This window comes from Peribacillus sp. NPDC076916, from assembly GCF_050269675.1.
Classification (GTDB): Bacteria; Bacillota; Bacilli; order Bacillales; family DSM-1321; genus Peribacillus; species Peribacillus aracenensis.
This window is the reverse complement of the sequence record NZ_JBNNIU010000005.1, coordinates 145191-202861: the sequence shown is the minus strand read 5'-3', so window position 1 is coordinate 202861 and position 57671 is coordinate 145191. Positions and strand designations below refer to the sequence as shown.

Annotated in this window: 54 protein-coding genes, 1 pseudogene and 1 riboswitch (1 of these 56 only partly in view); of the genes and pseudogenes, 35 read left to right on the top strand and 20 right to left on the bottom strand. The window is 40.8% G+C overall.

Features of this window, described 5'->3' with window-relative positions; genetic code table 11:
- From ACQKFG_RS17720 to mreBH, 5 genes are all read right to left on the bottom strand, one after another.
- Positions 1-54 carry the 5' end (the start) of a YihY/virulence factor BrkB family protein gene (locus tag ACQKFG_RS17720; RefSeq protein ID WP_427561165.1) on the bottom strand. The gene continues 813 nt to the left of window position 1, outside the view, so only the first 54 of its 867 coding nucleotides appear in the window; it begins with the start codon at positions 52-54; its stop codon lies off the left edge, out of view.
- Positions 55-510: 456 nt separating this feature from the next.
- Positions 511-1737, bottom strand: coding sequence for a cation:proton antiporter (locus ACQKFG_RS17715; RefSeq protein WP_098370480.1), 1227 nt, complete (start codon positions 1735-1737; stop codon positions 511-513).
- Between the two features lie 6 nt (positions 1738-1743).
- A complete protein-coding gene (locus ACQKFG_RS17710) occupies positions 1744-2241 on the bottom strand; it encodes a cation:proton antiporter regulatory subunit (RefSeq protein ID WP_098370481.1) in 498 nt (165 codons plus the stop codon).
- A gap of 52 nt (positions 2242-2293) precedes the next feature.
- A complete protein-coding gene (locus ACQKFG_RS17705) occupies positions 2294-2857 on the bottom strand; it encodes a tyrosine-type recombinase/integrase (RefSeq protein WP_427561161.1) in 564 nt (187 codons plus the stop codon).
- A 264-nt stretch (positions 2858-3121) separates the two neighbouring features.
- Positions 3122-4129 carry a rod-share determining protein MreBH gene (mreBH, locus tag ACQKFG_RS17700; RefSeq protein WP_192207756.1) on the bottom strand — a complete coding sequence of 336 codons (1008 nt, stop codon included), beginning with the start codon at positions 4127-4129 and terminating at the stop codon, positions 3122-3124.
- A gap of 394 nt (positions 4130-4523) precedes the next feature.
- Here mreBH and ACQKFG_RS17695 point away from each other — a divergent pair, with 394 nt between their 5' ends.
- The 7 genes from ACQKFG_RS17695 (at position 4524) to map (ending at position 9461) form a co-directional block, all read left to right on the top strand.
- Entirely contained in the window at positions 4524-5621 is a 1098-nt protein-coding gene (locus ACQKFG_RS17695) for an AbrB family transcriptional regulator (RefSeq protein WP_192207758.1), read from the top strand.
- Between the two features lie 38 nt (positions 5622-5659).
- Positions 5660-5890 (top strand): hypothetical protein, encoded by a 231-nt coding sequence (locus ACQKFG_RS17690; RefSeq protein WP_427561156.1) that lies wholly within the window; start codon positions 5660-5662, stop codon positions 5888-5890.
- A 143-nt stretch (positions 5891-6033) separates the two neighbouring features.
- The gene (gene motA / locus ACQKFG_RS17685; protein WP_192207760.1) at positions 6034-6825 is read left to right on the top strand and encodes a flagellar motor stator protein MotA; all 792 of its coding nucleotides are present in this window, start codon (positions 6034-6036) and stop codon (positions 6823-6825) included.
- The gene (gene motB, locus ACQKFG_RS17680) at positions 6818-7573 is read left to right on the top strand and encodes a flagellar motor protein MotB (RefSeq protein WP_192207761.1); all 756 of its coding nucleotides are present in this window, start codon (positions 6818-6820) and stop codon (positions 7571-7573) included. The genes motA and motB overlap by 8 nt, the downstream gene beginning before the upstream one ends.
- A gap of 45 nt (positions 7574-7618) precedes the next feature.
- Positions 7619-7894 carry a late competence development ComFB family protein gene (locus ACQKFG_RS17675; RefSeq protein WP_228467608.1) on the top strand — a complete coding sequence of 92 codons (276 nt, stop codon included), beginning with the start codon at positions 7619-7621 and terminating at the stop codon, positions 7892-7894.
- A 198-nt stretch (positions 7895-8092) separates the two neighbouring features.
- A complete protein-coding gene (locus ACQKFG_RS17670; protein WP_427561151.1) occupies positions 8093-8608 on the top strand; it encodes a type 1 glutamine amidotransferase domain-containing protein in 516 nt (171 codons plus the stop codon).
- A 106-nt stretch (positions 8609-8714) separates the two neighbouring features.
- The gene (gene map / locus ACQKFG_RS17665; RefSeq protein WP_427561148.1) at positions 8715-9461 is read left to right on the top strand and encodes a type I methionyl aminopeptidase; all 747 of its coding nucleotides are present in this window, start codon (positions 8715-8717) and stop codon (positions 9459-9461) included.
- Between the two features lie 40 nt (positions 9462-9501).
- Here the strand turns inward: map and ACQKFG_RS17660 are convergent, their stop codons facing one another.
- The 4 genes from ACQKFG_RS17660 to ACQKFG_RS17645 form a co-directional block, all read right to left on the bottom strand.
- Positions 9502-9744, bottom strand: coding sequence for a DUF2164 domain-containing protein (locus ACQKFG_RS17660; protein WP_387601937.1), 243 nt, complete (start codon positions 9742-9744; stop codon positions 9502-9504).
- A gap of 11 nt (positions 9745-9755) precedes the next feature.
- The gene (gene mobB, locus ACQKFG_RS17655; protein WP_427561144.1) at positions 9756-10271 is read right to left on the bottom strand and encodes a molybdopterin-guanine dinucleotide biosynthesis protein B; all 516 of its coding nucleotides are present in this window, start codon (positions 10269-10271) and stop codon (positions 9756-9758) included.
- Positions 10259-11524 (bottom strand): molybdopterin molybdotransferase MoeA, encoded by a 1266-nt coding sequence (locus ACQKFG_RS17650; protein WP_427561141.1) that lies wholly within the window; start codon positions 11522-11524, stop codon positions 10259-10261. The genes mobB and ACQKFG_RS17650 overlap by 13 nt, the downstream gene beginning before the upstream one ends.
- A 97-nt stretch (positions 11525-11621) precedes the next feature.
- Positions 11622-11846 (bottom strand): DUF1128 domain-containing protein, encoded by a 225-nt coding sequence (locus ACQKFG_RS17645; RefSeq protein WP_034305672.1) that lies wholly within the window; start codon positions 11844-11846, stop codon positions 11622-11624.
- 218 nt (positions 11847-12064) lie between these two features.
- Here ACQKFG_RS17645 and ACQKFG_RS17640 point away from each other — a divergent pair, with 218 nt between their 5' ends.
- Entirely contained in the window at positions 12065-12457 is a 393-nt protein-coding gene (locus ACQKFG_RS17640) for a YtxH domain-containing protein (protein ID WP_192207767.1), read from the top strand.
- Positions 12458-12473: 16 nt separating this feature from the next.
- Positions 12474-13313, top strand: coding sequence for a YihY/virulence factor BrkB family protein (locus tag ACQKFG_RS17635; protein WP_192207768.1), 840 nt, complete (start codon positions 12474-12476; stop codon positions 13311-13313).
- A gap of 234 nt (positions 13314-13547) precedes the next feature.
- On the opposite strand, the gene ACQKFG_RS17630 is transcribed toward ACQKFG_RS17635, so the two are convergent.
- Both ACQKFG_RS17630 and ACQKFG_RS17625 read right to left on the bottom strand, forming a co-directional pair.
- Complete coding sequence (locus ACQKFG_RS17630; RefSeq protein ID WP_427561137.1) at positions 13548-15467, bottom strand: heavy metal translocating P-type ATPase; 1920 nt, start codon at positions 15465-15467, stop codon at positions 13548-13550.
- 313 nt (positions 15468-15780) lie between these two features.
- On the bottom strand, positions 15781-16947 hold the full coding sequence (locus ACQKFG_RS17625; RefSeq protein ID WP_192207770.1) for an MFS transporter: 1167 nt from the start codon (positions 16945-16947) through the stop codon (positions 15781-15783).
- 189 nt (positions 16948-17136) lie between these two features.
- Between ACQKFG_RS17625 and cax the strand changes: the two genes are divergently transcribed.
- Both cax and ACQKFG_RS17615 read left to right on the top strand, forming a co-directional pair.
- Positions 17137-18195, top strand: a complete 1059-nt coding sequence (gene cax, locus ACQKFG_RS17620; RefSeq protein WP_228467651.1) for a calcium/proton exchanger — start codon at positions 17137-17139, stop codon at positions 18193-18195.
- 470 nt (positions 18196-18665) lie between these two features.
- Positions 18666-19478, top strand: coding sequence for a YfkD family protein (locus ACQKFG_RS17615; RefSeq protein ID WP_427561134.1), 813 nt, complete (start codon positions 18666-18668; stop codon positions 19476-19478).
- A gap of 34 nt (positions 19479-19512) precedes the next feature.
- Here the strand turns inward: ACQKFG_RS17615 and yfkAB are convergent, their stop codons facing one another.
- Positions 19513-20640: a radical SAM/CxCxxxxC motif protein YfkAB gene (gene yfkAB / locus ACQKFG_RS17610; protein ID WP_427561131.1), complete on the bottom strand. Its 1128-nt coding sequence runs from the start codon at positions 20638-20640 to the stop codon at positions 19513-19515.
- A gap of 150 nt (positions 20641-20790) precedes the next feature.
- Between yfkAB and ACQKFG_RS17605 the strand changes: the two genes are divergently transcribed.
- The gene (locus ACQKFG_RS17605) at positions 20791-20976 is read left to right on the top strand and encodes an SE1561 family protein (protein WP_427561128.1); all 186 of its coding nucleotides are present in this window, start codon (positions 20791-20793) and stop codon (positions 20974-20976) included.
- A gap of 307 nt (positions 20977-21283) precedes the next feature.
- Positions 21284-22852: a fumarate hydratase gene (locus ACQKFG_RS17600; RefSeq protein ID WP_427561125.1), complete on the top strand. Its 1569-nt coding sequence runs from the start codon at positions 21284-21286 to the stop codon at positions 22850-22852.
- Between the two features lie 49 nt (positions 22853-22901).
- On the opposite strand, the gene ACQKFG_RS17595 is transcribed toward ACQKFG_RS17600, so the two are convergent.
- Positions 22902-23039, bottom strand: coding sequence for a hypothetical protein (locus tag ACQKFG_RS17595; protein ID WP_170971547.1), 138 nt, complete (start codon positions 23037-23039; stop codon positions 22902-22904).
- Positions 23040-23148: 109 nt separating this feature from the next.
- On the opposite strand from ACQKFG_RS17595, the gene ACQKFG_RS17590 reads away from it, so the two are divergent.
- From ACQKFG_RS17590 to ACQKFG_RS17570, 5 genes are all read left to right on the top strand, one after another.
- On the top strand, positions 23149-23334 hold the full coding sequence (locus ACQKFG_RS17590; protein WP_192207775.1) for a hypothetical protein: 186 nt from the start codon (positions 23149-23151) through the stop codon (positions 23332-23334).
- A 221-nt stretch (positions 23335-23555) separates the two neighbouring features.
- Positions 23556-24341, top strand: coding sequence for a delta-lactam-biosynthetic de-N-acetylase (gene pdaA / locus ACQKFG_RS17585; protein WP_192207776.1), 786 nt, complete (start codon positions 23556-23558; stop codon positions 24339-24341).
- A 122-nt stretch (positions 24342-24463) separates the two neighbouring features.
- The gene (locus ACQKFG_RS17580) at positions 24464-25348 is read left to right on the top strand and encodes a DNA-3-methyladenine glycosylase family protein (protein ID WP_192207777.1); all 885 of its coding nucleotides are present in this window, start codon (positions 24464-24466) and stop codon (positions 25346-25348) included.
- Complete coding sequence (gene rlmD / locus ACQKFG_RS17575) at positions 25345-26730, top strand: 23S rRNA (uracil(1939)-C(5))-methyltransferase RlmD (RefSeq protein ID WP_427561119.1); 1386 nt, start codon at positions 25345-25347, stop codon at positions 26728-26730. Before ACQKFG_RS17580 ends, rlmD begins: the two co-directional genes overlap by 4 nt.
- A gap of 117 nt (positions 26731-26847) precedes the next feature.
- Positions 26848-27369 (top strand): DUF1456 family protein, encoded by a 522-nt coding sequence (locus tag ACQKFG_RS17570; RefSeq protein WP_192207779.1) that lies wholly within the window; start codon positions 26848-26850, stop codon positions 27367-27369.
- Positions 27370-27524: 155 nt separating this feature from the next.
- Here the strand turns inward: ACQKFG_RS17570 and ACQKFG_RS17565 are convergent, their stop codons facing one another.
- Positions 27525-28424 (bottom strand): 3-hydroxyacyl-CoA dehydrogenase, encoded by a 900-nt coding sequence (locus tag ACQKFG_RS17565; protein ID WP_427561116.1) that lies wholly within the window; start codon positions 28422-28424, stop codon positions 27525-27527.
- Between the two features lie 205 nt (positions 28425-28629).
- Between ACQKFG_RS17565 and ACQKFG_RS17560 the strand changes: the two are divergent.
- Positions 28630-28936 (top strand): annotated as a pseudogene (locus ACQKFG_RS17560) (SDR family NAD(P)-dependent oxidoreductase); the annotation flags it as partial.
- Positions 28937-29168: 232 nt separating this feature from the next.
- Here the strand turns inward: ACQKFG_RS17560 and ACQKFG_RS17555 are convergent.
- Complete coding sequence (locus ACQKFG_RS17555) at positions 29169-29300, bottom strand: hypothetical protein (protein ID WP_258832873.1); 132 nt, start codon at positions 29298-29300, stop codon at positions 29169-29171.
- Positions 29301-29676: 376 nt separating this feature from the next.
- On the opposite strand from ACQKFG_RS17555, the gene ACQKFG_RS17550 reads away from it, so the two are divergent.
- From ACQKFG_RS17550 to ACQKFG_RS17525, 6 genes are all read left to right on the top strand, one after another.
- Entirely contained in the window at positions 29677-30867 is a 1191-nt protein-coding gene (locus ACQKFG_RS17550) for a glycine C-acetyltransferase (RefSeq protein WP_427561112.1), read from the top strand.
- Between the two features lie 44 nt (positions 30868-30911).
- Complete coding sequence (locus tag ACQKFG_RS17545; protein ID WP_427561109.1) at positions 30912-31871, top strand: L-threonine 3-dehydrogenase; 960 nt, start codon at positions 30912-30914, stop codon at positions 31869-31871.
- 331 nt (positions 31872-32202) lie between these two features.
- Positions 32203-33600, top strand: coding sequence for an amino acid permease (locus ACQKFG_RS17540; RefSeq protein ID WP_342615023.1), 1398 nt, complete (start codon positions 32203-32205; stop codon positions 33598-33600).
- Between the two features lie 378 nt (positions 33601-33978).
- The gene (locus tag ACQKFG_RS17535) at positions 33979-34272 is read left to right on the top strand and encodes an RNA polymerase alpha subunit C-terminal domain-containing protein (protein WP_427561105.1); all 294 of its coding nucleotides are present in this window, start codon (positions 33979-33981) and stop codon (positions 34270-34272) included.
- A 178-nt stretch (positions 34273-34450) separates the two neighbouring features.
- Positions 34451-35371 (top strand): type I pantothenate kinase, encoded by a 921-nt coding sequence (gene coaA / locus ACQKFG_RS17530; RefSeq protein ID WP_427561102.1) that lies wholly within the window; start codon positions 34451-34453, stop codon positions 35369-35371.
- 597 nt (positions 35372-35968) lie between these two features.
- Entirely contained in the window at positions 35969-37474 is a 1506-nt protein-coding gene (locus ACQKFG_RS17525) for a malate:quinone oxidoreductase (protein WP_192207786.1), read from the top strand.
- 378 nt (positions 37475-37852) lie between these two features.
- On the opposite strand, the gene ACQKFG_RS17520 is transcribed toward ACQKFG_RS17525, so the two are convergent.
- Positions 37853-38905 carry an ion channel gene (locus ACQKFG_RS17520; protein ID WP_427561099.1) on the bottom strand — a complete coding sequence of 351 codons (1053 nt, stop codon included), beginning with the start codon at positions 38903-38905 and terminating at the stop codon, positions 37853-37855.
- Positions 38906-39314: 409 nt separating this feature from the next.
- Here ACQKFG_RS17520 and ACQKFG_RS17515 point away from each other — a divergent pair, with 409 nt between their 5' ends.
- From ACQKFG_RS17515 to ACQKFG_RS17505, 3 genes are all read left to right on the top strand, one after another.
- A complete protein-coding gene (locus ACQKFG_RS17515; RefSeq protein ID WP_427561096.1) occupies positions 39315-40091 on the top strand; it encodes a transporter substrate-binding domain-containing protein in 777 nt (258 codons plus the stop codon).
- A gap of 69 nt (positions 40092-40160) precedes the next feature.
- On the top strand, positions 40161-40805 hold the full coding sequence (locus ACQKFG_RS17510) for an amino acid ABC transporter permease (protein ID WP_076370951.1): 645 nt from the start codon (positions 40161-40163) through the stop codon (positions 40803-40805).
- A complete protein-coding gene (locus tag ACQKFG_RS17505; RefSeq protein ID WP_286182406.1) occupies positions 40802-41536 on the top strand; it encodes an amino acid ABC transporter ATP-binding protein in 735 nt (244 codons plus the stop codon). The genes ACQKFG_RS17510 and ACQKFG_RS17505 overlap by 4 nt, the downstream gene beginning before the upstream one ends.
- Positions 41537-41763: 227 nt before the next feature.
- Here the strand turns inward: ACQKFG_RS17505 and ACQKFG_RS17500 are convergent, their stop codons facing one another.
- Positions 41764-44271 (bottom strand): NEW3 domain-containing protein, encoded by a 2508-nt coding sequence (locus ACQKFG_RS17500; protein ID WP_427561092.1) that lies wholly within the window; start codon positions 44269-44271, stop codon positions 41764-41766.
- 255 nt (positions 44272-44526) lie between these two features.
- On the opposite strand from ACQKFG_RS17500, the gene ACQKFG_RS17495 reads away from it, so the two are divergent.
- Genes ACQKFG_RS17495 through argH form a run of 5 tightly spaced genes read left to right on the top strand, consistent with a single transcriptional unit; the run spans position 44527 to position 51188 of the window.
- A complete protein-coding gene (locus ACQKFG_RS17495) occupies positions 44527-45753 on the top strand; it encodes an ROK family transcriptional regulator (protein WP_427561089.1) in 1227 nt (408 codons plus the stop codon).
- Positions 45753-46844, top strand: a complete 1092-nt coding sequence (locus tag ACQKFG_RS17490; protein WP_427561086.1) for an extracellular solute-binding protein — start codon at positions 45753-45755, stop codon at positions 46842-46844. Before ACQKFG_RS17495 ends, ACQKFG_RS17490 begins: the two co-directional genes overlap by 1 nt.
- A gap of 15 nt (positions 46845-46859) precedes the next feature.
- Positions 46860-47972, top strand: coding sequence for an ABC transporter ATP-binding protein (locus tag ACQKFG_RS17485; protein WP_349729744.1), 1113 nt, complete (start codon positions 46860-46862; stop codon positions 47970-47972).
- Positions 47969-49657, top strand: coding sequence for an ABC transporter permease (locus ACQKFG_RS17480; RefSeq protein ID WP_192207793.1), 1689 nt, complete (start codon positions 47969-47971; stop codon positions 49655-49657). Before ACQKFG_RS17485 ends, ACQKFG_RS17480 begins: the two co-directional genes overlap by 4 nt.
- Positions 49658-49667: 10 nt before the next feature.
- On the top strand, positions 49668-51188 hold the full coding sequence (gene argH, locus ACQKFG_RS17475) for an argininosuccinate lyase (RefSeq protein WP_349729813.1): 1521 nt from the start codon (positions 49668-49670) through the stop codon (positions 51186-51188).
- Positions 51189-51809: 621 nt separating this feature from the next.
- On the opposite strand, the gene ACQKFG_RS17470 is transcribed toward argH, so the two are convergent.
- The 3 genes from ACQKFG_RS17470 to ACQKFG_RS17460 form a co-directional block, all read right to left on the bottom strand.
- On the bottom strand, positions 51810-53288 hold the full coding sequence (locus ACQKFG_RS17470) for a sodium:solute symporter family protein (protein WP_427561081.1): 1479 nt from the start codon (positions 53286-53288) through the stop codon (positions 51810-51812).
- A complete protein-coding gene (locus ACQKFG_RS17465; RefSeq protein ID WP_048685209.1) occupies positions 53285-53485 on the bottom strand; it encodes a DUF3311 domain-containing protein in 201 nt (66 codons plus the stop codon). Before ACQKFG_RS17465 ends, ACQKFG_RS17470 begins: the two co-directional genes overlap by 4 nt.
- 286 nt (positions 53486-53771) lie before the next feature.
- Positions 53772-55115, bottom strand: coding sequence for an amino acid permease (locus tag ACQKFG_RS17460; RefSeq protein ID WP_427561078.1), 1344 nt, complete (start codon positions 55113-55115; stop codon positions 53772-53774).
- 207 nt (positions 55116-55322) lie between these two features.
- Positions 55323-55401: riboswitch (glycine riboswitch) on the bottom strand.
- Between the two features lie 502 nt (positions 55402-55903).
- On the opposite strand from ACQKFG_RS17460, the gene ACQKFG_RS17455 reads away from it, so the two are divergent.
- Together ACQKFG_RS17455 and ACQKFG_RS17450 are read left to right on the top strand one after the other, a co-directional pair.
- The gene (locus tag ACQKFG_RS17455; RefSeq protein WP_342615028.1) at positions 55904-57292 is read left to right on the top strand and encodes an amino acid permease; all 1389 of its coding nucleotides are present in this window, start codon (positions 55904-55906) and stop codon (positions 57290-57292) included.
- A gap of 48 nt (positions 57293-57340) precedes the next feature.
- Positions 57341-57535, top strand: a complete 195-nt coding sequence (locus tag ACQKFG_RS17450; protein ID WP_427561075.1) for a hypothetical protein — start codon at positions 57341-57343, stop codon at positions 57533-57535.
- Positions 57536-57671 lie beyond the last annotated feature (136 nt).

Sequence of the window (57671 nt, the reverse complement as noted above, 5' to 3'; positions counted from 1 at the left end):
ATCTTCCTTTATTTCTTTAATCAGCTTCTTTGAAAATTTTATCGACTTATTCATCTGGGCATCACTCCTGAATAGTTACTTAGGTTATCTCTTCTTTTCCCTCTGGTCATGTAAGTTAATCCTCAAAACAAAAGAAATTGAAAGTTCTAATCGGCGCACTTGTAGAAGCTTGTGATAATGACATAACCTCATAATAAACAAAAACAAATTTGGGGAGAGGAAAATCTATTTTAAATGCACCAGTAAAGTGCAAAATCAGAATGATGGAGCTGAAGAAATGGCAATCCAAGGATGATCGACTTTAGCCTATTTTTATGACACTCTTTTTTGGGGGATTTTACAGTTAACTGTAAATAGGTGCTGTTGATACTTCAAGCCTATGAATAATATAGTTAAACACTACTACTAGGTGATTTTATGCCTTCTTTATAACAAGTATAATAATTATGATAGCAAGTTATGGAAGGTAAACAGAAAAAAGGCCAGACATCAATGTCTGGCCTTTTTTCTCTATTGCACTTCTTTTCCCTGTTCCTTTTGAACCTTCGGAGGGGTCCATTTGAAGACTTTATTTAGGATATTATAGATGTGTTTGGATTCCTTGGTCAGGATAGGTCCAAGAATCGCTAAGGTCAACACATATAATGCAGCAAACGGGGTGAGTATAGGCATTAAACCGCCTGCAATGCCTAAGTTGGCTAAAATGATGGAGAATTCGCCGCGTGAAACGATTGTTAAACCGATGTTTGCGGAAGCTCTGTGAGATAAACCGGATTTGCGTCCGGCAATCATACCAGCTGCAAAGTTACCGATTATGGTGATGATGACTGCTCCAAGAACCATCCAGACTGCTCCCCCAAGGGTCGTCGGATCGATACTCAAGCCAAAGCTGAAGAAGAATATGGCCCCGAAGAAGTCTCTAAAGGGAATGACAAGTTTTTCAATCCTGTCGCTATGTTCCGTTTCCGAAAAGACTAGGCCGAGCAATAATGCACCAATGGCTTCTGCAACATGAATCGTCTCCGAGAAACCTGCAATGAAGAATAGTAACGCGAACACGACAATGATAAATATCTCATCTGAGGTTATATTGAATAATTTATTCAATACCCCAGAAGCCTTCCGGGCAATAACGAAGAATATCAGCATATACCCGATCGCGATAAATGTAGAAAGTAATGTTCCCCAAACGGAACCAGAAGAGCTTAATACCAATCCGGATACGACTGATAAATAAACAGCGAGGAAGATATCTTCAAACATGATAATACCAAGGATTAGCTCCGTTTCATTGTTACCGGTCCTTTTAAGGTCCACAAGTACCTTTGCCACAATGGCACTTGATGAAAAGCTGATAATCCCTGTTAGTATCAGCACCTCTTTTAATGGGAGTCCGAGCAGGAAACCGTACAGCAAGGCCATTCCCACGTTGATTAAAATGTAATAGGTTCCGCCTGTCACGATATTCTTCCCGGACTTCATGAGTTTTTTTACGGAAAATTCAAGCCCTAGGTAAAACAGAAGGAATAAAATACCGACACGGCCGAGGAAGGCAATGATTTCATCACTTTCAATGAAACGCAGGTCAATTAATCCGAAGTGCGGGGCATGGGGACCAACAAGCATCCCGATGATAATTAATAGTGGAACATTTGATATTTTGAATTTACCTGCTACGAGAGCGGCTAATGCCACTAGAAGTAGGGCAGTTCCCACTTCAAAGACTAAATGGTCCATATGAGCTTAGTCACTCCTTTCGTCAGTCAATAATTCTCTTGTCAGGTTACGGATATCTTTTCTTTCACCGGATATCACAAGAGTGTCGCCTGTTTCAATGATGGAGTCAGGACCAGGATTACTCAATTGTTTTTTTCCTTTTTTAGAATGGGCGATGACGGTCACGTTATAATTACTCCTGATATCAATCGAACCGATTGTTTGATTGATGGCCTTTGAACCTGGTTCGACTTTGAACCATTCAATCACCAAGTCACCCAATGACATTTCAATTGTTTCAAGTGCTTGTGGTTTATAAACCATACCGCCTATGATGGAAGCCATTTGCCGGGATTCCTGATCGTTAAGGGTGATGCTCGATATGACGTCCTCATGTTCATTATCAAAATGGTATAATTCCCGACGGCCGTCATCGTGAATGACGATTACTAACTTTTCATCATTTCTCGTTATGATTTCGAATTTTTGGCCAATACCAGGAAGTTCACTTTCTCTAATTCTCACTGGAATTCCTCCTTAAAATGTTGGTTAGAGTTAAAAGAAGATAGCAGGATGTTTATAAGTTAACGTCAATATTCGTTTTGAATTTCTTCTCCTTGGATATGCCGATGTACTTTAATGTCTCCGATGGACTGGAATGATGGTAATGCTTCTGTATCAAGGCCAGTGAAACTCCTTGTTTATAGGCATGGTAGCCAAAAGTTTTACGCATCGAACTTGCTCCGAATTTGCCTGTCAGCCCTGCACCTTCCACTGCATCATGGATGATTCGGTGCGCCTGTTGACGTGTTATCGGCTTTTTTGTCTTAGGGGAAAGAAATAAAAATTGACCTTCGATAACCTTAGAGCCTTTAAGGTATTCTTGTAACGCGGTACGGACTTTCAGATTCAAATAAATTTGATTGACTTCGTCATTTTCCGTCCGTTGTTCATAGAACTCCTTGATTTTTCCCGTTTCATCCAGAACGCTGGCCACGGTGATTTCAAGCATTTCATTTATCTTCATACCTGTATTGATGCCGAGTACAAACAATAAATAATCCCGAGTGGAGTGAGCGCGTAGGTATGTTTTTATTTTGCTGATTTGGTTGATATCCTTAAAGGCTTCTACATATTCCATAAATCTTCTCCTCTTGCTAATGTAACATAATTACATTATAACACAAGTTATGTAACATTGCATACATTTAGTCCTGAGGTGATTTCTATCCAAACAGTAATGCATGCTATCGAACGTAAAAAAACCTTTTCTTTATTCTCTGCTCAAACGAGGTGAATTATTTCAGGGAAGTTATTTAATGTGGAGATTACTGTTTGCATCATCGAGGATATCAGCCTGGAATGATAAAAAAAAGAAACCCCAAGTTGGGGTTTCCTCATCTTTTTAGTACACGGCTTTTTGTAGTTTGTGAATGACCTCAAGTGAAAGCCCGGTTCCGATGGCAACTGATTCAAGCGGGTTATCTGCAAGTTGGACTGGGACGACAATTTCATTCGTCAGCCATTCTTGTATCCCGTTGAGAAGTGCACCCCCGCCGGATAAGATGACACCTTGATCGACGATATCCCCGCTCAATTCAGGAGGACAATCTTCCAAAGTGGCCCTGATTGCTTCCAGTATATGAAGAAGCGACTCCTGAATGGCTTCCTGGACGTCAGTGGATGATATTGTAATCGGCTTTGGAAGACCCGTTACAAGATCGCGGCCCCTGACTTCCATGCTGATCGCGGAATGTTTAACGAGTGCGTAGCCGATTTCTTTTTTTATTTCCTCGGCTGTTCTTTCCCCAATCAGCACATTATGTTTTTTTCTAACATATTGGCTGATATCTTCATCCAATTGATCTCCACCAATTCTGATTGAATTGCAAGAAACGACGCCGCCATAAGAGATGATCGCGACCTCAGTCGTTCCGCCGCCTATATCAACGATGACATTGGCAACAGGCTCTTCGACAGGCAGGCCCGCACCTATTGCAGCTGCTACTGGTTCCTCGATCAGGTGGACCTGTTTCGCTCCGCAGCTTTTGACTGCATCCTGAATGGCCCTTCTCTCAACTGATGTGGAACCTGATGGTGTACAGACCACTACACTAGGTTTGCGAATCGATAAACCTAGGGCCTTACTTGCTTTTTTCATGATTTCCCGAAGCATTTGCGCGGTTACATTAAAATCCGCAATGACACCATCCTTAAGCGGACGGATTGCCACGATATTTCCGGGTGTTTTCCCGATCATGTTTTTTGCATCCACACCGACTGCCAATACTTTATTAGTCTCTATATCAATGGCCACCACAGATGGCTCATTAAATACGATTCCTTTATTTTTACTGTAAACTAGCGTATTTGCAGTCCCTAAGTCAATGCCTATTTCTGTATTTGATAACATTTAGTCACCCCTCCATAAGAGTTTGACCCCCTATATACTCATTCTACCTTTTATTGCGAGTTTGTGGGGGTGGGAAATCTAGTAAATGGTGGAATTGCCATGCCGTTTCTTTTCAGAGAGCGAAAAAATGATCTAAATATAAAAATGCACTGGCGATGGCAAGCGAGCGGATAACGGCAAATGTCCAATTGTAACCAATCAACTGATATCGGAAAGGCTGATGGCGTCAACATTCTGCTATTGTAAATAGTGACCCTTCATATGTACCGTTTTTAATATATTTCACATAGCGCACCTCGCTTCAGTCGAAAACAAGCATGGGTGGCAGCTTTGAATCAGCTTAATTTATGTTAAGATATAGATGAAAATCCGCTTAGATAAAGAAGGTAATTTTGTGAGTGCAAATTTAATCGAGAGTAAGAGTTTTAGAGTCATCTTTACAGCTTTTCTAGCCTTCCTAGGTGGTTATGCGTTTGATAGCCTTGGAATATACCTGCCATGGATGCTTGGACCATTATTCGTCGTGATGATCGCGAAAGTTAAGTTAAGGAAGTACTTGTTTTGGTCTAAAACTTTTAGAAGTACTGGATTGGTCATTCTAGGTTTACAACTGGGCAGTTCATTCACGAAACAATCGTTGAATGAGATGATTGAATATCTGCCTGTTATGCTTTTTACAACAATTGCAATCATTTCATTTACAGTGTTGACTGGCTGGTTTGTAGGAAAACGGATGAACTTATCCTTGGGCACATCCATGCTTGGAAGTTTTCCGGGAGGTCTTTCGCAGATGGTGGTCTTAAGTGAGGAAATGAAGGATAGTGATGAAACGGTAGTGGGTTTCATGCAAACACTGCGGGTCATCCTTGTGATATCCATTGTTCCTTGGATTGTGACTCATGTAATGTCAGTTGAATCAGGTGCGGTAATGGCCGTATCGGAGCGGCCGTTTTTCTTATTTGAATATGATGGGAAATTAGCCATCATGATGTTGTTAACCTTGCTATTATTCATCCTCATCACAAAGAAGGCGAATTTTCCGCTGCCTTTTTTGCTAGGACCTCTCATGGCTGCAGCACTTTTCAATTTAGCAGGCCCAGGTGCCCCGCAGATTCCTGACTTTTGGTTGAATTTGTCGCAATTGTTGATCGGCGCACATTTAGGCTACACACTTAAGGTTGATAATCCCCGACTTTTCAGAAAGATGTTCGGGGCTGTATTCGTCAGTAATGTCCTATTGATTGGATTTTGCTATTATCTTTCCATTCAGTTTGCTCCGATCTTATCTTTGCAGCCGAATGAATTATTTTTGAGCATGGCGCCAGGCGGCGTCGCCGAAATGGCCGTCACAGCCATGTCTGTGCATGTGGATTTATCAGTTGTCACTAGCTTTCATTTATTCAGAATCCTATTCATTTTATTTTTTCTGTCCCCCGTCATAAAATGGCTGGTTGGAAGAAGCAAGGGAAAACAAGAACAGGGACAAAGCTGACAGGCTTTGTCCCTGTTTCTTTTCTGAAATACTGAAGTGTGAAAAGAATAAATGCCAGGCGTTATGCGGAAATCACGAGTAAAAGTAGAAAATTCACGAGTAAACCGCTGAAACTCACGAGTAAAAGCAGAAAATTCACGAGTAAACCGCTGAAACTCACAAGTAAAAGCGCATATTCCAGACGTTATGAGAAAAGTACGAACGGAACATGCTTGAAATTTCCATTCTCGAAAGAATATTGTACCCGAACCATTGAAATGTGCTGTTGAATAAGCTCATGTAGGAGCCAAAGCTGGTAGCTTTTGTGATGATATATTGAAAATTGAATTCGAATAATAAAATAATCCTCACTTTTTTTGAACTTCATCCGATATAAGGAGGAGATGAGACTTTAAATGAATGGGTGAGTATTATGGATATAACATCAGTTTTGGGCGTAGTTCTCGGTATTGTGGCCATCTTGGTCGGAATGGTGTTGAAAGGCGTTAGTGTAACGGCGTTGATTAACCCGGCAGCTATTTTGATCATTATTGTAGGGACGGTAGCTGCTGTCGTAACGGCTTTCCCTTTGTCGGAATTAAAAAGACTACCAAAAATATTCAAGATTTTATTCTTTGAACAAAAATTGACAAAGCCTGAAGATTTAATAAAAACCTTTTCGGAATGGGCGGTCATTGCCAGGAAAGAAGGCTTATTGGCATTGGAAAGCATTTCGGATCAAGTGGATAATGCCTTTTTGAAAAATGGCTTGAATCTTGCAGTCGAAGGTCAGAGTGCCGATTATATTCGTGATATTTTAGCGGAGGAAATAGACGCGATGGAAGAACGTCATTTAAGCGCGGCAGCGATTTTCAGTCAAGCCGGTACATACGCACCTACTCTTGGCGTATTGGGAGCGGTAATAGGGCTGATTGCTGCATTGGGGAATATGGCTGACACGGAGGCATTGGGACATGCCATATCAGCCGCTTTCGTCGCAACCTTGATGGGGATTTACACGGGGTATGTGTTATGGCATCCATTTGCCAATAAGCTCAAACGGAAATCGCAGCAGGAAGTCCGAATCAAAGAAATGATGATCGAAGGTATTTTATCGATCATCGAAGGGGAAGCGCCAAGAACGATTGAACAGAAATTAACATCCTATTTGCCTGCTGGAGATCGTAAGAAGTGGTTGGAAGGCGATGTGAGAGAAGATGGCTAGGCGCAAAAAGAAACAAAGGCATGAGGAGCATATCGATGAATCATGGCTGGTTCCCTACGCCGATATCTTAACGTTGCTTCTCGCGCTCTTTATCGTCTTGTTCGCTTCAAGTTCGGTTGATGCAATAAGGTTCCAGCAATTGTCCAATGTATTTAATCAGGTTTTTACAAGCGGAACGGGTTTTATGGATTTCCCAAGTGATTCCCCCAGCAATGAGCCGACGTCACCAGAGCAGAGAACAGGTGCAGAAGAACTTGAGAAGCTTGGGAAAAACGAACAAGAAGAACTTATGGAGGTTCAGGAGCGTGTGAATGCCTACATAAAAAAGAATGATTTAACGGATAAATTGGGAACGAACCTTACTGATGAAGGAATGTTGATTTCAATTAGGGAAAACGTGCTGTTCGAATCGGGGGTGGCTGAGGTGAGACGTGAAAACCGAAAAATCGCTAAGGAAATCTCAGATTTATTGGTCATGGACTTACCCAGAAACATTATCGTAAGCGGGCATACCGATAATATTCCGATTAAAAATTACCAATATGAATCTAACTGGGATTTGAGCGTAATGCGATCCGTGAATTTTATGAAACTTCTTCTAGAAAATAAAAAGTTGGATCCCGAAATGTTCAGTGCTAAAGGACATGGGGAATTCAAGCCGGTTGCTTCTAATGAAACGAAAAAAGGAAGGGCGAAAAACCGGAGGGTTGAAATTCTAATTGTTCCACGGACAGCGATAAATGAGTGAAAACCTGTCAGGAATGGACGGGTTTTTCTTTTTGAAGGAGAATATATGGAAAGAGAATATAAGAATGTGATGGAAGAAATCGTTGTGACATGGGTGCATGTATTAATGTCTGGTATGGAATACCAAACATTTTGTTCGTGCAGGAAATGTAAGAATGACATCATCACATTATCATTGAATAACCTGCCTAATTATTATGTAACCACGGAAGAAGGGCGGAAAAGGATATTTGGAAATTTGAATACAGAAGAAAACAGGAAATGGATCAATAAAAGAATCATCAATGCGATACATGTAGTTGGCCAGTATCCTAAACATTGATCAAAAGGCTGCCATTACCTTTTTTTCGATATTAAAAAGGTGGACAGCGACGCCGGAGGGATGGCGGAAATATCTCGGAATATTACTCATAAACAAAAGGGAAAACCATTAATTATGTGTTTTATTTATGGTGTCAGAGGGAACATAAATAAAGTACAAAGTAGGTTCATTCGATAAAAATTGAGGAGTTGAATGATTATGGGTAAAAATATCGCATGTGTTGTAACGAATATGTTTGAGGACTCGGAGTATATTGAACCGGCAAAAGCATTCGAGGAAGCAGGCCATACGGTAACGACGATTGAAATGGTAAAAGGGAAAACGGTTAAAGGGAAACAAGGGGAGGTAGAAGTAGAGATTGATGAAAGCATCGACTCGGTGAAACCGGAAAATTTTGATGCATTATTCATCCCCGGCGGTTTTTCCCCTGATCAACTGCGTGCTGACGAACGCTTCGTAACTTTCGCCAAATCGTTTATGGATGATAAAAAACCAGTATTTGCAATCTGTCATGGACCACAGTTGCTGATTACGGCCAAAACACTTGAAGGACGCCACGCAACAGGATATACATCCATTAAAGTCGATATGGAGTATGCAGGTGCCACATATTTGGACAAAGAGGTTGTGGTTTGCGGCAACCAGCTTGTAACCAGCAGGACACCTGAAGACCTTCCGGCATTTAACCGGGAATCGCTCAATCTATTGAAATAATGGAAAATCCCGGCATCTGCCGGGATTTTTCAATTTAAAGGATTCATATACTTCAATCTTTGCAGTAAAATAAAAGGAGAGACGAATTAAAAAGGAAGTGTCACGATTGATCGTATTAAAATCTGCACGTGAAATTCAAGCGATGCATGAATCGGGTAAAATTTTGGCAGCCTGTCATAGGGAGATTGCAAAGTTGATTGTTCCTGGGGTGACAACATGGGAAATTGAAGAATTTGTTGAAGGGTTCTTAAAAAAACATGGTGCGAAGCCGGAACAAAAAGGTTACAAAGGGTATGAGTATGCGACATGTGCTAGCATAAATGAAGAAATTTGTCATGGTTTCCCTCGTAAGACCCCTTTGAAAAACGGGGATATCGTAACGATTGATATGGTCGTCAATTATAACGGGGCCCTTGCTGACTCTGCCTGGACGTATACGGTCGGTAAGGTTTCAAAGGAAACCGAACATTTAGTGAATGTGACCAAGGAATCTTTATATAAGGCGATTGAAGTATGTGTGGAAGGCAATCGGATTGGAGATATAGGTCATGCCATACAATCTTATGTCGAAGCGGAAGGCTTCTCTGTCGTTCGTGATTTCATCGGACACGGGATAGGAAATGTCATTCATGAAGAGCCGCAGGTTCCGCATTATGGACTGCCGAATAAAGGTCCGCGTCTTAAGGAAGGCATGGTATTCACCATCGAGCCAATGGTAAACGTAGGTACATATAAAGCAAGCCGGGATTCGAATGGATGGACGGCATCCACTGCAGATGGGAAATACTCGGCTCAATATGAGCATACGATTGCCATTACGAAAAATGGTCCGCTTATTTTGACCGAACAATGAACATAAAAAAACAGCATCGATCATGATGCTGTTTTTTATTTTAATCAATAGGACGTTCCAATGAATACAAATCTTCTTCAATATTTCCTAATCTGTCCTCAATGACTTTTTGAGCATCTTTAATACCTTCATTATAAATAAAGGGAGCAATATTTTCGAAAATGAACTGCAAATGATTTTCAGCAGCGATTTCACCGATTTCCTTGCCATGTTCCTGATACACATATTCTTGGATGCTTTCGATCATCTTGCGGCGTTTTTCTATGGGAAATTGTATGAACATTGTGCCCTCCTTCATATTTGTTCTAAAAACCATGTAATGAATTGATCCGAATCCAAAGGGAAGACGGGTACTGAAGCATGATTCCTTGTTCGTTCCAGACATTCGGGCCAAGCCACAGCTGCTTTGACATTAGTAAGCCGTTCCAATAACAGGAGGTCACTTTCTTCTTTGATTAAAATGACCTTAGGAAAGTCCTCTTGCTTATAACCTTCAATTAAAATCACATCAGGAAGAAATAGGCACAGTAATTGAACGAGCTCAGTGATAGGGGCTTTCCCCTTGAAATTGCCGAGCAGCTCGATTGTACCATCTCCTTCAACAAGTGATGCGGCCGCGCCTGCATTAAAGTGTTTATTAGAATCCTTCGTGCCTGTTACATCTGGTTTTCCGCCATGTCCATGATGTTTTAAAACGGCTGTCTCTAATTTTGCTTCGCGAAGCTGTTTGATTATATTCGTTATGAAGATCGTTTTTCCTCTATTTTGGTAGCCAACAACCTGAAAAATAAAGGGCTTTACCAAGGCCATTGACATCCTTCTTGGTCATCGAGAAGCAGGATGTCCACAAAATCTCCAGTTTGGAAACCACGTGTCCCCCCAGGTAAGACTGTCAGTGAATTGGCACCTGCCAAGCTTGTAGTAATATTGGATTTATCCACACCGCTAGGAGTTACCTTCAACTGGCCGGATTCGTAAAATAATCGGGTCCGAAGCAGACGTGAGAATGGATTGGGTTTTAAGAAGTCTTCTGCCAATTGTGCCGTCTCTTTTCGTAAATGCGGATGCTCCGAAAACAGCATGGTGCGGATGATCGGTCTTGCAAATAGTTCAAAGCCGACATAACTGGCGGATGGATTGCCGGATAAACCGAATAAAAATTTGTTATTATATACGGCTACGGTCGTCACGCTGCCGGGGCGCATGGCCACTTTGTTGAATAAGACATCAGCGCCAATTTTTTGATAAATATCCGGGAGAAGATCAAAATCACCGACAGAAACTCCTCCTGTCGTAATGAGCAGATCCACTTCCTCCAAGGCAGTGGAAATGGCTTCGTAGCTTAATTCGAATTCGTCCTTAAGCTTTCCATAGAAACGGACTTCTCCTCCTGCCCTCCGAATTTGGGCGGAGATGGCATGTGAATTGCTGTTGCGAATTTTGCCGGGCTGCAACGGTTCATTAACATCAAGAAGTTCAGACCCCGTAGCGAATAATCCAACGACAGGCTTAGTGGCAACAGGCACTTCGGCATAACCGAATGTTGCTAGCAAGCCGATGATCCCTGGATTGATCGCTGTTCCTTTTTTCACAAGAACATCGCCTTTCTTTGCATCCTCACCTTGAAAAGAAACGTTTTCGCCTTCCTTAAGAGAGCGTTTAAATGATACGTACTTCTTTCCGTCCTTTTCGAGTTCCTTCGTAAGCTCGAGCATGATTATGGCATCACACTCAGCTGGCATCTGAGCTCCAGTCATGATTCTTGCCGCTTGATTTTTTTGAACAGGAATTTTCGATACCATACCCGCAGCCAACTCTTCAACCACTTCGAATTCGAGAGGGGTATTTATGGAACCTTCTGCCGTATCCTTGGACCTAAGGGCGAATCCATCATATGGTGAGCGGTTAAAATGCGGAACATCATTTGTAGCTACAATATCTTGAGCCAAAAAACGGTCGTGGCTTTCCTCAAGGGGGATCAGTTCCGTATGTCCTGTTAATTTATGCTTCATCACTTTTTCCACTGCTTCTGCAATACTGATGGGGGTTCTTCTTTCTACCATGCTTACAACTCCTGTCGGTTTTCAAATTCTATATCAAATGTAGCAGAATTTTTTAAAAAATGAAAAAAATCCTCACCGGAATGGGAGGATTTGAATGTTACTTATTACGCAGTCTTCCAAGTTCTTCAGCGATAGCTTCCATTTCACGGACACTGAAATTCGTTTTTTTCATCACCATTGTATAAATATCGTGCAGTTCTTCGTACATCTCGATATCAAAATGGGTCGATTTGATTGCACCGAAGTTCATAACTTTTAATTTATCCTTGATTGCTTCAATCATAAACTCTACACTTTCGGCTGTGTTTTGCGTTAAATCCATTTCCTTCATCCTTTCATACGTTCCTAAATATTTTCATCTTTGCATGATTACCTTGAGAAGTCAATGAATATTCGGGTGGGAAACGCAATATACTTGGTCATCTCCACGTTTTAAAGTGAGAGAGTTTGGGAAAAGATAGGAAAAAAAATATTTAAACATTGTATAATGGAGATAGCTACTATTATACATCAACTAATATATGACGAGGAGGAGAATATATGAGCAACATTCGTGAAGAATATAAGTGTGCCAAGAAAAGCAAATTTATGCAAGCGGTCTTTATTGGGGCGTTGGCTGGGGCAGCGATAAGCCTTTTTGATAAGGATACGCGTTATTCTGTATTGGAAAACAGTAAAAGCTGCATGGGTAATATGAAAGAATTCATAAAGAATCCAAATGGGGTGCTTACACAAGTACGTGAAACATCATCTAAGGTCCGTTCCACTGTTGAAAAAATTTCCGATGATGTCTCCTTCATTTCCCAAAAGGTGGAGGAAATGAAAGACATTCCTTCGCAAGTTGCCCAAGTGGTGATGGAGACGAAGGAAGTTTTTGCTGCAGAGGAAGAAGAGCCAACTTCAAGTCACCATGAACGGATCTCCTTAAATTAGAAAATGGGGTGGAGGTATGGCCAATAAAAAAGAATGGCTGAAAAGCTCATTCTTCAAGGCTTTCATAAAACGGTTGCAGGTCGATGATGTGTCTGGTCTTGCCGCACAACTGTCTTATTTCTTTTTACTTTCCCTGTTTCCATTACTTATTTTTTTATTCACTTTATTGGCCTATCTGCCATTTTCCCAAGAAGATATATTAAATACTGTCCGTACATATGCGCCTGACGATTCGATGAGAATTATTGAGGCTAACCTATCGGAAGTGATGGAAGCGAATGGGACTTTATTGTCGTTTGGTGTCATCGGAACGATATGGTCGGCATCGAATGGGATGAATGCAATCATTAAAGCATTTAACCATGCATATGGTGTAAAAGAAAGTCGAACTTTCTTTATTTCCCGGGGAATGTCGATTCTTCTCACTTTAGCGATGATTTTTGTTTTTATTGTCGTTTTATTGCTGCCGGTATTCGGAAAACAAATCGGAGTGTTTTTATTTGCCGAAATTGGACAATCCGATGAATTTCTTACGATTTGGAACCAACTTCGCTGGGTGATCAGTACGCTTGTATTTTTAATTGTGTTCACCATCCTTTATTGGATTGCGCCGAACATAAAGCTGAAGTGCATAACCGTACTGCCTGGTGCTATCTTTGCAACGGCAGGATGGAGTCTCGCTTCCTTTTTGTTTTCATTTTATGTGGAGAACTTCGCTAATTATTCAGCAACATATGGAAGTCTTGGAGGAATCATCGTATTAATGGTCTGGTTTTATTTGTCTGGGCTCATAATCATAATGGGTGGGGAAATAAATGCGCTCATTAGTGAAAAGAAAAAACCGGAATGTGGATGATCTTCCTGGAGTTTCCGTAATAGCGGATTAACATGCTGCGGATACTATTCATGAAATGACAACTTTAGAAGAGGAGGAGTTCTTTCATGAGTAAAAAGGATGGCAGCACAAAGCAAAAAGGAAAAAATAAAGGTTCGAACCATAAAACTTCAGGTTCTGCTAACGGTAAGAACGGATATCACTAAATGAAACGATCATAAAAAAAGGGAGCCTTGGAAGGCTCCTTTTTCATGTTCAGTTTCTCAAAAGCCTTAAGCTGTTCAGTATAACGAGAATTGTACTTCCTTCATGGCCGATGACGCCATATGGGAGGTCTAGAAATTGAAGGAAATTGGATGCTATCAGGATCATGATGACCGAAATTGAAAAGATGACGTTTTGTTTGATGATCCGATTCATCTTCTTGGATAATTTGACTGCTTCCGCAATGCGCGGAAGGTCATTCTTCATCAGAACGACATCCGCTGTCTCCAAGGCAACATCCGTGCCTTCACCCATTGCAATTCCAACAGATGCTGTTGCAAGTGCAGGTGCATCATTGATGCCATCGCCAACCATTGCTACAGTGCCAAATTGTTCTTTCAGCTTTTTCACTTCAGTCACCTTGGTTTCAGGTAGACATTCGGCAATATATGCATCTATATGGCTCTCCGAAGCAATCGCTTTAGCCGTTTTTTCCCCATCCCCTGTAAGCATGACGGTATGGATGCCCTCATTTTTCAAGGCTTCGATGGCTGTAACGGTTTCTTCACGCACGACATCTTTCAAAGTGAGTATGCCTGCAATTCCTTGATCATCTTTTGCATAAACGATTGTCTTGCCTTGTTCAGCCAATGTCAGTGCAATGCCATTGTGGAATCGTTCTGCTTCACTGCGACCGACGAAATCAGCCTTTCCGACTTGCCAAAGCACGCCATTGATATAGGCTTGAACCCCATTACCTGAGATATCTTCCATGTTATTTGGTTTAATGATATCCTTTTGCAATTTCGATTTGGCATAACGTACGATCGATGTTGCCAAAGGGTGATTCGAATAATTTTCAACAGATGCAATATGAAATAAGAAGTCATCTTCGTTTAAATATTCACGGATAATAACATCGGTTACCTCTGGTTTTCCTTTTGTCAATGTACCGGTTTTATCTAAAGCAATTGCCTGCAGATTACCTAGATTCTCAAGATGGATGCCTCCTTTAAATAAAATGCCATGACGGGCTCCATTTGAAATGGCAGAAAGTGTAGCTGGCATGATAGAGGCCACAAGGGCACAAGGAGAAGCGACAACGAGCAGGATCATTGCTCTGTAGAATGTCTCGGTCCAGCTCCACCCCAATAGGAAATGGGGTATGAACATCATCAGGGCGACAACCGTCAATACTACTTTTACATAAGTGCCTTCAAACCGTTCAATGAACAGCTGGGAAGGGGACTTTTCACTTTGGGCGGATTGAACAAGAGTGATTATTTTTTGAAATAAAGTTTCACTTGCCGGTTTGGTGATTTCCACGGTAATCGTTCCACGGAGATTGACCGTTCCCGCAAATACTTCATCATCCAATGATTTACTGACTGGTATGGATTCGCCAGTGATGGCGGCCTCATCGATATTGGTACGGCCGTCCGTGATTTTTCCATCTGAAGGGACTCTCTCACCTGGTTTCACTAAAATTAAATCCCCGATATGCAGCTGTGAAACGGATACGGTTTCTTCATATCCGTTAGTGATGCGCAGTGCTTCTTCCGGCTGTAAGTCCATAAGTGCCGAAATTTCTTTATGGCTTTTATTCATCGTGTATGTTTCAAGGGCACCGCTTAAAGCGAAGATAAAAATCAATATGGCGCCTTCCGTCCAGTACCCGATGACCGCAGATCCGACTGCCGCAAAAATCATCAGCATCTCAACATTCAATTCCCGGTCGGCAATCGTATCTTCTATGCCTTCTTTTGCCTTGGCATATCCGCCAATCAAGAAAGAGGCCAAGTATATGATTATGGAGGCAGTTTCCATTCCGTTCTTTGAAAGGGCCCAGCCCAATACTATAAGTAAACCGCTGAATAATGCAGCAATAAGTTCTAGATGAGGTTTTGCTTTTTCCAACCAAGTGGTTTTGCATGCAGCCGGTTGGGTTAAATGTTTAGTATCTGTAGTCATAAGATTCCCTCCCACATTCTTCTCTATTTTTGTGTAAATGATATAGATTATCATTTGTGTTATATATAATTGAGAAAGATAATCAACGTCATTTCTCTGGATAAAATATGAAAGCTGCCACCGGAATTGCGATGACAGCAATGTTTTCAAAGGTTTATAAACGTGATGTCCCTTTTGTTATTATTATAATACCACATATCCTATTCGGAAATAAAGAAGAATGATTCTAATCTAGTAAAAAATATAAAGTATTTTCTAACATGTTTATTGAAAAACTGAATAATAAAAGAATCAGTCAAGATAAAAAATTATACTACATTGCGGGAGCAGGCATTTTTTCCTTAAACAAGGCCAATGATATGAAGACAAGGAAAAGCATGATACTTATCATATAGAAAAAACTTCCTCCATCAATATGTTCTATAACCAGGCCGCCAAAGAATGGACCGCCGATGCTGCCGAGACTAAAGAATATACTGCATAATAAATTCCCGGCAGGTAATAGGTTTCTAGGTAAAAGATCTGCCATATAACTGATTCCCAGCGAGAAAGTCGAACCAACCATCATTCCGCCAAACATAAAACAGAGGAATAGGCCAAGCACTGAATAGGAATATATCCCTGCAAGCGTGAATATGGCAAACCCTGATATAAGAATCGTCAGTAAGGTCTTTCGCCGTCCAAAGCGGTCACTGACCATCCCCAAGGGAATCTGGGTAAGCAGAGTCCCTGCCGAAAATGCCGGAATGATGATGGATACTGCGGTTAAATCGATTCCGGAGCGCAGGGCGAATACAGGGAAATTGCTATTCAATGAGGCTTCAAGCACGCCAAATGTAAACGGAAGTAAAAAAGCGACCCAGGCTATGCGGCTAACTTTCGTAAACCTTTTGATTGTGCCAAGGAATGATGTGCTTTCAGAATCATCTTGTTCAGGAAGCTCATTTCTAATAAGGTAAACAGTGGACCAAGCCAGAAGGCTAAGTATGGATGTGATGATGAAAGGCAAAGACTGATTGATCTCAAGAAGCTTCGTCATCAGTGGGCCAACCATGAAGCCAAGACTGAAGAAGAGTCCATAAATGGCAAGATTCCTTCCGCGCTTCGCTATTGGTGAAATGGCCGTGATCCAAGTCTGTGTAGCAAAGTGAAGTGTATGATCGCCGATACCAATGAAGAAACGCAGTACGAACCAAAACCAGAATGATTTCCAGACAGGAAATAGGGCAAGTGATACGATGACCGTTATCCCGCCAAATAATATCAATGGCTTATAGCCGTATTTACGGAGTGGGGCTTCCATAAAAGGAGAAATCAATAGAATTCCAATATAAAGGGAGGCTGCATGAAACCCGTTTAGGGATGAGCTAATTCCTTCATTTTCAAAAATGATGGCAATGATCGGCAGAAGCATCCCTTGAGAAAACCCCGATATACCGACAATTAAGATTAAAACGCTTAAAAGCAATTTACTATTCATAAAATCATGTCTCCTAAGAATTGTATACCTTCTTGATGTTACATCTTAGGAAGAGGATTAAGCAATAGAAATTTGGGTAAATATTGTCAAGAAGAGAGGGTATGATAAAATTTTCCTTTGTCAACACCCGAAGATTATGTATGATAGTTTTTGTTACATAAAAAGAACTATAGGATTGTGAGGAGAAGTATCGTGAATAAAATATTTTTGGGGCTTGTCCTGTTAGGCGTCCCTTTATCTGTCATTGGGTCGTTATTGCATTGGCCGAGTGTAATCATGTTCATAGTATATTGCTTAACAATCGTGGCGCTGGCAGGCTTCATGGGCCGGGCCACCGAAAGCTTAGCGATTGTTATGGGACCAAGGATTGGCGGTCTCTTGAATGCAACCTTTGGTAATGCAGTAGAATTGATCATATCCATCTTTTCATTAAAGGCAGGGCTAGTGGGTGTCGTGCTGGCGTCTTTGACTGGTTCCGTTTTAGGGAATTTATTGTTGGTGGCAGGACTTTCATTCTTTATCGGAGGGACTAAATACAAACGGCAGAAGTTTAATGTATTCGATGCGAGGCATAATGCCGGTCTATTGATTTTTGCAGTAATTGTAGCCTTCGTCATACCGGAAGTATTCACACAAAACATGGGTGAATCAAGCACGATGTCGTTAAGTGTCGGAATTTCCATTATCATGATCTTATTATATCTTGCTGCATTATTCTTTAAATTGGTTACACACCGCGGGGTATATCAGCATAACGAGAAACTCGAGGATCATGAAGCGGAAGTACCGGAGTGGAGCAGGAAAAAGGCAATTATAATACTTGCAGCCGCTACATTGGCTGTTGCTTATGTATCGGAAAAACTTGTCCATACGTTTAGCGAGGTGGGGGAAGCCTTCGGATGGTCGGAGTTATTCATCGGTGTCATTATCGTAGCGATTGTCGGTAACGCGGCAGAGCATGCTTCCGCCGTCATAATGGCCTATAAAAACAAAATGGATGTCGCTGTGGAGATTGCCGTTGGTTCCACGCTTCAAGTAGCGATGTTCGTTGCTCCTGTACTCGTATTGATTTCGTTAATGTATCCAACGAGTATGCCGCTTGTTTTCACAATGCCAGAACTAATATCAATGGTTACAGCAGTCTTTCTGGTGATCATGATTTCTAATGACGGGGAAACGAACTGGTTTGAAGGCCTTACCTTATTGGCCGCTTACTTCATTATGGGAATTGGATTTTATTTATTATAAGAATGCAGGCCTTCCGATGTGGAAGGTCTTTCTTTTTATAAAATGAAAAAATAGAAATGACTCTGCTCGGGTTAGATTTAGCAGAGTCATTTCTATATTAGTAAATTACCATTCATAAGTTATTCCAAAATTTTTCATCATGCTTTTGAAAAAGTTGAGAAAATATTCTAGAGGGTCACACCATCCTTTTACATCAGATTTAAGTATAGGCGAATTCGTTTTCTGTCATCCTTTAAAAGGGTGTCATGGATTGTTCGATAAGCATACCTCCTGAAGGTTTAATAGGTATGAACGATTTCGCCTCCTTTTTATAATGTAAAATAAGTATAACTGATTTAAATAGAAAAGTAAATATTGTGAACTTTACAAATTTATTACAAAGTTGAAATCGGAATGAAATGTATAGAATGTTGGCTAAAAACAAAATCTATAATCAATATGATTGAACCCCTCAAAAGGAGTGCGACAGAATGAAAAGAACTATTATTATTATGATGATTGCCCTAATTGCCTTCATTCAGGCGAATGTAAGTTTTGCAGCTGATATACCAGAAGTCAAAGCAAATCAGAATAAGGTGAACATCCCACCTTCAGTATTGAATATTGCAAAGGAGAATACGTATCCGAACCCGACCCAGGATCTTCCGATGCTGCAGCCGAGTAATCTGGCCAAACAATTGATCGATTCGTCGGATATCAAGATTGAAAACCCAGAACTCATCCAAATGTTGAATGAATCCGCAATTGCAAAAGCCCCGCTTGCTTTTGGATACAGGGCAACCATTTACCTTGGCCATTGGGCCTTGAATTATGAGTCTTCTGAAACGGCACCAAACTGGGAATACCAAAAGATCAATACGAATTACTATGATAATCGCGGTGGTGAAGTTCCCTATAAGATCCGTTATGTCCAGGAAAGTCAGAAGGCAGTGAGTGGCGGTCTGACAGCGAAAATTCCAAAGGCTGAGGATGTTCAAAAGATGATGCTGCTAAAAGCCACTGAAAAAACGAATTTGCCTTTAGCTTTTGAAACGATCATCGGCGCTGGTACGAAAAAAGACCAAGTATATAATGTGGCTTCAAATAGGATTGGTTACTTATCCAGTTTTGCTTCCGCCGTCAATGAAAAAGGCAAGGTCACATATGGGGAAGTATATTTGAATCTAAAAGGAAATAAAAGAACCATTACGATAAAGAACATCACATCACAAGGCATCGGTGCATGGATACCGGTTCAGGACCATGTTTCCTTCAGCTTTACAGTCTCGCAGCAACCAAGGTAAATTTAAAAAACTCGCCGGATTGGCGAGTTTTTCTTCATATGGTTGACTTCCTGATCCTGAAGTCCTCATTCGGGTAGTAAGCATTTTTGACGAGAACATTCGGGCCTAGACATTTGACTGATGGGCAGTGGCAGTTCAATTCATTGGCCAGTTTCGAATTCATCCATGTGTCATAGGAATCGGTCAAGGGCTGATCTTTAATATTCCCTAATGTAGGCGCGTCCCCGAAATCGGTAACGATCACTTCCCCGGTGAAAATATTGATGTTTAACCTGGAACGTCCATCAGGGTCATTCCGTACGGTCACTTTATGTGAACCATAAAGGCGTTGAAGCAGCTTTATATCCTCTTTACTGTTATTGCAAGGATAAAATGGCAGGGTACCGAAAAGCATCCAAACATTCTCATCACGGATATCAAGCAAATGATGAATCGCTTCACGCATATTATCCAATGGTAAAGTTTCAAGTGCCGAAGCGAAATCGCTTGGATACATCGGATGAATTTCATGCCTTTGACATCCCATTTCATCGACGACCTGTCTGTGAATATGCTCAAGATGAGGCAATGTCCGTTTATTAAGCATCGTTTCAGCAGATACCAGCACACCAGCTTTTGTCAGGGCACGGGAATTTTCGATCATTTTATCGAATAGTTTCTTTCGCTGTTCCCGAGATGGTTTTCGATCCATCATGGCAAAGCCGATATCAATGAATTCATCGATCGTTCCCCAATTATGGGAAATATGCAGAACATCCAAATAAGGAATGATTTTCTCATACCGTTCCAAGTCAAGGGTCAAATTGGAATTGATTTGTGTCCGTACCCCGCGGCTGCGGGCATATTTCAATAGAGGCAAAACATAATTCTTCACTTGTTTTCTTGAAAGCATCGGCTCCCCGCCAGTGATGCTGAGCGAGCGAAGCAAGGGGATTTCATCAAGGCGCTGAATCAGTAATTCCAGAGGCAGGGCATCCGGGTCCTTGGGCTGAAGTGTGTAACCGACGGCACAATGCTCACAACGCATATTGCAAAGGGTGGTGGTGGTAAATTCCACGTTGGTGAGGCTGAGTTTTCCATATTGTTCAACGTCCATATATGCTTCCCAAGGATCATACTTGGGTGTAATTGGTGTTAAAAGATCTTGCTTGATTATTGACATATTTAAAACTCCTTACGTAATAATGCACTAACCCATTATGAACAATGGGAACAAAAATTGTCAAATCGCGGAGAGCTGTATTTATAGCTTGCCATTGCACTTTGAAGCAGATTTCGTTACGATGAAAGAAGAACGGAAGGAGAGTGCCTCATGGGAAAATCCATTACAGGTAAAAACGAACAATTAACATACTTAAAAGAACGCCTCACGATGTTCATGGAAGTTCTTGATCATATCGAACCGGAAACTACGGAGTTGGAAGATATAGACCGTTTAATCGGCATGATAGATGATTTGGAAGGCAAAGTGGAACAATTCAAAACCCGGAAAGACTAATATCTGTTTCGATAGTATGACTTTTTCAATGTTAATATTCATGAAGGGATGACGAGAAACCTGCGTCATCTCTTTTTAATATCAAATCTTACTGGAAATGATTGGCGATGATATTTGACCTATGGGCTATTTAAGGCGCTTTGATCATTTCTCTCCAAATTGCTGTTCATTAAGAAAAATAATTACTTGTTTTCGAAAGATTATGTTAGATGTATAATAAAACGGGTGTTGAATCATTCGCTATTTATAGAGAAGCAGGGAAATGATTAAATCTAAATCTAGGGGAAATAAGAGGGGGAAGAGAAATTTGGATATTCAAAAATTCCAAGAAAGTATGTACAGTCTTATCGTTGAAACTTCAACGAATCTTCCAAAGGATGTTCGTCGTGCAGTCAAAAGTGCAAAACAACGTGAAAATGCAGGTACTCGTTCTGCATTAAGCTTAGACACCATTACGAATAATATCACAATGGCTGACGACAATGTATCACCGATTTGTCAGGATACTGGTCTGCCGACTTTCAAAATAAAAACTCCAGTTGGCGTAAACCAACTTGAAATAAAAAAAGCAATCCGAAATGCGATCATTTTAGCGACTAAAGGCGGAAAACTTCGTCCAAACGCAGTTGACTCTTTATCGGGTGAAAATAGCGGGGATAACCTTGAGGAAGGTCTTCCGGTCATTAAATTCGATCAATGGGAAAAAGACTATATTGATGTTCGCCTTATCTTAAAAGGCGGCGGCTGTGAAAATAAAAACATCCAATACAGTCTGCCTATGGAACTTGAAGGATTGGGGAAAGCGGGCCGTGATTTGGACGGAATCCGTAAATGTGTACTTCACTCTGTCTACCAAGCACAAGGACAAGGCTGCAGTGCCGGCTTCATCGGCGTTGGTATCGGTGGGGACCGTTCATCCGGATATGATCTGGCAAAGGCTCAACTCTTCCGCAGTAATGAAGATGTGAATCCGAATGAAGACCTTCGTAAACTTGAAGATTACATCATGAAATCAGCTAATGAATTGGGAATCGGCACGATGGGCTTTGGCGGCGAAACTACACTGCTTGGGTGTAAAATCGGTGTCATGCACCGTATTCCGGCAAGCTTTTTCGTATCCGTTGCTTACAACTGCTGGGCGTTCCGCCGTTTAGGAGTGAAAGTCAATCCTGAAACAGGTGAAATCAATGAGTGGTTGTATCAAGAAGGCGAGAAAATCGACTTTGCTTTAGAAGCAGAAAAAGCAGCGAAGGACGAAGTGGCAGCCGCTGCTGAACCGGACGTTAAAGCTTCCCGTGAAATCACCCTGCAAGCACCAATCACGGAAGAACAAATCCGCGAATTAAAAGTTGGTGACGTCGTTCATATTAACGGCAGAATGTATACAGGCCGTGACGCGATCCACAAGCATTTATCTGAAAATCCTGCACCAATCGACCTGGATGGACAAATCATCTATCATTGTGGTCCAGTTATGCTGAAGGATGAAGAAGGTAAATGGCATGTGAAGGCTGCCGGACCGACAACGAGTATTCGTGAAGAACCATACCAAGGCGATATCATGAAACGATTCGGCATCCGTGCAGTTATCGGTAAAGGTGGAATGGGACCAAAAACTCTGGAAGCACTTAATGAACACGGCGGCGTTTATCTAAACGCAATCGGCGGGGCTGCTCAATATTATGCAGACTGCATCAAATCCGTCGAAGGCGTGAACTTCACTGAATTTGGTATTCCAGAAGCGATGTGGCATCTGAATGTTGAAGGATTCACTGCAGTAGTAACCATGGATTCACATGGAAACAGCCTGCATAAAGACGTTCAGCAATCTTCATTGGAAAAGTTGGCACAATTCAAAGAACCAGTATTTAAATAAATGTATGGAAAAAGACGCTCACCAAACGGTTGGGCGTCTTTTTCATAGCTTATTCTTCTATTTCCGGCAGTGGATCGATCCTTGATGCATCCTCTAAATTCAATCCACTTTTCACAAAATGAACAAACACTCCACCACTTAAACCAAGACAACCAACAAAGCCTAAAGTGATAACCCATTCCAGCATTTCATTCCCCCCCTGCTAATGTATATGAAAAAAAGGCGAAAATTACCTCAGAAAAGTACAATCTTTTGGAAAGGTCGCACATACATTAGAAGAGAAAGGGGGGATTTTCATGCAGAATAACTACTTCTTATTCTTTATGGCCATGCTAACTGGTTTTGCTTTCATCAAACTTCCTGTGGCAAACACGATTTTCTCCGGACTTGAAACATTCCTTGACGTAGTCGGAATTGTAATCGTTCTCATTTTCGCTATCGCCATTATTTGGAAGGCGGCACAAGCGTTATTTAAAGGATAAACAAAGCATGGGGGGCCTATCCTTTTTGGAGGATGGGCCTTTTTTTGGTGGATTTAAGTTTGGCGGGGAAATACCTCTAATAATTTGGCCCGCGGTACTAAAATTGGTTCCTGGGCGTAGTGAATTAGACATGGAATCCAATAATTCGACATTCACAATATCATGCATATAAATCTCCATGTTCCAAACAATAAGAAAAAAAGGACATGGGGGATATTCCAATGAAAAAAAAGGTGATTTTATCCGCTTTAATATGCTTGATATGCTCTTTGGCAAGCCCAGCTTTTGCAGAATCCTATAACTGGGGTTTCAATAAAGGAAAAAATGGGACACCTGCCGATGCAGGTGAAAAATTCAATAAGATGCTGCCTGAATATGAAGCGATTTATAAAGGGGATACAAGGAAAAAAGTCGTTTATTTAACATTTGATAACGGTTATGAAAATGGCTATACGGCCCAGATTTTAGATGTTCTGAAGAAACATGGTGCTCCAGGAGCTTTTTTTGTCACGGGTCATTATTTAAAGACCGCACCTGAGCTTGTTGTCCGTATGGCTAATGAGGGGCATATCGTAGGAAACCATTCATGGAACCATCCGGATATGACCAGCGTGACGGACGATGTGATACGCATGGAACTTGAGCGGGTAAAAAAAGCAACGGAAAAATTAACGGGGCAAAAAGGAATGAATTACTTAAGGCCGCCTCGTGGGGTATTTAATGAGAGAACGATGAGAGTCGCAAAAAAAGAAGGGTATTACCACATCTTCTGGTCACTGGCATATAAAGACTGGATTGTTGATCAACAAAAGGGTGCCGCGTTCGCACACGATGAAGTGCTTAAGCAGATTCATCCTGGCGCGATTTTATTACTGCATACCGTATCGAAGGATAATGCGGAAGCATTGGACTCGATTCTGACGGATCTTGAAAAACAGGGGTACACATTCAGTAGCCTGGATGCTTTAATGATTGAGAAACAATTGCCGAACCGAATGCTTTATTAAAATGAGAAGCGGGTCCTGTAGTGATAATTCAAGTCCCGCTTTTATCCATTCTCTTTAATTTCAAGTAATATTTCTGGAAACATGCTATAATACGTGGAAAACTGCTAAAGGATGGATCGCTTGTGTGGACAGAAAAATTACAGGTTCAAGGACCCTATAATTTCGATCTAGTTCTCGAACGGTTATCGTTAGACCCACTTCAGGTAGTTGATTTTACTAACAGGACGGTAAAAGTTCCGCTATATATAGAAAAAGAACCAATCGTTTTGCAGGTTCAGGCAATAGGAAATATCGATGAACCATCTTTTATCATCAAAGGTCATTCAGAGGTTTACAAGTCAAAAGCAATCGAACGGTTAAAAAAGGTTTTTCATTGGCATCAGCCATTAGAAGGCGTTTCCCGGCATTTCCGGGAAACAGATTTAAGTAAAATCTTCGAAGAGCACCGCGGTACTGCCATTGTCTTGGACTTCGATTACTACAGTTGCCTCGTCAAATGCATCATACATCAGCAATTGAACTTATCCTTTGCCCATACGCTCACGGAACGATTCGTTAAAACCTTCGGCTACCAGTTGGAAGGTGCCTGGTTTTACCCGACACCGGAAACAACAGCCCAACTTCGAATCGAACAATTAAGAGCCATTCAATTCAGTGGCCGGAAAGCCGAATACGTCATCGGACTTTCAGAGCAGATCACTCAAGGCCATCTCAACCTTGATATAATGGAAAAGCTATCCGATCAAGAGGTTATGGACACACTAATAAAAATACGCGGTATCGGTAGATGGACGGCTGAAAACTTCCTGCTTTTTGGACTTGGCCGGCCGAACCTATTTCCTAAAGCCGATATTGGCATTCAAAATGCCTTGAAAATATTATATGGCTTACCGCAAAAGCCAACCCAAGAAGAAATGGAGTCCTATAGTGTGAAATGGGCCCCATATCTAAGCTACGCTTCCCTCTATTTGTGGAGAAGCATTGAAAAACGGAGTGAAAAGAAATGACAAACATTCAAGATACAAAACTGGAAGTGAATCAAACCCTTCCCCTTACGATTAAACGGCTTGGCATTAACGGGGAGGGAGTAGGTTATTTCAAAAAGAAAGTCGTCTTCGTCCCAGGTGCATTGCCTGGTGAAGAAATTGTAGCTTTGGTCACAAAGGTTCAGCCAAACTTCACCGAGGCGAAAATAAAAACCATCCGTAAAGAATCACCGCATCGCATTGCAGCGCCATGTCCAGTTTACGCTGAATGCGGCGGATGTCAGTTACAGCATTTAAGCTATGCCCAGCAGCTAATTGAAAAACGCGATATCGTCATTCAAGCGATGGAACGTCATTATAAATTCCCAGTTTCTTCATTAAATGTAAAAGAAACAATCGACATGGAAGATCCTTGGAATTACCGCAACAAAAGTCAGTACCAAGTCGGCCAAAAAGATGGCAAATTGATTGCTGGCCTTTACGGCTTGAATTCCCACACACTGATCGATATCCCGAATTGCCTTGTACAGCATAAGGCAACAAATAAGGTAACGCGGACAGTGAAAAAAATACTAAAGAACCTGAACATCTCGATTTATAACGAAAGAAAAAGAAAAGGTGTGATCCGTACGGTCATCACACGGGTAGGATTTGAAACGGGTGAAGTGCAGGTTGTCCTCGTTACTGGTGCGGAGGAAATTCCACAAAAAGATCAGTTGCTTAAACAAATTCGTGACCAATTGCCAGAAGTGAAATCGGTCGTTCAAAACATCAACAACCGGAACACATCACTTATCTTTGGCGAAAAAACGATTCACCTGGCAGGCGAAAAAGTCATCAACGAAACATTGGGTGACCTATCATACGAACTATCAGCCCGTACATTCTTCCAGCTTAACCCGGTCCAAACTGTTCGCTTATATGATGAAGTGAAAAAAGCGGCAGCCTTAACCGGCACGGAAAAAGTGGTTGACGCTTATTGCGGTGTCGGGACCATTGGCCTGTGGCTGTCCGAAAATGCCAAGGAAGTCAGAGGAATGGACGTCATTAAAGAATCCATTGAGGACGCCAAGAAAAATGCAAAAAAACATAAACGGAACAATGTATACTATGAAACAGGCAAAGCCGAGAATATCCTTCCACGCTGGACCAAAGAAGGCTGGAAACCGGACGTATTGGTCGTCGACCCGCCAAGATCCGGCTGTGATCAATCGTTACTGCAGACAATCTTGAAAGTTAAACCGAAAACCATTGTGTACGTATCATGCAACCCGTCCACATTGGCGAAGGACTTACAAGAACTGGGCTCTTCTTATAGTGTGGAGGCCATGCAGCCGGTGGACATGTTCCCTCAGACGAGCCATGTTGAAGTAGTGACCTCATTGAAGCTGATTCAAGAATAAGCAGAGTGATCCGGGAATCTGTAAAAGGTTCTCGGATTTTAATCTGCGTTTATTTCCATCCATTTGTGAAATAATGAAAGTACTGTGAAAATCGAGAAATACATAGGAGGGTTTTGGATGCATAATCATGATATATTAATTCGATTAAGATATGCGCTGGATATTAAAGATAAAGACATGGTTGAGATATTTAAACTCGGGGAGATTGAAGTGACAAGAGAAGAAGTCATGCAGATGCTCACAAAACCAAAAGATGATTATTATGATGAATATGATGATGATATGGATGAAGCTGAAGATGGGGTAAACTGTAATAACATGATGCTAGAGTCCTTCTTAAATGGTTTGATCATTTTTAAACGAGGGAGACAAGAGCCAAAACCTGGTCAGCCTCAAAGTCAGGCACCGGCTGTAAAGAATAAGGAAAGTATGAATAATATCCTTCTGAAGAAACTGAAAATAGCATTGACATTAACAAGTGAGGATATGATTGATATCTTGGAAGATGCAGGAGTCATGATAACCAAAGGGGAATTAAGCGCTATATTAAGAAAAGTGGGTCATAGGAATTATAAAGAGTGCGGGGATCGATACGCCAGGAACTTCCTAAAAGGATTAACTTTGAGATATAGGGGATAAGGGTTCTGTAACCTCATGATATTTAGGCCGTGATTTCGTGAAAAGCACTTTTTCGATTTCAGGGTCTTTTTCTATTCGAAGACATTAGAAAGTGAGAAATAATTTGAAAACAGAAGGCATCCCTTAGACACCTTCTGCACATTCATACAAGTTCATTAACCTCTTAAAAAGTCTGGTTTTGCGAAATGTGGGTTGGGATATTTATAGAAGCCTTCTCCTGCTTCTCTTCCGATTTTCCCTTTATCGATATATTCTGTTTTCAATAAGTTAGCCAGCTTTTCAACCTCTGGATCACCTGTCGCTTTCGCTTTTGCAAGTGAAATATTATAAGCGGTATTGATTCCTACCACATCTAAAATGGCGAAAGGTCCAAGCGGTGCTCCTGTTGCGACCATCCACGTTTTATCGATGGTTTCCGTATCAGCCACTCCTTTTAATAAGAGCATTTGGGCAGCATCCAAAAGAGGAACCAATAAGGAATTCAAAATATAGCCTGGCTGCTCTTTATGTAAAGGCAGAGGAACCATTCCAATCGCTTTTGCAAATTCAATCACTTCATCGAACACTTCATTATCCGTTCCTGGATGTTTCATGATTTCTGCGGTATTGTTTTTCCAGATTTCATTAGCGAAGTGTAAAGCCAGGAATTTTTTTGGACGGCCTGTCGCTTCGGCAAATTGGCTTGGTAATAATGTAGAAGAGTTCGTGGCGAAAATTGTTTTTTCAGGAGCAACTTTTCCTAACTCTGTGTAAAAATCCGTTTTGATTTGAACTACTTCTGGAATCGCTTCAATCACAAGGTCAGCTTCGGCAACTGCTACAGGTAAATCACTGTGGAAAGATATGCGGGCATAAGCAGTATTAAGATCTTCCTCAGTAGCGCCTATGTCTTCTTTATAATATGGCTTCAAATTAATGATCCTATCTTTTGCACGTTCTAATGCTTCATCATTAATATCATATACTGACACGTTGAACCCTTTGAATGCGGTTTGAAATGCGATCTGACTTCCTAAAACGCCGCTGCCGGCAATCGTGATATTTTTATAATTCACAGCCATTCTCCTTTATTTCTTTAAATATCTCTTCTTGTTAATTATTTCACTTATCTTGAAAATAGATGCAGGAATAAACTTGATATAGTTTTTTTTCCTTTAAAAGAACGGATAAACACGCATATAGGCAGACCGTTTTTAATGGTCTATATCATTCGTTTATGGGAAGAAGAATCATAGAGAAGCATGATAGGAGGAATGAAAGATGGCCAAAACAATTTTCATTACTGGAGCGGGCAGCGGGCTTGGTAGAGGAGCTGCACTCGGGTTAGCAAAGCAGGGACACCGTGTAATCGCCACAACGGAAATCACTTCCCAGAAAACGGATCTTATGAGGGAGGCGCAGGAACGGGGCCTGGATATGGAAGTCTTCAAATTGGATATTGCAAATGAACGTGATCGAGCAAGAATTGATAATCATGACTTTGATGTATTTGTTGCAAATGCGGCGATATGAAAGAGGACCGCTCGGAGAAATGCCGATGGACCGATTCAGGGCAATCTTCGAAGTGATAATTTGTAAGTTGTGTATGGATTGTGGACAAAGGAAAAGAAATAGGGAAAATCCTTATTCTTATTCTCTTTCTCCCATTCTTTTGCATGACTTTTTGTTTTTTTGATCGCTACGTGAGACTTAATTGTATCCGAGCTGATCAGCAGCTCTCTTTTATTGTTGTAATGGACTTAAGCGTCCATTAGTACAATGTAAAACAGACAAAAAAGAGGATGATTAATCCCCTTAGTTTACTTGTCTTCATTTGTTTGTTCATCAGGTTTTTGGACGATTTCTTTTAGTTCCCCAATGTCACCTTTTGCATTGATAATCTCAAAAATCTCATTTAGGCCTTCTGAGGTTTTTTCATCTTCTGTTTTCACTATATCCCTCCTTACTTGTGGTTATTTGTTAATGTCTCCAAAAAACAGAAGATAAAACATCGTTTACATTGAAAAGTGATGATGATTTTCTCTTCGTATTTCCGTTGATATAAGCGCATTCTAGGCGGATGTTTATTGTAAAACTACAAAAATTCCGATTTTTTTGTCCGCACAATATGGACAACGTTAAATTTATCTATTATTATGATTGTTATAACTCTTAGTATAAAGGGGTTTAGGTTAATCTAGTGTGTGTTTTTGGAGAAGACACATGTATTTTCAGAAAAAAAGAAATAAATACAATGTTTTTTTAAATAGGGGTAAAACATATAAAAATCCTACATTTATTCCAGCCATCAATGAGGGGGTATATTAAATGTCAAGTGAAGTATTAAATCAATTTTTGAAAGAAAATTTGGAAGATTTAAAAGAAAAGGGACTATACAACGTAATTGATCCGGTGGAAGGTCCAAACGGTCCGGTAATCACGATTGCAGGCAGGAAGTTAATTAATTTATCATCAAATAACTATTTAGGTTTAGCAACAGATCGACGATTAATAGAGGCTTGCATAGAAGCGACGAAAACATATGGTGTCGGAGCCGGTGCTGTTCGTACAATTAACGGAACATTGGATATTCACGTCAAATTAGAAGAAAAGCTTGCAGAATTTAAACATACAGAAGCCGCCATTGCTTATCAATCTGGATTTAACTGTAATATGGCAGCGATTTCAGGAGTGATGGATAAACATGACGCCATCCTTTCAGATGAACTGAATCATGCTTCAATCATTGATGGATGTCGATTATCCAAGGCGAAAATTATTCCCTTTATCCATTCCGACATGGACGATTTACGGACAAAAGCGCGCCAAGCAAAGGAGTCCGGGTTGTATAACAAAGTCATGATCATTACTGATGGAGTTTTCTCGATGGACGGGGATATTGCCAAGCTTCCTGAAATTGTGGAAATTGCAGAAGAGTTTGACTTAATCACGTATGTTGATGATGCACATGGATCAGGTGTATTGGGTAATGGTGCAGGAACGGTAAAACATTTTGGGTTATCGGATAAAGTGGATTTCCAAATTGGAACATTATCCAAAGCCATTGGTGTTGTTGGAGGCTATGTAGCAGGAAAGAAAGATTTGATTGATTGGTTAAAGGTGAGAAGCCGTCCATTTTTATTTTCAACGGCTGCCACACCGGGTGCAGTTGCAGCTAGTATAGAAGCCATCGAGATTTTGATGAATAGCTCAGAACTTCAAAATAAGCTGTGGGAAAACAGCGATTACTTGAAAAAAGGCCTAAAGGAATTAGGTTTTGATATCGGGGAGAGCGAAACACCGATTACGCCTTGCATCATAGGGGATGAAGCAAAAACCCAGCAATTCTCAAAGAGGTTGAATGAAGAAGGTGTATATGCTAAATCAATCGTATTCCCTACCGTTCCAAAGGGTACAGGAAGAGTTAGGAATATGCCTACTGCTGCTCATACAAAAGAGATGCTGGACCGTGCAATTGCCATTTATGAAAAAGTGGGAAAAGAGATGTCGATCATATAAGAGATTGCTTGTTTCAGAGTTTAAAACATAGGGAGGGATTTTTGATGAAAAAGGTCTTAGTAACGGGGGCTTTAGGTCAAATTGGTTCAGAACTTACGCTGAAAATGAGAGAGATTTATGGAGCTGACAATATCATTGCAACAGATATTCGAAAAACGGACAACGATGTTGCCCTATCAGGTCCATTTGAGATTTTAGATGTTACAGATGAAAAAGCGATGTTTAACATGGCAAAAAAACATGAAGTGGATACAATTATACATTTAGCCGCTTTATTGTCAGCAACAGCTGAAAAGAAACCTCTTTTAGCTTGGCATTTAAACATGGGCGGATTGGTCAATGCTTTAGAATCGGCACGGGAACTCGATTGCCAATTATTCACACCTAGTTCGATTGGTGCGTTTGGCCCAACCACACCTAAAGATTGGACACCGCAAGACATCATTCAACGGCCGAATACGATGTACGGGGTGAATAAAGTATCCGGAGAGTTATTATGTGATTATTATCATCATAAATTTGGGGTTGATACGAGGGGGCTTCGATTCCCGGGACTGATTTCGTATGTCACACCTCCTGGCGGTGGAACTACCGACTATGCAGTTGAAATTTACTATGAAGCGATTAAAAATAAGCGATATACTTCTTACATTGATAAGGGAACGTATATGGATATGATGTATATGCCTGATGCTTTAGCTGCCATCATTAATCTAATGGAGGCAGATGCCTCAAAATTAAAACATCGCAATTCTTTCAATGTGTCAGCCATGAGCTTTGATCCGGAGCAAATTGCTGCCGAGATTAAAAGGCATATTCCGGAATTTATCATGAATTATGAGGTCGATCCTGTAAGACAATCCATTGCCGATAGTTGGCCGAATACAATAGATTCAACTTGTGCAAAGGAAGAGTGGGGATTCAAGGCGGAATATGATTTAGAGAAAATGACGAATGATATGTTGTTGAAGCTGAGGTTAAAGTCCCTTTTAGTAACAGCATGAATTAACCTGCCTGCCGAATAAAAGAGTTGCAATACTCTTTTATTCGAGTTATTTTATACAGAGGAATTTTAACGCTTAAGGGATGGGCTGTTATAAACGATAAAAAGTAAGCGCTTTCTATGACACCTTGAACAGAATTAAGATATACATGAAATTTGATAGTAATCTTTCTAACTGTCAGGATTGATTAAGAGTGAAGAATGATTTTATGAGGCAGCTTTAAGAAAGATTCAAAAAAGTGGGGCCTGCTATATCATTTCTATACTAAATAGGGAGTGTATTAAGCATCTTGCATTAAATTTCGACTATTAGTAGTGTAGGGGGAAATGGAATGGCAAACAAAGATTTGAATAGGGACTTGAAAAGTCGTCATATTCAGATGATCGCTTTGGGCGGAACGATTGGTGTCGGTTTATTTATGGGTTCAGCCAGCACGATTCAATGGACAGGTCCGTCAGTGATGTTAGCTTATGCGATCTCTGGGATATTTATATTCTTGATCATGCGTGCAATGGGGGAAATGTTGTATTTAGAGCCAAGTACAGGTTCATTTGCAACATTTGGTTATAAGTACATTCATCCATTGGCAGGGTATATGACAGCATGGAGTAACTGGTTCCAGTGGGTTATTGTCGGGATGGCAGAAATAATTGCAGTGGGGACGTACATGCAGTATTGGTTCCCTGATCTCCCGGCTTGGATTCCAGGTTTAATCGCAATGGTGATTCTTGGAGCAGCGAACTTAATTTCCGTTAAATCCTTTGGGGAAATTGAATTTTGGTTTGCACTGATTAAAATCGTAACGATCATATTAATGATCGTTGCAGGATTTGGACTTATTTTCTTTGGAATCGGTAATGGAGGGGAAGCCTTAGGATTATCGAATCTTTGGGAACATGGTGGTTTATTTACAGGTGGTTGGAAGGGCTTCTTCTTTGCTCTCTCACTGGTGGTTGCCGCTTATCAAGGTGTAGAATTAATCGGGATTACGGCTGGTGAAGCAAAAAATCCGCAAGAAACGATAACCAAAGCAATTCAAAGTACCATTTGGCGTATTTTAATTTTCTATATCGGTGCGATTTTCATTATTGTAACCGTTTACCCTTGGGATCAATTAAGTGCGATTGGCAGTCCATTTGTTGCTACTTTTGCGAAAGTTGGTATCACGGCAGCAGCTGGAATCATTAATTTTGTCGTAATCACGGCTGCAATGTCTGGCTGCAATAGTGGTATTTACAGTGCAGGACGCATGCTTTACACATTAGGGATGAATGGCCAAGCGCCAAAATTCTTTGCGAAAGTATCTAATAGCGGTGTACCTTTATTCGGTACGTTCGGAGTGATAGTAGGATTAGCAATTGGGGTTGTTTTAAGTTATATTGCACCAGAAAATTTATTTGTGCATGTATATAGTGCGAGTGTACTTCCTGGTATGATTCCGTGGTTTGTCATTCTGATCAGCCAAATCCAATTCAGGAAAATTAAAAAAGCCGAAATGCACAATCATCCCTTCAAGATGCCTTTTGCACCTGTTACAAACTACCTGACCATCGCTTTCTTGATCATGGTATTAATCGGTATGTGGTTTAATGATGACACCCGTATATCACTAATGGTTGGAATAGGTTTTCTGGCTATCGTTGCAATTAGTTATTTCGCTTTTGGAATAGGCAAGCGTGTACAAGCCGATGCTCAGACAATGGCTCAGAAGGAAGATAAAGTGGGTTGATCCATCATTCACTTTGGGTTTTGAAAAGGGTTGCTTCGGCAGCCCTTTTCCAATGAAACTAAAAGGGCAGTTTAGTTACCAAGAGATGATAAAATGATAGTTGAAGATGAAAGTTGTGCCATAGATATTGCTTGTTGGATATATGAGGTGTATAGTGACCTTGGATATCCCGAGAAGCAACTGAAAACAGTAAGTAAGGTTCTTGTTGAGCTCCCTTAGTTAATTAACAGCTTTCTGGGCTATGGTGATTGGGGCGAGGGCAATCTAGTTAATGACATCAGGATACGTTTCCGCCAAAGTTTAGCGTAAGTTAACTGTGCGATGTGATTACTTCTTAAGATAGAATGTTAAAAATCATCAAAAAAGGAGACATTGACAATGACCACTTCAAAAAAGAATTTGAGGACTTGCGAAAAGGGTCACAAATACTATAAATCCAGCGACTGTCCGAACTGCCCTGTATGTGAGCAAGAACGCAAACCTGACACCGGATTTCTTTCAGTGCTTTCGGCACCAGCCAGACGCGCATTGGAAAACAATGGGGTAACCTCTTTACATCAGCTATCAACATATAGTGAAAAAGAGATTTTGAAGTTTCACGGTATGGGACCAGCTTCCTTACCTAAACTTAGGGATGCTATGGAGACAGGTGGGTTATCATTCAAAGATTAACCACCTAGAATGTTTAATCATGAAGGAACGCCCTTTATGCCTGCTAGTTCCATACATTCAACTTCTTTCATCAAGTCATAGGGTCTTTATGTAAATAAGGGATCAGGAACATCTTTTTTTATGGTCATCATCCTTGTTAAACTGATAGTAACTCTAAAAAGTGAGGTAACGAAAAATCATGAGTTCCTATACTCCCTATTATGAATTCACTCGAAAAAAGTGGGCATCTTTGCGAAACCATACCCCTCTTCCTTTAACTGAAGAAGAATTGGATAACTTAAAAGGAATTAATGAAGAAATATCCATTCAGGAAGTAGAAGAGGTTTACTTGCCCTTGACTCGTTTAATCAATTTATATGTTGAAGCATCTCAGCAGCTTAATACAGCCACTTCTTCCTTTCTAAAAACTGATGATAAAAAAGTACCTTATATCATTGGAATTGCAGGGAGTGTTGCTGTAGGAAAGAGTACGACAGCAAGGTTACTTCAGACCTTATTATCTAGATGGGATAATCATAGAAACGTAGGTCTTGTCACTACCGACGGGTTTTTGTACCCCAATGATCTATTAGAAGAAAAAGGACTGATGAAAAGAAAAGGGTTTCCTGAAAGTTATGATACGCAAAAATTAATTAACCTTATCGGGGATGTAAAAGCAGGAAAAAATAAAGTGGAAGTTCCAATCTACTCACATTTGAAGTATGACATTTTGCCAAATGAAGTGCAGACTATCTATAATCCGGATATTTTAATAGTGGAAGGTATTAATGTTCTTCAAGTTGATAAGGAAAATCAAGTATTCGTCAGTGACTTTTTTGATTTCTCACTTTATGTAGATGCAGACGCAAATGACATAGAGCGGTGGTATGTTGAAAGGTTCCTATTACTTCAAAAGACCGCATTTCAAAGTCCCGAATCCTATTTTCATCGTTATATTGACTTGTCCGAAGAACAAGCCATTAAACAAGCGACCCAAATTTGGGAAGAAATTAATTTGAAAAATTTACATGAAAATATACTGCCGACAAAAGGACGGGCAAAACTCGTTTTAACAAAAGGACCAGATCACAAAGCTGAAAATATCTATTTGCGAAAATGATAACTTGAATAATGTTTTTTTATAATAACAATAAAGGATAAAATTTCATTTATAAGGGACATGCAATAAGTCTTAAAATTAGGAATATTTTCAATGACCGTACCTAATATTGGTTTAATTATCAGTAATTATTGGTATTGTTATAATATCTAATTATTGGGTGAAATTTATGATCCGAGTTAAAAAGGTAGTAGTTTAGCAATTTCAGGAAGGGCCTTGTTTTTTCGGGAAATGGTTACAGAAACTTCTAATTCCACTTCCGATTTTGTCAATAAATGTGTATTTTCGTTACTTTTTCTGATGTGTCAATATTATTTCGCTAACAGTTTCTTCCTTCGATAAGGGGAAGTTGCTGAAGAAATCTTTTTCTTCGACTATCATGGCGGATAAGTTTAAGCTAATTTCTTCACAAAATCAATTTTCTAACAAAAAAAGTAATAGTAGAATATTTTAATCTATGAAATAATAATAATAGATTATGATATAGTTATAAGGAGACAGAAAAGGTGTGTTCCTAGTTCATGCCTGGCTTTTGGTGACACCTAAACAGGAGCGCCTACATCTTTTTTGCAAATATAGGGGATAAGGAAGGTTATAATGAGCAACATACAGAAACAAACAGACGTTATCTTAATTGGCGGCGGAGTCATGAGCGCGACTTTGGGATCATTACTGAAAGAGTTAGCACCGGAATGGGAAATCAAAGTATTTGAGAAGCTTGCAAACGCAGGAGAAGAAAGCTCTAACGAATGGAATAATGCGGGTACGGGACATTCTGCACTGTGCGAGCTTAACTATACATCCGAAAAATCTGACGGATCTATAGATATTAGCAAAGCAATTAAAATTAATGAACAGTTCCAAGTTTCATTGCAGTTTTGGTCGTATCTTGTAAACTGTAAGCTGATTGATAATCCGCAAGACTTTATCATGCCATTGCCTCATATGAGTATGGTACAAGGGGATAAAAATGTAGCGTTCTTAAAGAAACGTTTTGAAGCACTGTCAAAAAATCCTCTGTTCCAAGGTATGGAGTATTCCGATGACCCAGCAAAACTGATGGAATGGATTCCACTTATTATGCAAGACCGTCCATCGAATGATTCTATAGCGGCAACAAAAATTGATTACGGTACAGACGTTAACTTTGGTGCTTTAACACGTATGTTGTTTGACCATCTAAAGACTAAAAACGTCGATATCAAATATAAACATAGTGTTGATAATGTTAAACGTGCCAGCGATGGCTCATGGGAATTAAAAGTGCGTAATGTCGATACTGGCAGCGTAGAACGCCATAATGCTAAATTCGTCTTTATCGGAGGCGGGGGCGGAAGCTTGCATTTGCTGCAAAAATCCGGTATTCCTGAAGGGAAACATATCGGCGGATTCCCGGTAAGCGGATACTTCATGGTATGTAATAATCCTGAAGTTGTTGAGCAGCATCATGGAAAAGTATACGGAAAAGCTAAAGTTGGCGCACCGCCAATGTCTGTTCCGCATCTTGATACACGTTTTATCGACAATAAAAAATCGTTGCTATTTGGACCATTTGCGGGCTTCTCACCGAAGTTCCTAAAAACAGGTTCAATGTTCGATTTAATAACTTCCGTAAAACCGAATAATGTTTTAACTATGTTGGCGGCAGGCGCAAAAGAAATGCCATTGACAAAATACCTGATCCAGCAGGTTATGTTATCGAAAGAACAGCGCATGGAAGAGTTAAGGGAGTTCATCCCGAACGCTAAGAGCGAGGATTGGGATTTAGTAGTAGCTGGCCAACGTGTACAAGTCATCAAGGATACTGCAGAAGGCGGCAAAGGTACACTTCAATTTGGTACGGAAGTTGTCAGTGCATCCGATGGCTCGATTGCAGCATTGCTAGGTGCATCTCCAGGTGCTTCTACTGCTGTTCACGTTATGCTTGAGGTAATTAATAAATGTTTCCCGCAACGTATGAAAGAGTGGGAACCGAAAATTAAAGAAATGATTCCTTCTTATGGAGAATCACTCATGCAAAATCCAGAGCTTCTGCACGATATTCAAACTTCAACTTCAGAGACGCTTGGTCTGAGCAAAAAAAAAGAGCTAGTTTATAGTTAATTTTTGGATGTGGAAGCATCATTGAAATTAAAAACAACAGAACCTTTAATCGATCTTTGATTGAAGGTTCTTTTTTTGTCTTGAAGCTTACTCAATTAATGGTGCTTACTTGTAGACAAACTCGTTGAAAATGAGTTTGTCTACATTTTTTTATGTGAAATCTTTTGGGAAGCATTAATTGCAACCCTCAGTTTGTAGGCAAAAGGGTTCTATCTAAAAGTTAAAACTAAGTTGATTGGAGCGGGTGTTCGAGACTCCAGCTTAGTAAAGTGCGTCTAGGGGAGAACCCGCAGGCGCAAGCCGAGGAGGCTCCCACAGACCGCCCGCGGAAAGCGAATGCCCTTCGTTCCAATCTACGTCCAAATTGTACAAGCGCTTCTAATGTATATCTGAATTTATTTGGGAAATGGTATCTTTATCACAAATGACGAAAAGCTGTGCATCGTCAGGAATTCGTTCATCTAATTTTTGGTTTATGTTGAGATCACCACGATCTGCTACCAGTGTGGCTCCTTTATTAAGAAGATCTATGAACGCATCACGATAGGTTAACCATTCATCTTGTTTAGAGATCTCATACATAGTTTCTTCATACTTTGTGCTCATAAGTTCAGAATACATATGGATGACTCCATGAGAAAATAATGACCGTACTGCAGCGTGGGAGATCATTTCTTGTGTAGGAATAAACTCATCCACCTGTACACGCTCGAATAAACGAATATGCTTTTGATTGATCACTTCGGCGGTGACATGAATGGACGTACTCGTTTTTTCCTCAATGGCCGTTATGGCAGTGGCGACCAATAATGTCTTTCCATCGACGAGTAATGGATCTTTTGTAGCATAATTATCTTGTGTTATTTGGTCAGCAAAAATGATAACACCTTTTGCTCTAGGAAGATTTGCACGGAGTAATGTTTCTTCATCGGTACCATCACCGCGAACATAAAACAGACGCTCCTCCAACATGGGGGCTTTTTCCAAGTTATCAATGATTACAATATCAATGGTTTCATCAGATTTAAAAATTTCTTGGAGTGCTGATTTTGACTTATCACTCCATCCAATCAGAATGATATGATTTTTACCTGTATATTTCATTTTTCCACCAACTTTACGTTTTTCGATAAGATATACAGATTTAATGATTTTTCCAATGAAAAGACTAACAAGCCCGATACCAGTGATGTAAAGACCAATGGTAAATGCTTTTCCAAGGTCGGTGACCGGCGCATAGTCTCCAAAGCCAACCGTAGCAAGCGTTGTAAGAACCCAGTAAACTGAGGTTAAATATGATTCGAACGTCTGTGGCTCTATAGAATAAGCAACATACGCAGCAACTAATATGTATAAAATGGCAAATGGAATAAAGATTCTACCTCTTAATTTAATCAGGTAATATATTATTTTTTTTACCGTAATCCTCATCATACCCATCCTAGTTTTCAAGTCATCATCAATTAAATTTTATAATTCCCCAATTTAACAATTAATTAAACGTAAGTTTGTCATCCCTAATAAGAAATCCCCCTTTAGTTGCATAAGAAAAAAACAAATCAAATAACATTTGAACGCTCATAAACTAGAATATAACCGCCCTCTAATGGTCTTGTTTTACAGGTATCGATGGCATGTCGGCTATTTTAAAAGTGAAGGTTTCCATATCCTTTTTTTGATTTTCCATCACTGAAATAATATTGGGGGAAACATCCATAAAAATTATTTAAAGAAAATAATGTATATTCTAAAAATTCATATTATAATACTTTATTCTTATGCTATATTATAGGGAGAATTATTTATTATCACGTATAATCTAAGAATTGGAGTGATTTGAATGAAGAAACTTGGTTTATTGAGTATGTTTTTGATTCTAACTATCTTTATCTCGGCTTGTGGAACCAATGAAGAAAATAGTGCAGGTGAGGAAAAGGAACCAGAAAAGGTATATAAAATTGGTGTGGATACGACTTATCCTCCTTTTGAATTTAAAGAGGGGAACGAATATAAAGGTATTGATATAGAATTGATTAATGCAATCGCGAAAGACCAGGATTTTAAAATCAAATTGTCTCCGATGGATTTTGGCGGAATCATTCCGGCCATGCAAGCCAATCAGCTTGATGTGGCCATTGCGGGCATGAGCATTACAGAGGAAAGAAAAAAGGTAGTAGATTTCTCAACACCGTATTTTGATGCGGGATTAACAATAGTTGTTAAAAATGATAATACAAGCACTAAAACTGTTAAAGATCTTAAAGGAAAAACCATTGCAGTCAAAAAAGGGACAACAGGTGCTAAATATGCACAGGATAATGCTGCGAAACTAGGAATTAAAGTAGTTCAATTCAATGATAGTCCAGCGATGTTCCAGGAAGTGGCCAACGGTAATGCGGATGCTCTTATAGAAGATTACCCGGTTATCTCCTATGCGATCGCCCAAAAAGATCTTGGGTTGAAAATCGTAGGTGACCGTTTGAATGGTGACCAATATGGAATTGCTGTATTGAAGGGACAAAACAAGGATTTATTGAAGAAAATAAATGATGGTCTTGCCAATCTGAAAAAAGACGGCACGTATGATGAAATTATTAAAACGTATCTTGGTGAATAAACAATAGATTAAAGCTCGGTAGGCGCGCTTATTGCGCGCTTTCTTTTTTAAAGGGGTGAAAGAAAAGAAATGGATATAATTGTTGCGGCTTTGCCAATTTTATTAAAAGGACTTCAGGTGACACTTTATATCTTTGTGATTGCCATTATCCTAGGTTTTTTGATTGGTTTACTGGTCGCTTTGCTGCGACTTGCCCCCATCAAGATCTTGAACTGGATTGCAAAGGTTTATGTGGATGCGATACGAGGGACACCGTTCATCGTGCAGTTGTTCTTTATCTATTTTGGTGTGAATTCACTGAATTTGATTTCTTTGGACAGTACAACAGCTGGAATAATTACCGTTGCCATCAATGCAGGGGCATATTTTGCTGAAATAATAAGGGCGGGGATACAATCCATCGATAAAGGACAAACGGAAGCCGCAAGATCGATCGGGTTCACGGGTACTCAAACAATGAGGTATGTCGTGCTGCCGCAAGCCTTTAGAAGGATGCTGCCTACGATTACGAACCAATCGATCATCAGCTTGAAAGACACTTCGCTATTATCCGTCATTGGTATAGCCGATTTAACCCAGCAAGGTCAGATTCAAGCTTCGGCAACCTTTGAAGCATTCAAGATTTGGCTGGCCGTTGGTGTGATTTACTTTATCATCATCTATTTGTTAACCCTAATTGCTAATTTCATAGAAAGGAGGGTACAAGTTCGATGAGCATCATTACTGTAAAAAACCTGAGAAAATCATTTGGAACTGTCGAGGTTTTAAAAGATATTAATGCAGAAGTGCAGGAAAAGGAAGTAATTTGCGTAATAGGCCCTTCTGGATCTGGAAAGAGTACATTCCTGCGTTGCCTGAATCTCCTTGAGGAAGTTACGGGCGGTGAGGTGGTCATTAACGGACATGATATAACCGATCCTAAAAGGAAAATCAATATAAACAAAGTCCGGCAAGAAGTTGGAATGGTTTTTCAACATTTCAATCTATTTCCCCATAAAACCGTCCTCGAGAACATAACATTGGGCCCTATTAAAATTCGTGCCACCGAGAAAGCGGAAGCAGGAAGGTTGGCGCTTGAGTTATTGGATAAGGTTGGTCTTAGGGAAAAAGCAAATAGCTACCCAGGGGAACTTTCCGGCGGACAAAAACAGCGGGTCGCCATCGCAAGGGCATTGGCGATGAATCCGAAAATCATGCTATTTGATGAACCGACTTCGGCCCTTGACCCTGAAATGGTCGGCGATGTTTTGGAGGTAATGAAACAACTTGCCCAGGAAGGCATGACAATGGTCGTCGTTACGCATGAAATGGGCTTTGCCCGGGAAGTCGGGGACCGGGTCATATTCATGGATGGAGGGTATATCGTGGAAGAAAATGAGCCGAATGAATTATTCGGTAACCCTCAGCACGAAAGAACGAAAGCATTCTTGAGCAAAGTGCTTTAATGGGATGCCTGTTAGAGACCATGGTACATCATAAATGAAATTGTGCATGAAGTGTGGGAAAGGAATGCGGGAAATGAGGGGCAACCCAAACGTATCAGCCTTTCCTTATCTTTGTGCATGACTTTTTTGTTTTTTAGAGCAGGAATCAGTCAGGCATGTTTATTAAATCATCGGGCAAGCATCAAAAAAACCTATGCATTCGACACATGCATAGGTTTTTTTCTTATTTACTTGGCACCGTAACTGATTAAGTTCGTCATGATTCGATATCCGCCTGGTACCTGGCTTTGAATTTGCCTATATAGGACAAGGTTGGTATAGAGGTAGGTGCCGTTGCCGTATTTAGTCATGAGGATTCCGCCATCAAACGGTTCTTCATTTGGATCGGCCATGGAAATGAATGTTTCAAACCGTTCATCCCATTCCATTGGGAAATACAATCCTCTTTCTTGGACCCAATTGCTCCAGTCATCACTAGTTATTTTATTTGGATAGTTAAAGAGAGTCGATTCTGGTTTCAAGACGTTTACCTTGGCATTTTCATCGGTTACCCGCCAACGAATGGAAGGATTCCCGAGGGTAAGGGGATATGGAGCTGTCTTCAGGGCATCCCATCCATCACCCGGTTTATGGTATTGAACGACGAGGTGACCGCCGTTTTCCACATATTCAAGTAAGCGCGCGTTATTTGCCTTTAAATCTTCCCTTGATAGATAAGCACGGATGCCTGTAACGATCGTATCATATTGACTTAAATCACCTTCAGCTAAATCGGCTGCAGTTAACTTCGTAATGTTCAGGCCTGCATTGCTCAAATAATCTGCCACTTTATCGAATCCACTTTCAATGTACCCCACTTTTAATGAAGCTGGCTTTAAAAGCTCAAATGCAACGGTGTCGATAGCTGCTGGGTATTGGTAATAGAATGTTCCGATATGGTTATAGGAAATTTCCTGAATGGTCGAATCAAAGGTTTTCCCATCGACAGTAGCAGCTGCCTTAACCTGATATTCACCATTTTGGATTGCCTTCGGCGGTCTGAGAGTGAACTTCACTTGTTTTTCCTCTGATTTTTCATTAAATGATACAGTGGCATTTTTGGGATGAACTCCCCAATTTTCTGGGACTTTTAAAGCAACCTTAGCTGATGTTTTTCCTTCTGTGTAGTTTTTCAAGGTTACGGTCACTGGGACTTCTTCTTTTACATCTGCTGTATTTACGACTATATCTTCAGGAGATAGGGTAAGGCCAACGTCGGGAAGGACAGCGATCGTTCCGTCCAATTCTTCCTTGATGGCCGTTTTTGTGCTGCCGTATTTATAAGAAATGCTCGTTGTAATGGTTGAGTGATCATAGGCATGGTAATAGGCTGCATCTTCTGGGACCTCGACCAGGTAGGTCATTGTCGCTGATTTATTTGGTGCCAGATTGACATCTTTAGCTTTTGTTTTGGTCTTCCATCCTTTAGGAACGTTCAATGCAGCAGTGACTTTTTTCAAGGTTTGTTTCCCGTTATTCTTCACGGTAACGGTAACATTCGTTCTTTGGCCTTTCGTAAGGATCTTTGAAGCTGCGTTAGCTTGAACTTCGAGTCCTGAAGAGACATAACTGACGTATTGCAATTGCTCTTCTTTTAATAAGAGCTTATGAAGCAAGTCGTTCTTAATGGCAGGGCTTAGCTTTGCCTTTTTGACTTGCGCAGTAATTGAACGAACATTGGAGAGAGCATTTTGGGATGTTGAAAAAACACGTTTTTCATTTGGATAAGCCGCAATGACGGCGTCCAAATTCCGTTGCAGGTATTTAAATTCACCTTTCAATTTTGAGGCTTGGCGAGGGAGTTTTTCAGCCCATTCAGTAAAATTGTAAGGTACACCTGCAAAAAGGTCAGACTGGTTTTTTGTATCAACGGCGCTTTGCTTTAAATCCAGATGGATCTGGCGAGGTGCTGCAGGGATATCAGAACCCATGCCTTGGCTTTTATGCAGATAGCGTGATTGTTCTCCAAGCTGAGGGTAAGTCATATTATAAATTGGGTCAAATTTACCGATTTCAATCGAAGTGGTTGCTTGATCTGAAGAGGAAACGGGTAAATATAACTTTTTTACCTGCCATACCGAGAGACCTTGTTTCAATTGTTGTGGAAACACGGTTGGGTCGGCGGCATCCTTAAAGGCACGTTCACTTAAGATTGTCATTGTTCGGTGATGTCCATGCTGGGTATCATCATTTTGAAAGGATGGCATCAATATATCCGGCTGATACGTCCGAATAAAGCGGATTAGCCTTTCATAGGTGAGTTCCTCACCCCATTTTTCCAATGTTTCCTCTGGTGTTTTAGAGAAGCCGAAATCATAAATGGGATCTGAGGTAGTTTCACTTAAATGATAGGCCTTAACCCCGGTGATTTTTGCAGCTTCTATCATTTCCCTTGAACGGATGATCCCAAGGGCATTATCCAGTTCATCCCCAATTTCATTTTGTCCTCCTTCACCACGGTTTGCAATCAGGCTGGATGTCTTAACCCCTAACCCTCTAGATAGATAAGCGAGAAAGTCACTGCGTTCATCATCCGGATGTGCACCGCTGTTCAAGAATGTCACGGTCGTCTCGAGCGGCTTGACCGCATTCCATAACTCAACGTTGGCTTCCTCAGGATTTGCAGCTCTACCTCCAAGCGGCAATAATGCAAGGACCAACAAAAGGGAAAGCAACGATAACAGAGCTTTTTTCATTATTCTTTTAACCCCCTTCAATTTTATAAAACACCTAAAAAAATGTAGGTTAGTAATATTTTCTAACTAACCTAGACGAAAAAAACTTATCTAATAAATAGCATTAATGGTTATAAATGTAAATGATGCGAAGTAACTATTAAAAAGTAAACATTCTAAAAGTTCAGAAAAAAACTTGTGTACTGGATTTTTTTAAGTTATATTTTTACTTAATTAGGAAGAATTACTAACTAAATGATGTAAGGCCGTGATGTGATGAGTTTTAAAAGGACACCCAGTCATCAAAAATATGTCAATAAAAAAAGAATCATTCAATGCATCCAAGAATGTTCGCCCATTTCAAGAGCTGAAATTGCCGTTAAGCTTCAGCTAAGTAAACCGACTGTTTCTCTTGCTGTGGATGAACTTATACAGGAGAAATGGGTATTCGAGAAAGGAATAGGAGAGTCCTCCTCACAAGGAGGTAGAAGGCCTATCCAGCTCTTTTTTAATGAAAAGGCTGCCTATATCATTGGGGTCGATATAGGCGGGACGAAAGTGAAAATCATTTTAAGTGATTTAGGCGGCAACATCCTTGCCGACACTAGTTTTTCAACTAACACCTATTTACAATCAGGGCTTCTTAAACAAATGGCGATTGAAACGGAACGGTTAATTGCAAAGAATCAGATTACGAAAAGCAGGGTATTGGGGATGGGAGTCGGGATCCCTGGTATAACGCAAACGGCAAGCGGATTGGTAATAGAGGCACCGAGTTTAGGCTGGGTACAATATCCCTTCATAGCCGAAGCGAAACGGTATTTTGATTTCCCCATTTTTCTGGACAATGATGTAAACGCGGCTGCGCTAGGTGAACAGTGGCTGGGCAATGCCCAAAATAAGCGGAATTTACTGTTCATTGCGGTTGGTACGGGGATAGGGAGCGGCATCATCTTGAATAACCAGTTATACAGAGGAGCTTCCAGTGCAGCTGGGGAAATGGGATATATGGTAACGGACAAAGAGGATATGAAGCGTGAATTCAAGCCGGTTTTCCATAGATACGGCTATTTGGAAAGTGTCGCAGGAGGAAAGTCGATTGGCAGTCATTATACAAGGGAGGTTCTCAAGGATCCTCAGCATTCTTTATTCGAACGGGCCAAATCTTCCGAACTGTCGGGGGAGGATGCCTTTTTGTCAGCAAAAAAAGGAGACGCGACAGCCATTGCCGTCATAAATGAAGCCATCGAGCATTTGGCCTGCGGCATTGTCAATGCGGCCAGTTTACTAAATCCAGAGGTAATTATTTTAGGAGGTGGTGTTTTAAATTCATCTGAATACATTTTACCTAGAATTCGGGAAATCGTTGATCGATATCTTCCTAGTTTAGTAGAAATGAAAACTTCACAACTGGGAGAAAACGCAGGAGTACTTGGAGCGGTTTCCCTTGTCTTAAGGGAACATGATGGCATTTTGAATTTTCGTGATGAGGGGGAATATTAATGAAAAATAAGAAAAAGTCGCTTGTTTCAGTAATGGCTTTATCGGCAGCACTATTGATTTCGGGATGTAACGGTGCAGATACGAAAACGAATTCGGAAGCTGGCGGTGCCAAGGGAAAAAAAGGTGAGCTGGAAGATAAGATCGTTGTTTATTCACCGCATGGCAAAGATATTTTATCAAAATTCGAAAAACAGTTCGAAGATGAGTATGGTATTGATGTTGAGTGGCTTGATATGGGGTCTCAGGAAATCCTTGACCGCGTTCGATCAGAGAAAAGCAATCCGCAGGCAGACGTTTGGTGGGGGGCACCTTCCACGAACTTCAATCAAGCAAAGAGCGATGGGCTGCTGGCTGCTTATAAGCCTAGCTATTCCGATAGTCTTGATGAAGGATTCCGCGATCCGGAATGGTATTGGACGGGAACGAGCCAGACGCCGGAAGTCATCATGTATAACAGCAAAGAACTATCAAAAGACGAAGTGCCGAAAGATTGGGATGAACTGCTTGATCCAAAGTGGAAAGACGAAATCATCATTCGCTATCCGTTAGCCTCCGGAACGATGAGGACAATTTTTTCTGCGATGATCTATCGTACGTATAAGGATACGAATGATCCAAAAGAAGGGTATGACTGGTTAAAGAAGCTCGACCAAAACACAAAGGAATATTCAGCAAACCCGGAAATGATGTATAACAAGGTGGCCAAAGGAGAGGGCTCACTTTCCGTTTGGGCAATGCCGGATGTTGTCATGCTTAAGGAAAATAAAAATTATCCGTTTGAGTTTGTCATTCCAGAAAGCGGAACGCCAGTATTGACAGAAGGTATCGCCATCGTTGAAGGTGCCAAGCACCCCAAAGCGGCAGAAGCCTTTTATGAGTTTGTGAATTCACCGGAAGCCGCAAAAATTCTAGCAGATGAATTTTACAGGATTCCGACCAGAAATGATGTGAAGGATCTACCTGAATGGATCACGGAAACAGAAATTAAATCGATGGATATTGATTGGGATGCATTCGAAGAAAAAGGTGACGAGTGGATGAAATATTGGGACGAAAATATTAAAAGTGGAGATAAAGAAATTAAAGAATAAGGAAGTGTCGTTGGGATGGCGTCAATAAAAATAGAGAATGTCCAAAAAGCCTTCGGGAAAACGATAGCTGTCGACCATTTAAATCTGGAAATAAAAGAAGGGGAGTTTTTTACCTTTCTTGGTCCAAGTGGCTGCGGGAAAACGACAACGCTTCGGATGATTGCCGGTTTTTATTATCCGACAAAAGGTGTCGTCCGATTTGGCGACAAAGATATGACGCGTGTACCTCCGGAGAAAAGAAATACTGGCATGGTTTTTCAAAACTATGCCCTCTTTCCCCACATGACTGTTTTTGATAATGTAGCGTTTGGCTTGCGTGTAAGAAAAGTTTCTTCTGCTGACTTAAAGAGGAGAGTGCTGGATGCCCTCCAAAAGGTCAGGCTGGAGAGCTACTCGAATCGGCAAGTGAGCCAGTTAAGCGGAGGGCAGCAGCAGCGGGTGGCCCTTGCGAGAGCACTGGTCATTGAACCGGAAATATTACTGCTGGATGAGCCATTAAGTAATCTGGACGCCAAGCTTCGTGATGAAATGAGAGTGGAAATCTTAAGGCTGCAGCGTGATTATAAGATTACCACCATTTATGTCACACATGATCAGGCCGAGGCATTATCCATGAGTGATCGGATCGCTGTGTTCAATTATGGTGTATGTCACCAGGTCGGGACGCCGGCAGAAATTTATAATCAGCCGGCCAATGACTTTGTGGCGAGTTTTATAGGCGAGATTAATCTATTGCCCGTTCAGGTCGAAAACGTTCAACAAGAGAATGTAGTGGTTGCCCTTAAAAATAGTGAACAACCGATTAAATTGATTGTAGAAAATCAAGCTAGGGAAGGAATTTCAATCGTACAGACTGATGCTGATCTTGCTGTTTCGATTCGTCCTGAAGCAATCAGAATTCTGGATGCAGTCGAAGAAGGAACGAATATCTTTAAAGGTAAAATAGATTCCGTCCAATTCTTTGGATCTGTTGTGAATGTCATGGTGGATGTTCAAGACGTGTTACTAAGGGTTGACGTATTCAACACTCAGGATTTTGGATACTTTCATCAAGGAAAGGAAGTGTATGTCCAGCTTCCTGAGAAACAGCTGCGTCTTATCCCTATCATAAGCGGTGATGCTCCATGATTAAAAATCGTGATACGAGATTGACGATTTTGCTCCTTATACCAGTTGTTATGGTGCTCGTAGCGTATGTTCTCTACCCATCGTTGAGGACCTTTATCGAAAGTCTGCAAAAAGACGGAACGATGTCCCTTGGAAATTATCAGGACTTCTTCGTGCAGGAATCGAAAACGAACCTAGAGGCGCTATGGAATTCCGTTTATATATCCTTATTGAGTGTATTGGTCAGTGCCTTGATTGGCATTCCGCTTGCATTTATCTTTAACCGTTATGACTTTCCCGGCAGAAGCTTCTTTTCATCGGCAGCGATTTTGCCGATTGTCCTTCCATCATTGGTAGGGGTCATGGCTTTTATGTTTTTATATGGAGAATCGGGATTGATTCCGAATGCCATCAAGGATCTGTTTGGTCTCGATAAAGTTCCATTTAAAATTGGCGGGGTATCGGGAATCCTTATCGTGCATGCCTATACGATGTACGTCTATTTTTATATGACCGTATCCGCTGCAATCAATAAAATAGATCCATCCCTTGAAGAAGCTGCTTATAACTTAGGAGCTAATAAATTCAAGGTTTTTTGGAAGGTGACATTTCCATTATTGACACCTGCCATCGTTGCCGCTTCTTTACTTGTTTTCATGATATCAATGGCCTCATTCAGTGCCCCGTTTTTATTGGCTGGCGGATACAGGGTGTTGAGCCTGCAAATTTATTTTTCAAAAATAAATGGTGATATGGAAATTGCCGCTACTCAATCCGTCATTCTATCCATCGTTTCGATTTCATTTCTATTATTCATGCGTTGGTATCAGAATAGGAAAGATTATCGCATGGCTTCGAAAGGGATTGGGGCACACAGGAGCGAAGTGAAGAGCCCGATTATGAAATGGGTGATGGTCGTAACGGGCATCATTGGCGTAATTATTTTGCTATTACCGCACTTTACGATTCTTTTGCTTTCACTTGTGCCGGATGGAACCTGGACATTTCAAACGTATCCAACAGTATTTAATGTGGAAAATTACAGGCTTTTGTTTGAAGATCCTAATATCTTCAAACCGTTACGAAATAGCTTACTGATGGCGGTTATGGCAACGTTGGCAAATCTGGTGTTTGGGGTCATAGCGTCCTATGTGCTTGTCAAACGGAAATTCGTCGGGAAAAGTTTTGTCGATATTCTGGTCATGATTCCTTGGGCGTTGCCTGCAACGGTCATAGGGATGAACTTGATATTCGCATTCAATGAACCTAGCGTTTTTTCTTTCGGTCAAATATTGGTAGGAACATTTTGGATTTTGCCTCTTGCCTATTTCGTCAGACATATTCCACTCGTTGTCCGCTCGACTAACGCCGTTCTGGAGCAGCTCGATGATTCGATTGAAGAAGCGGCCAGAAACTTGGGGGCAAAGTGGTTTTATACCTTCAGAAAGGTAATTTTTCCGATTATTATGCCTGGAGTTTTATCAGGGACATTATTGGCATTTATCGAATCTGTGGGGGAATTCCCGACCTCGGTCCTGTTGTACACGATTTCAAACAGACCCATATCCATTGAAATCATGAATCAGCTTCGAATGTTCAATATGGGGCAGGCAGCTGCCTATGGGATGATTCAAATCACGCTGATTGTAATCGTTCTCTTTATTTCGAACAAGTTTTTTGGAATCAAAGCGGAAAAAGCTTTATAAATTTGGAGGTATAAAGATGAGCAGGATTGAAGATTTTATCAAAAATGAAGGTAGTGTCTTTCCCGGAAAAACCTATGCAGAAGAGCTTCTGATGCCTGTTTTTAATGATCAAAGAGATTACTTATTTCATGCAATGTTCGATATTCATCGGGCGCATGTCATCATGCTTTCGGAACAAAAGATCATTAAAGAAGAAGAGGCGAAAACCATGCTTGACGGGATTCGGAAAGTGGCCCAAACAGATCTCGAACAGTTGACCTATCAGCCCCAATTCGAAGACTTATTTTTCATGATGGAGGCAAAGATAGGTGAGGAAATCGGTCATGAACTTGCAGGGAAGATTCATATCGGCCGCAGTCGTAATGATATGGGAGTCGCGATGTACAGGCTTGTTTTGAGAGGCCATATGCTCCAGTTGATTGGCTATGCAAACCATTTGAGTGAGGCATTCCTGGTGCAGGCTGATAAACATACAGAAACCTATATAACTGGTTACACGCATACCCAACCGGCTCAGCCCACTACGATAGGACATTACTTTTTAGCCATTTATGATGTACTTCAAAGGGATATTGGCCGGTTATGGGCAGCCTATGAAACGGTTAACCAATCGCCTTTGGGCGCTGCCGCGTTAACGACCACCGGATTTCCAATCAGCAGGAACCGTACTGCAGAACTGCTTGGATTTGAATCGGTGATCGAGAATTCTTATGACTCGATAGGAGGGGCTGATTATTTATTGGAAACCGCAACGGCCATCATGACGTGCATGGTCAATACAGGGAGATGGATTCAAGATTTCCTGCAGCATGTGACAAGGGAGTTTGGTACATTTCATGTGGCGGATCCTTATGTTCAAGTGAGCAGCATCATGCCGCAAAAAAGAAATCCGGTTTCCATTGAACATTCCCGTTCGATTGCTAGCAGTGCATATGGTGATGCACTCGCTGCAATGAATATGATCCACAATACACCATTTGGTGATATCGTCGATACGGAAGATGATTTACAGCCGCATTTATATCGAGCTTTTTCGAATGCGGGGCGTGTCATGAAACTCATGTATGCCGTCATATCGACTTTGAAAGTAAATGAAGAACATACAAAGAAAATGGCCGCAAAATCCAGTATAACGGTTACTGAATTAGCGGATACCTTATCAAGAGATTACGAGATATCATTTAGAAAAGCTCATTCCATAGCCAGTCATATTGCAAAACGGTCGATAGGTGAAGGGAAGGAGCTTTATGATTGGGACACACAAGACATCAATAAGATCATCAATGAATTCGTTGCAGTGAATTTAACTGAAGACGAATGGAAAAAGATCATCTCTCCCGAATACTTTGTGGAAATTAGAAGCATTCAAGGCGGGCCCAGCCCGAAAGAGGTTACGAGGATGATCGTAAAAAGAAAACAAAAACTGGAGCAACAGTTGCACGAATATAAGGGAATCGTTGAAGCAATGAATGACGGCAGGATGGCTTTAATAGATTACGGAAGGTACGGGAAAGAAGGAAGTGAGTTTTAACGGGCATGAAATCCATGAGTAAAAGCCCGAACCTCTTAAAAAGAGTATTTTTTGTTGGCTTGGGGCTTGGACGCAATACGATGCATTTCACTGCGAAAGCTCATATTTTGTGATAAATAGTCATTCTTTATTAGGGTGACTATTTATTTTGGATTTTTTATTGCAACTGAGATATCCCTAGTGATAATGGATGTATATTATTTCCATTAATTATGCTATTATTTGTCTAATGCACAATATAAGGCGGAATGTTAATGTCAAATAGATCTCAGTTCGGTTTTATCCTGGTTTTAATAACCTTCGTAATATCGATTACTTTATGCTTTAACCCTAAATTATTAATACCTAAAGGATATGATTTAGCTATTGATGGTCTGGTAGTATCCAGAACCTTGATGATTATTTTTTCGTTGTATTTATTAGTTAAAATAGGGGATTTGTTTATAAACAAAAAAGATTAGTAGTTTATTATGGGACTTTGTCTTTTGGCTGCTATTAACTTTCTAAAATCACTCTTAAGAAAAAGGCATTATGACTTTGGATGCCGATAATAAGGAAGGCTCAGTCTTTTGACTGAGCCTTCAATGTTTATTTATCCAAAAAACCAGTTTCAAATTTGTTTCATATGTCGTTAATGGATTTAGGTTCCAACTGAACCGCGTGCTTTCTTAAAGCAAGACTTACCGAGATCATCACAATGAAATTGACCGCCAAAGCGATGATTCCCACATTCAAATCTTTCGCGGCTTGCGGCAAGGTTGGAAACAGGGTTCCTATTGTCGATTGACTGAGTGTAATGCAAATTACGATGGCCAATCCGGTGATGATGCCGGCGATTGCGCCATATTTATTGATGGGATTATTCTTTTTCAGACTAAAGAGCAGGGACGGGAATAGCTGTGTAATGAGACTGTATCCCATAAGAATTAATGCTGACATCGTTTCACCGCCGTTTAAGGTGAAGTAGACGGCTATAAGGGCAATGGCTGGAACAAGGAACTTTGCCAATCGTACAACGTGGCGATCGGATACTGCAGGTGCAAATTCCTTATAGACGTTTTTCGCGAGCAGTGTAGCGACGCTCATCAAAAGCATGGATCCCGGCACCAAGGCGGTCAACAATCCAGCTCCGCCGATTATGCCAATAAACCATGGATCAAAGGTCTCGATCGAAAGGCGCAGCAATGAGAGGTCTGCATCTGCCCCAACGAGTCCGGGCACTTTCAATATAGCTGTAAACCCAACGAAAAAGACGAATAACAGCATGAGCGTATATAAAGGGCTGATGATGGCATTTTTTCGAAATACCTTGCCGCTTCGTGCTGAAAAGACAGCGCTGAAAACTTGCGGCCACATATAGAAACCGAATACGAGCAATATTACCGTGGAGATAAACCATGATACGCTAAGTCCCTGGTCAGGGAACTTTAGAAAACCAGGCTTGGCCGCATCAATCGCTTCAAACATCGGCTGAAATCCGCCAAAGTAATGAATCGGCAGATAAATCCCCAAAAATCCTATTATGGCGACCATCATGATATCTTTAATGACCGCTGTCCAAACGGAACCATGTATACCGGAGATCATCACATAAATGGTAAGGCTGATCGCCCCCATCCAAACTGCCTCGGACATTGAGATGGCACCATAAGATGCTTCTGAGACAATGATTCCCAATCCTTTCAGCTGCACGACGATTACTGGAATCATCGAAACCACACCTACAAGTGCAGCCAAAATTCCTAAACTGGGACTCTTATATTTGCTCACAAAGAAATCGGATTGGGACATCAGTTTATTTTCTTTGGCATAATTCCATATTTCCGGAAGGAGCCAATAGGATAATACGTAAGACAAAGTAATGTAAATTAGAACATATAGAGCGGGTGCGCCCTTGCCATATGCCCAGCCGCTGCCGCCAAGGAAGGAGAAGGTCGTATAGATTTCACCGGCCATCAGCAGAAAGACGAAAATCGCACCAAAACCACGTCCGCCCACCGTCCATTGTTCCAAGTCCATATCTTTTCCTTTTGAAGAGCGTATCCCTAAAAATATCGATAGAAGTAAAAATGCTAAAATGATTAAGAGAGCAATATTCATTCCTGGTCACCTTCCCGATTCCTGGGATCCAGTTTATACATGATGCCCAATATGGCAGAGGTAAGGACCACCCACATAGCCATCCAGAACATATTGAAAGGCATCCCTAATACGTATGGTTCTATTTTATTAACAAAAGGTAGAAATCCTAGTATGCCTATAAAAGGAACTAGAGTAAGGATATATATAATCTTCATTAAACAAACCCCTCCGTTTTAAATAAGTGAAACGTCCATCAATGGGGTTTATTCTTCAAGGCCACTGATGGCTGGGTGAAGCAATCGGGAAGGAAAATTCATGCAAGACGGATTTCCCTTCTTTTAAAAAGGTCCGATGATATATAATAGCTTACACTATTTTGATATAAAATTTAATGCAATTAGCTGATATATTTTAGCAAAAACACGCCAATTGCCTATTCTTGATCTGTTTCATGGACGGATAAAGCCTTGAATTCGAATCGAATTCAAGGCTTTATTTCCTTTAGTTATATTTTTTCCGATAGTTATAGAGTATCACCAAGAGTATGAACCAGATTGGGGTCAAGAGCAGTGATAGTCGTGTAGCTTCAGCGAATAGCATAACAATAAGGATGAATAGGAATAATCCTAAAATGGCGTAATTGACAAAGGGTGTAAAAGGAGCCTTGAAAGTCGATTGAGCTCTTAGATCAGGCCTTGTTTTCGAATATTTAATATGGGAGATCAAGATGATGCTCCATACCCAAATGAAACAGATGGCACTGATGGTCGTCACCACGGTAAACGCCTGTTCCGGTATCAGCTTGCTCAATAATGCCCCTATTGATACAACGATGGTGGATGTTAATAAGGCATTGCTTGGAACAGCCTGTTTATTTAATTTTTCCAGTTTAGCAGGGGCTTCGCCATTCCTGCTTAACGTATAGAGTATCCGGCTTGTTGAAAATAAACCGCTGTTGCATGCAGAAGCAGCGGATGTCAACACGACGAAGTTGATGATTCCTGCAGCGACAGGAATGCCGATTAACGCAAAGACCTCTACAAATGGGCTGCTCGAGGCATCAAGTTGTGTCCATGGGTTGACACAGAGAATGACGAATAGGGCACCAACATAGAAAAGTAAAATCCGGACAGGGATTTTATTGATGGCAGAGGGAATGTTCTTTCTCGGGTTCGCCGTTTCCGCTGCGGAGACCCCGACCAATTCGACACCGACAAATGAGAATACGACCAACTGTAAAGATAATAGGAATCCGGAAATGCCATTGGGGAACATGCCCCCATGATTCCATAGGTTCGTTACGGAAACCGTTCCGGTATTGGTATTGAAGCCGATGATCAAAAGAATGGTTCCTACGATGATCAAGGTAATGATCGTGATTACTTTAATGATGGCAAACCAGAATTCCAATTCGCCAAATAACTTAACTGTCAATAGGTTCAATCCTAACAGAATGACTAGGCATATTAGAGCCGGAATCCATTGAGGGATATCGAACCAATATTGTATATAGACACCGACAGCTATGATATCGGCCATTGCGGTCATGATCCAACAGAACCAATATGTCCAACCTGTCACGAATCCAGCCCATGGACCGACATATTCGGTTGCAAATTCAGTGAATGATACATAACCCGCATTGGATAATAGCAATTCGCCCAGCGCCCTCATTACAAAAAACAAGGCAATCCCTATTATCAGATAGGAGAATATAATGGAAGGCCCAGCCAATTGTATGGCTTTTCCGGATCCTAAAAATAAACCGGTGCCAATGGTTCCTCCTATTGCAATCAGTTGTACATGCCGATTTTTTAAATCTCTTTTTAATTCCTGTTTAGCCAATTCTTGCGCCCCCGTTTTTTATAGTCTTGTTAGTGAATGATTTCAACCTGCATGGACTTGGAGAGAGGGGCGTGATTTTTTGCCCTCCTTGCCTATTCCAATGGTTTTCAAGAGTGTAGTTTTAAGTCCAATCACAAATTGGACAATAAAAAAAGAGATTGGATAATACCAATCTCTTAAAGGGTTCAGAATAACAATTCTATCATTCGTTACTCTTCTGTCCTTTTGCCTGAGATTGTGAATCCTTCGGCGCTGCATCTTGTACAGTCTCTCCAGAAGCTGCTCCTGCTATAGTGTCATCCATAGCATTCATCGCTTGCTTGTATGCGGTTGTGAAGAAATGTCTGTCAGTGTTAATCATCCACTGTTGGATCATTCATTATGCTTATAAAATAATATTGGAATTCTATCATCTATTTTTCGGTAGGTCAACAATTTTTTTGAAATGAAACAGGCATTATCTGCAGTTTAATGGTGGTGTGTATTAACTTAAGGTTTAAGCAGAAGTGATTGTTTTCTACTCTTTTTGAATTATCACTATTATAAGATACTGAACATCATTTTTTTGAAATGATATTTTTAAATTAAAAAGTCGACAAGATATTATTGGTAACTGTTTTTTTCAAAAATACAATTGTACTTTTACAGAATATTTACTATTATAAGATAAGAAAACATAATTGAAGTGTTATGTAATATTGATTACGATAAAGCATTTCTAATTAAAAGAGAGTGTTCGTGGCAAGGATGGAAAAGCATTACCGATATTGCATCTGGGGGAGTTAATCATGTCGAACAAGGAATTAAAGAGAGGGCTGGAATCAAGACATATTCAAATGATAGCTTTAGGCGGAACCATCGGGGTCGGGTTATTCATGGGTTCTGCGAGCACGATCAAATGGACCGGGCCCTCTGTTATGCTTGCTTATGCAATCGCAGGTATTTTTATATTTTTCATCATGCGTTCCATGGGTGAGATGCTATATTTAGAACCGACTACAGGTTCTTTTGCAACCTTTGCAAGTAGCTATATACATCCCTTGGCAGGTTATATGACTGCTTGGAGCAATTGGTTTCAATGGGTAATCGTCGGAATGTCCGAAATCATCGCGGTTGGGTTGTATATGAAATATTGGTTCCCGGAGTTACCTGCTTGGATACCAGGTGTGGTCGCCATGATCATCTTGGGGGCAGCAAACCTCATTTCCGTTAAATCCTTCGGGGAATTTGAATTTTGGTTTGCGCTAATAAAAATCATAACCATTATATTGATGATCATTGCCGGCCTTGGCCTTATCTTCTTTGGAATAGGGAATGGCGGGGATGCAATCGGATTATCGAATCTTTGGGCAAATGGCGGCTTCTTTACTGGAGGGTGGACAGGATTCTTCTTCGCTCTCTCCCTAGTCGTGGCTTCCTATCAAGGCGTTGAGCTTATCGGCATAACAGCCGGGGAAGCGAAAAATCCAACGAAGACCGTAACAAAAGCGATCCAAACAATCATATGGCGCATTTTAATTTTCTACATTGGTGCTATATTCGTCATCGTGACAGTATTCCCTTGGGATCAACTGGATGACCTAGGCAGTCCATTTGTTTCAACCTTTGCCAAAATAGGTATCACTGCTGCGGCAGGAATCATTAATTTTGTCGTAATCACCGCGGCAATGTCTGGATGCAACAGTGGGATTTTCAGTGCAGGACGTATGCTTTATACACTGGCATTGAATGGCCAGGCTCCGAAAGCCTTTGCTAAAGTATCTAAAAATGGAGTGCCGGCATATTGCACGATCGCTGTACTTTTGGGATTGGGCATCGGGGTTATCCTGAATTACCTTGCACCGCCGCAATTATTCCTTTATGTGTACAGTGCGAGTGTATTGCCCGGGATGATTCCATGGTTTGTCTTACTTATCAGTGAGCTTAAATTCAGAAAGGTGAATGCTGCTGAAATGGAGAAACATCCGTTCAAAATGCCTTTGGCCCCTTTCAGTAACTATGCGACAATTGCCTTTTTACTGATGGTGCTGGTCGGTATGTGGATCAATCCTAGCACAAGGATTTCCTTGGTTGTCGGGATCGTTTTCCTAGCCTTGGTCGCAGCAAGCTATTACATGCTGAAAATGGATAAGCGAACACCATTGGATGTTAAATCCGATGATGAGATTTCGGGATAAGATAACAAAAAGCCCTTCTCTTAATTCGAGAAGGGCTTTTTTTGTCTTTTGGGATCAATTGTGGAATTCATGAGTAAAACCGTCGAGTTCACGAGTAAAGCAGCGAAATTCACGAGTAAATGCGTTGAATTCACGAGTAAAACCGTTGAATTCACGAGTAAAACTGTTGAATTCACGAGTAAATGCGTTGAATTCACGAGTAAAACCGTTGAATTCACGAGTAAAGCTGGAATTCAAGAGTAAAACTGTTGAATTTACGAGTAAATCCGTTGAATTCACGAGTAAAGTAGCGGAATTCACGAGTAAAACCGTTGAGTTCACGAGTAAAGCTGGAATTCACGAGTAAAACCGTTGAATTCACGAGTAAAACTGTTGAATT

Bases quoted from the DNA above. Each gene is read 5' to 3' on its own strand.
- ACQKFG_RS17540 (WP_342615023.1), top strand. From the start codon at position 32,203: ATGGCAAACAAAGATTTGAATAGGGACTTGAAAAGTCGTCATATTCAG.
- ACQKFG_RS17660 (WP_387601937.1), bottom strand. From the start codon at position 9,744: ATGTTCATACAATTTCCCATAGAAAAACGCCGCAAGATGATCGAAAGC.
- ACQKFG_RS17515 (WP_427561096.1), top strand. From the start codon at position 39,315: ATGAAGAAACTTGGTTTATTGAGTATGTTTTTGATTCTAACTATCTTT.
- mobB (WP_427561144.1), bottom strand. From the start codon at position 10,271: ATGGCCTTGGTAAAGCCCTTTATTTTTCAGGTTGTTGGCTACCAAAAT.
- rlmD (WP_427561119.1), top strand. From the start codon at position 25,345: ATGACAAACATTCAAGATACAAAACTGGAAGTGAATCAAACCCTTCCC.
- ACQKFG_RS17630 (WP_427561137.1), bottom strand. From the start codon at position 15,467: ATGACTACAGATACTAAACATTTAACCCAACCGGCTGCATGCAAAACC.
- yfkAB (WP_427561131.1), bottom strand. From the start codon at position 20,640: ATGTCAATAATCAAGCAAGATCTTTTAACACCAATTACACCCAAGTAT.
- ACQKFG_RS17525 (WP_192207786.1), top strand. From the start codon at position 35,969: ATGAGCAACATACAGAAACAAACAGACGTTATCTTAATTGGCGGCGGA.
- ACQKFG_RS17595 (WP_170971547.1), bottom strand. From the start codon at position 23,039: ATGCTGGAATGGGTTATCACTTTAGGCTTTGTTGGTTGTCTTGGTTTA.
- ACQKFG_RS17505 (WP_286182406.1), top strand. From the start codon at position 40,802: ATGAGCATCATTACTGTAAAAAACCTGAGAAAATCATTTGGAACTGTC.
- ACQKFG_RS17675 (WP_228467608.1), top strand. From the start codon at position 7,619: ATGGAAAGAGAATATAAGAATGTGATGGAAGAAATCGTTGTGACATGG.
- ACQKFG_RS17510 (WP_076370951.1), top strand. From the start codon at position 40,161: ATGGATATAATTGTTGCGGCTTTGCCAATTTTATTAAAAGGACTTCAG.
- ACQKFG_RS17645 (WP_034305672.1), bottom strand. From the start codon at position 11,846: ATGGATTTAACGCAAAACACAGCCGAAAGTGTAGAGTTTATGATTGAA.
- ACQKFG_RS17490 (WP_427561086.1), top strand. From the start codon at position 45,753: ATGAAAAATAAGAAAAAGTCGCTTGTTTCAGTAATGGCTTTATCGGCA.
- ACQKFG_RS17650 (WP_427561141.1), bottom strand. From the start codon at position 11,524: ATGGTAGAAAGAAGAACCCCCATCAGTATTGCAGAAGCAGTGGAAAAA.
- ACQKFG_RS17470 (WP_427561081.1), bottom strand. From the start codon at position 53,288: ATGAATATTGCTCTCTTAATCATTTTAGCATTTTTACTTCTATCGATA.
- ACQKFG_RS17465 (WP_048685209.1), bottom strand. From the start codon at position 53,485: ATGAAGATTATATATATCCTTACTCTAGTTCCTTTTATAGGCATACTA.
- motA (WP_192207760.1), top strand. From the start codon at position 6,034: ATGGATATAACATCAGTTTTGGGCGTAGTTCTCGGTATTGTGGCCATC.
- ACQKFG_RS17535 (WP_427561105.1), top strand. From the start codon at position 33,979: ATGACCACTTCAAAAAAGAATTTGAGGACTTGCGAAAAGGGTCACAAA.
- ACQKFG_RS17500 (WP_427561092.1), bottom strand. From the start codon at position 44,271: ATGAAAAAAGCTCTGTTATCGTTGCTTTCCCTTTTGTTGGTCCTTGCA.
- ACQKFG_RS17550 (WP_427561112.1), top strand. From the start codon at position 29,677: ATGTCAAGTGAAGTATTAAATCAATTTTTGAAAGAAAATTTGGAAGAT.
- ACQKFG_RS17590 (WP_192207775.1), top strand. From the start codon at position 23,149: ATGCAGAATAACTACTTCTTATTCTTTATGGCCATGCTAACTGGTTTT.
- ACQKFG_RS17455 (WP_342615028.1), top strand. From the start codon at position 55,904: ATGTCGAACAAGGAATTAAAGAGAGGGCTGGAATCAAGACATATTCAA.
- ACQKFG_RS17670 (WP_427561151.1), top strand. From the start codon at position 8,093: ATGGGTAAAAATATCGCATGTGTTGTAACGAATATGTTTGAGGACTCG.
- mreBH (WP_192207756.1), bottom strand. From the start codon at position 4,129: ATGTTATCAAATACAGAAATAGGCATTGACTTAGGGACTGCAAATACG.
- ACQKFG_RS17495 (WP_427561089.1), top strand. From the start codon at position 44,527: ATGAGTTTTAAAAGGACACCCAGTCATCAAAAATATGTCAATAAAAAA.
- ACQKFG_RS17570 (WP_192207779.1), top strand. From the start codon at position 26,848: ATGCATAATCATGATATATTAATTCGATTAAGATATGCGCTGGATATT.
- ACQKFG_RS17480 (WP_192207793.1), top strand. From the start codon at position 47,969: ATGATTAAAAATCGTGATACGAGATTGACGATTTTGCTCCTTATACCA.
- motB (WP_192207761.1), top strand. From the start codon at position 6,818: ATGGCTAGGCGCAAAAAGAAACAAAGGCATGAGGAGCATATCGATGAA.
- ACQKFG_RS17520 (WP_427561099.1), bottom strand. From the start codon at position 38,905: ATGAGGATTACGGTAAAAAAAATAATATATTACCTGATTAAATTAAGA.
- coaA (WP_427561102.1), top strand. From the start codon at position 34,451: ATGAGTTCCTATACTCCCTATTATGAATTCACTCGAAAAAAGTGGGCA.
- ACQKFG_RS17545 (WP_427561109.1), top strand. From the start codon at position 30,912: ATGAAAAAGGTCTTAGTAACGGGGGCTTTAGGTCAAATTGGTTCAGAA.
- ACQKFG_RS17635 (WP_192207768.1), top strand. From the start codon at position 12,474: ATGGCCAATAAAAAAGAATGGCTGAAAAGCTCATTCTTCAAGGCTTTC.
- ACQKFG_RS17615 (WP_427561134.1), top strand. From the start codon at position 18,666: ATGAAAAGAACTATTATTATTATGATGATTGCCCTAATTGCCTTCATT.
- ACQKFG_RS17625 (WP_192207770.1), bottom strand. From the start codon at position 16,947: ATGAATAGTAAATTGCTTTTAAGCGTTTTAATCTTAATTGTCGGTATA.
- ACQKFG_RS17485 (WP_349729744.1), top strand. From the start codon at position 46,860: ATGGCGTCAATAAAAATAGAGAATGTCCAAAAAGCCTTCGGGAAAACG.
- ACQKFG_RS17640 (WP_192207767.1), top strand. From the start codon at position 12,065: ATGAGCAACATTCGTGAAGAATATAAGTGTGCCAAGAAAAGCAAATTT.
- pdaA (WP_192207776.1), top strand. From the start codon at position 23,556: ATGAAAAAAAAGGTGATTTTATCCGCTTTAATATGCTTGATATGCTCT.
- ACQKFG_RS17715 (WP_098370480.1), bottom strand. From the start codon at position 1,737: ATGGACCATTTAGTCTTTGAAGTGGGAACTGCCCTACTTCTAGTGGCA.
- ACQKFG_RS17605 (WP_427561128.1), top strand. From the start codon at position 20,791: ATGGGAAAATCCATTACAGGTAAAAACGAACAATTAACATACTTAAAA.
- ACQKFG_RS17705 (WP_427561161.1), bottom strand. From the start codon at position 2,857: ATGGAATATGTAGAAGCCTTTAAGGATATCAACCAAATCAGCAAAATA.